Here is a 56,659-nt window from a genome sequence, read left to right as displayed (position 1 = left end):
TACTTGATATGGCGGGCCATACCGGCCCGCCAACCACCCTTATCTGGGGCAATTCATGCTGCGCCTTCAAAAGCTTACCAAAACATATAAAACGGGCGACCAGGCGTTGAAGGCGATTGATCTCGACGTCCCCAAAGGCCAGGTTCTGGCGTTGATCGGTCCCTCCGGGGCAGGCAAGTCCACGATGATCCGCTGCGTCAACCGCTTGGTAGAACCGTCAAGCGGTGCGGTCCTGCTAGAGGATGTGGACTTGACCAAACTCGGTGCGGGCGCACTGCGCAAGGCGCGCCGCGAGATGGGTATGATCTTTCAGGAATACGCCCTCGTTGAACGCCTGACAGTGATGGAAAACGTGTTGTCGGGTCGACTGGGTTATGTCGGGTTCTGGCGTAGCTTCCTTCGTCGTTATCCACAATCGGACGTCGACGAGGCGTTTCGCCTGCTGGACCGTGTTGGTCTGCTGAATATGGCGGACAAGCGCGCAGACGAGCTCTCTGGCGGTCAGCGCCAGCGTGTTGGTATCTGCCGGGCCCTCATTCAAAACCCGAAGCTTCTCCTGGTGGATGAACCCACCGCATCGCTCGATCCTAAGACCAGCCGCCAGATTATGCGCCTGATCACCGAGCTGTGCCGAGAACGTGGCCTTACTGCCATTATCAACATCCACGACGTGGCTCTTGCCCAGATGTTTGTACCCCGCGTCGTTGGCCTGCGCTTGGGCGAGATCGTTTATGACGGTGTCCCGAACGGGCTGACCCCCGACAAGCTGACTGAGATTTATGGCGAGGAAGACTGGGAAGCGACCATTGAGAAGGTCGAGGATGACGAGATCGAGGCGGCAGAATGAGCGACATAACCCTCGACCAGATGCTGGGACGAGGCTGGAAAAAGCCGCCATTCGTCAAACGCGCCTGGCTGCGCTGGACGCTGATCATCGGTTTTATTGCCTATCTGATTGCTGCTGTGTCGACGATCGAGGTCGACTGGGGCCGCGTCTACGACGGCCTCGACCGAGGCTGGCAATTCGTGCTCGCCTTCACCAGCCCGGATTTCACCTCGCGCTGGACTGACATCTGGGAGGGGCTGCTGGAGAGCATCGTCATGACGGTTGCAGCCTCGGTTGTTGGCATCCTGATTTCGATCCCCATCGGCCTTGGTGCGGCGCGCAACATCGCCCCTCTTCCGGTTTACGTGGTCTGCCGGGGTATCGTCGCCATCAGTCGTGCGCTTCAAGAAATTATCGTGGCCATCCTGCTGGTAGCGATCTTTGGCTTTGGCCCACTCGCGGGCTTTCTGACCTTGTCTTTTGCCACCATTGGTTTCCTTTCCAAGCTTTTGGCCGAAGACATCGAGGCCATGGACAAAGTGCAGGCGGAGGCCATAAAGGCCTCCGGCGCGCGCTGGACGCAGTGGATCAACTACGGGGTTCAGCCGCAGGTCATGCCGCGCCTTGTGGGTCTTTCGATGTACCGGATCGACATCAATTTCCGCGAAAGCGCGATCCTGGGTCTCGTGGGCGCGGGCGGCATCGGGGCCACGCTCAATACCGCCTTTGACCGCTACGAGTATGACACTGCAGCTGCCATTCTGATCATGATCATCGTGATTGTCATGGCGCTTGAATATCTGTCAGGCATCATCAGGGCGAGGGTTCAGTAATGCCGGTTCTGGAACGCGAGGATGCGCGGGTCTGGCGTCGGCGGACGACGGGCGAAAGCCTGATCCGTTGGTTTGGTTGGCTCTTGGGCGTGGCTGTCTTTGTCTATTGCTGGCAGATCATTTCTGCCTCGACGACTTGGTTTTTTGTCTGGGACGCCCCGCGCATCGCAAACGATATCTGGACACGTGCGACACCGCCGCGATGGGAATATATTACGCAGCTTGGCCGTCCAATCTGGGATACGCTGAACATCGCGACCCTCGGCACGATGATTGCGCTCTGCCTTGCCGTCCCAGTGGCCTTTCTGGCCGCGCGCAACACGACGCCTTCGGCGCTCATTATCCGGCCCATCGCGCTGCTGATCATTGTGTCCACACGCTCCATCAATTCGCTCATCTGGGCGCTCTTGCTGATCGCAATCATTGGCCCCGGCGTCTTTGCAGGTGTGATTGCAATTGCGATCCGCTCCATCGGGTTCTGTGCAAAGCTGCTCTACGAGGCGATTGAGGAAATCGATCACACCCAGGTCGAGGCGATTACAGCTACGGGTGCCAGCCGCTGGCAGGTCATGGCCTACGGGATCGTGCCCCAGATCCTGCCTGCGTTTGCCGGAATCGCCGTGTTCCGCTGGGACATCAACATCCGCGAATCCACCGTGCTGGGGCTGGTTGGGGCGGGCGGCATCGGTTTGCAGCTTTCGGCCTCGCTAAACGTGTTGGCCTGGCCGCAAGTCAGCCTGATCCTGATCGTCATTCTCGCCGCTGTTGTCATCAGCGAATGGGTGTCGGCCAAAGTCCGCGGAGCCATAATTTGACCGCGATCTCGGTAGAAGAGGCGTTTCATGCCTATGAGGCTGCCCGGCATCGGCTGCCACCAATTTCCACCGATAGCAGGACCTACAAAACGGTGGAGACACTTGCCGATGTCGCGGATGACTTCGACGTGTTCTTCCTCGACGCTTTTGGCGTGCTCAATATCGGTGAGACGGCCATTTCCGGCACGTCACAAAGGATCATGGACCTGAAGGCTGCGGGCAAACGTGTGCTTGTGGTCTCGAACGCCGCGAGGTCTCCCCATGCCACGCTAATTAAGAAATACACCCGCCTCGACTATGATTTCGCGCCGGAGGACGTCATCACCAGCCGCGCGACGCTGCTTGCCGAAATGAACGGGGAGCGTGGCATGCATTGGGGGCTGATGGCCACGCGCAGCATCGGGTTGCAAGACCTTGAAGGGCTCAGCCTCACCTACCTTGAGGAAAACCCCGCACTATACGACACGGTCGACGGGTTCTTGCTGATCGGCTCGGCGGCCTGGACCGACGCTCGGCAGGCCCTTCTCGAAGACGCGCTCGCAAAGCGCATGCGTCCGGTCCTGGTGGGCAACCCGGATATCGTGGCCCCGAGAGAGAAAGGGTTTTCCACCGAACCCGGCCATTTTGCTAACCGTCTGGCCGACCGAACCAAGGTCGTCCCGAAATTCTTCGGCAAGCCTTTTACCAACATCTTCGATTTGGCGTTCAAACGGATTGGACCCGTCGACCGAGCGCGCGCCCTGATGGTCGATGATAGCTTGCACACAGATATCCTCGGGGCGCAGACGGCAGGCATCGCCTTGGCCCTGATCTTCGACTACGGTTTCTTTGCCGGCCACGATGTCCCGCGCGCTATCGCGCGCTCCGGGATTGTGCCGGACTACGTGGTACGCCGGCCATGAGCGCCCGTATCGTCTTTGATCTCGACGGCACGTTGATCGACAGTGCACCAGATATTCGCGGTATCGCCAACGCGGCTTTGGCGCGTTTTGGTACGGATCCGATCTCGCTTGCGCAGACACATGACTTCATTGGCGAAGGGGTTACCGTCTTTGTCGAAAAGATGCGCGCCGCAGTTGGGTTGCCCGACAGCTTGCAGGATGAATTGCTGAGTGACGTGGTCGCGCGTTACGATGACGCCGTCGGCCTGACTGTCACCTATCCAGGTGTTCTGAAAGCTCTGACCAGCCTGTCTCGCGACTACCGCCTAGGGGTTTGCACCAACAAGCTCTATCGCCCCGCAATGGCTGTTCTGCAGCATCTGAGGTTGGTCGACTTTTTTGAGGCCGTGTCAGGAGGAGACAATCCACTGGGCCGCAAGCCTGATCCAGCGGCTCTTCTTGCTGTCTGCGAAGAGCTTGGCGATGGTCCTTTGATCTATGTTGGTGACAGCGAGATCGATGCAGAAACCGCCAGACGCGCTTCGATCCCATTTTTTCTGTTCAGTGAGGGATATAGAAAGCAGCCGATCTCCTTGATCCCACATGACGTCGCATTCGCGGCATTCAGTGACTTGCCCGATCTGCTTGTGTCCTATCTTGATGGCATGTGAGTTCTTTACTGTTCACAGTGTTCCCAGATCCAACACAGAAGTACGTGATTCATTGTTGAACCGCAGTAGTTGAATCTGATCAATCGGCTGAGGGCTTCATGCATCTCAGCAGAATAAACCCTCACGGCGCACAGGCATGAGCGCTTTCCAGAGAACCGCAAACCGTGATCGTGGCACATTAATTCGGCAACTTCACACCTGCGAAAACGACAAAACCGGGTCTCGATAGAAAGCACTATCGATCTCTTCGGTCGCGCAGAAAGTCCTATCACCGTTTCCTGACCGGCGCGCCATCCATTAAGTCTTCGGCAGTATTGGCTTCATCTGGCTCAAGAAAAGTAAAATTAGTTACTTAGTCTTTTGAATTTCTGAGACTCCCGATTCTGGTATTTTTGGTAGCGTCGATCCTAAAGCTTAGGAGCGTCTGCGTCCGATTTCTTTGCGGTGAAATGAACAAGTGCGCCTGCGCCCGTGTTGTCGGGACGGAACGCGCAATTTCAATGGCAAAGGATAGGTCGATGGCAACTTGGAGCATCATTAGTCACCCCGACATTTGGAAGGTCACTCAAAAGCACAAGAAAACGCAACTGCTGAATGCGCCGAAAATCTCTTTTGACTATACGGCGACGTTTCCCGACAAGGTCTTCAAAGAGATTAAGGCTGACCCGCTTCTGATCAAAAAGATACGAAATCCTTGTGAGCTCTTGTTCAACAAGATGATTGCTGAGATGTCGAAGATCACTCAGGAATACGACAAGGTTGTCGCGGCAAAGCGTCAGGCCATCACGGATAGAGGCGACATTCTGGCCGTCAAAACTCTGAAGGCTTTTCCTGCCGCTCTGGAAAAGCAGCTGAACACAGTGTCGAATGCTTATGTGTCCAAAATGGATGCGGCCTCAAAAAAGGGTTGGGACGATTACGTCAAGTTAAAGACCGCTTACAAGAAGTTCAGGATAAAGGTCAGGGTCGACTTCGCCCTGCGTGGTGTAGGCGTTGCCATCAATGCGATCAAAGTCGTCACAGCAGGGCCGGTTGGAATCGTCTTTGCTGTACAGGGTACGCTCAAGGATGCGGTCTCAACGGCCAATGAACTGTATCTCATCTTCCGAAAGCTGGAAAAGGTACAGGAGCGGATCGAAACCGGCGTGAACGCGCTGTCAGACAAGATGGCGGGCGGCAAGGGCAAGAAGGCAGATGTGCTGAAGTCATTCGCCGCGAGCATCACGGGCTATTGCGGCAAAACGGGCAAGCAAATGCAGAAAGAGCTTAGGTTCTACGAGGGCCGGATGGTCGAATATGAGCAGAAGGCGCACACGCTGAGCAAACGTTTGAACAAGCTGCTGGAGAAGGCGGAGTCGCTTGCAAAGAAGCTGCCGAAAGAGGTGGCCCAAGATGTGAACAAGATCAAGACCGAGGTCGGCACGCTGATCACGATGGTCAAAGATTGTGTCGCAAAACTGCCCAATTACAAGAGCTTTCATAAAGATACGAAAAAGACACTCGACGACCTGATGAACGACAAAGGCCTGAAGAATCTGGAAAAATGGATCAACGCATTCGAAACGGCTGTGGATGCGGCCAAGATCGCGACATGGGCGGCGAGCACCGATGCCTCAGGCTGGAAGAATGTCGACAAGACGCTCGTGACGACTAACGGCTACCTTGTCTCGCTTGGTAAGGCTGTAGAGCGCCACTACAAAGGCGTGTCGAAAACGGTGGCGAATGCCGTCGCTTGATATCCGAGTGCGCACCTTAGGTGCGCGCCTTGCTCCGACGGCCGCTCTTTACGCTGCCAAGCAGCGCTATGCATTGAGCACATGCGGCGATATTCATGCTGCGCGCGTAGCGAGAAACATCAATGCCGGAGATGGGTTCAGAGCTGACAACGTTCTCGAAGAGCTCTATCCGTTACTGCTGAAGCAAGGTTCGCCAGAGTACGTCCAATCAAACAACAGGCCTGAGTTCGCTGCTGGAACAATGCAGGGTTGGCTCCGGCGGGTTGGCATCAAGTCTATCCGCATCTATCCTGGACCACCCTGGGAGAATGGATGCAATGAGCGGTTCAATGGGACACTTCGCCGGGAAGTTCTGAATGCCAAATGATTCACCACAACCGAGCGGGCTTAGATCGTCATCCATCACAGAAAGTAACTCAATCACACCAGGCCCCGCATCAGGCGCTCAACATGAGCCCACCAGGCTTAGAAACGCTATTTGAAAAAGCCCAATTCTGTGGCCCGGAAACATGTGGATAGGCACGAACTGTACAGCACAGCTACGAACTGACGTATTCGTCTGGCGCTTATGCGTGATCATCTGGCGTCGGTTCGGTTCGCAAGGCTTGGCACTCTCGAATTGAGACACTCCAGGCGCAAGTGCGCAACATAGCGAACCATTTCGGTCGCAAACACGAGTACAGGCCTACTGCGGCCCCCCACTGCTGTGTTCAATCCAAGAGCAGAACGGCCTCCCGATCGTCTGCGGCGCCTTTTGCCTGATCCATATGCACTGAATGTTGCCCTTAGCGGCTCAACGGGCTGACCCAGCCGGTTTGGTATTGACAGTTTGACACGCTTAAGGCCCGATACCAATCTTAAATTGGTTCGTATTTTCATACGTTCTTTGTCACGGAACCAAGCAGTGTCACAAGTTAAGCAAGATTGTCAGACCGGATTACATGAGCCACCTAATGGTTGTGCCATGGAGTTGACCAGCTTGGCCTTGCGCTTCCGCGGACAATCAAATGACGTCGTGGATCACGTATCCCTAGAGGCCAAATCGGGTGAAGTGCTTTGCATTGTCGGCGAGTCTGGTTGCGGCAAGAGCGTCACTGCGATGGCTCTCATGGGGCTGCTTCCGCAAGACTCCTCGATAATTTCATCGGGAAATCTGAAGGTTGGAGAAGACATCTTCGATCTCACGCGCGGTACTTTGCCGCGCGCCATGCGTGGCAGTCGCATCGCGATGATTTTTCAGGAACCCATGACATCCCTAAACCCGGCCTTTCGCATCGGGGATCAGATATGCGAGGCGATCGTTCAACACAGTGGCGCCACGCGCCCGGAAGCGCGTGCCCGTGCGGAAGACATGCTGCAACGCGTCGGCATTGCCAACCCTTCTCAGCGGCTATTCGAGTATCCACACCAATTGTCCGGCGGTATGCGTCAACGGGTCATGATCGCGATGGCTCTGGCCAACGATCCTCAGGTTCTTATCGCGGATGAGCCGACAACTGCGCTTGATGTGACGATACAGGCGCAAATCCTCGACCTGATCAGGGACCTGCGCGATGCGACCAGGATGAGCACCATCATGATCACCCATGATCTTGGTGTTGTTGCAGAGATCGCCGATCGAATAGCGGTCATGTACGGCGGTCAGGTGGTTGAGCAAGGGCCCGTGAGAGAGGTTTTTGACAACCCGCAGCATCCCTACACGATTGGTCTCATGAGCGCGATGCCCGGGCTGCACCGTCCGGGCGAGCGATTGGCGATCGTTCCGGGCACGGTTCCGACGATCGCGAATATGCCCGAAGGGTGCCGTTTCCGAACCCGCTGCGCCTTCGCAGCGGTGACATGTGCGCAGCGACCCACGCTCTCGGAGATTGCCCCGCAGCACCACGTCGCATGCCACTTCGCGCCTCTTGAAGAACACATTGAGGTGAACCGGTGAACCGCGACGTCATCCTTGAGGCTATCGATGTCGTGAAGCATTTCGGAACGGGTTCTGGCTGGTTATCTCAAACGCCGGTTGTGCAGGCGGTCGACGGTGTCTCACTTGAAGTGCGGCGCGGAGAGACCTTCGCGATTGTGGGTGAGAGCGGTTGTGGAAAATCGACGCTCGCACGCCTGCTGATGCGGCTTTTGACACCAACCTCCGGCGATGTGCTGTTCGACGGACGACAGGTTAGTACGATTCAGGGCGAAGAGCTGAAGACGCTGCGCTGCGACATGCAGTTCATTTTTCAGGATCCCTTCTCCTCTCTGAATCCGCGGATGACGGTCGCCAAGCTTGTGGCGGAGCCTCTGGAAATTCATGCGCCCGCGCTGTCCGCACAGGACCGTCGCGCCAAGGTGGCCGAGCTGCTGCGCCAAGTTGGATTGCGCGCCGAACACGCAGATAGGTATCCTCACGAATTCAGTGGCGGCCAGCGTCAACGGATCGGCATCGCGCGCGCGCTGGCCTCAGGGCCGAAGCTCATCATCGGGGATGAGCCGGTTTCGGCGCTGGACGTTTCGGTGCAGGCGCAAGTGATCAATCTTTTGGGCGATCTGTCCCGCGACCTTGGGCTGACCCTTGTGATCATCGCACATGATTTGGGCGTGATCCGGCACATGAGCGATCGCGTCGCCGTTATGTATCTGGGCCGGATTGTCGAGATTGGCAAGACCGAGGATGTCTTTAAGGAGCCCAAACACCCCTACACGCAAGCTCTTTTGGCCGCAATTCCGTCGATGGACGGGCCAGTGACGGATCATAGTGCGACGGTTCACGGCGAAATGCCCAGCCCATCGGATCCGCCGCCGGGCTGCCGGTTCCACACGCGCTGCCCACACGCGCAGGCGCTTTGCAAAACGCAAACACCGCATCTGAGTGCCGCACAGGACGTATCCCATCAGGTAGCCTGCCATTTCGCAGACACGTTGCAACGGCGGCCCCGCCCATCAACAGCAACACAGAAATCCAAGACTGCCGAGGCACGTTTCGCGCTCTACCGCGCGGCGACAGAAGGCGGCGCCGTCACGCACAATGCAAAACAGGATCAGCCATGAACAGAGAGGATTTGAAGATGTCACAGATGAAAAAGGCCATTATCACTGCATTGGTTGGCGCAACCGCGCTCACTGCCAGCCCGGCGCTTGCCAAGGATCTGCGGATCGCGTTGCAATCGGACGCAGACGTGCTGGACCCCGACCAATCGCGCACATTTGTAGGGCGGATTGTCTACGCCTCGCTGTGCGACAAGCTGGTGGACATCACACCCGACCTCGAAATCATCCCGCAGTTGGCCACCTCCTGGAGCACGTCGGAGGATGGCACAGCAATCACAATGCAGCTGCGTGAAGGAGTTGTGTTCCATGATGGTACGCCGTTCAACGCCGAAGCGGTGGCCGCCAATATCGACCGGTCGCAGACAATGGACGAGTCGCGACGCAAATCCGAGCTGGCCTCGATCACCTCGACCGAAGTCACGAGTGACTATGAAATTGTGCTCAATCTCGCCGGACCCGACGCAACGCTTATGGCGCAATTGGCCGACCGCGCAGGCATGATGGTCTCACCTACCGCGTCGGCCGCTGCTGGGACGGATTTCGGGTTGAACCCTGTCTGCTCGGGCGCGTTTAGCTTCACGGAGCGTGTGGCGCAGGACAAGATCGTTCTGACCAAGTTCGCCGACTATTGGAACGCTGAGGCGATCCACTTTGACAGCATCACCTTCCTGCCGATCCCCGACACCACGGTGCGTCTTGCGAACCTGCAAGCGGGCGACATCGACATGCTGGAGCGCTTGAACGCGACGGACCTGACACAAGCCAACGACGATCCCGACATCATCGTCGATAGCGCGGTATCACTCGGTTACCAGGCGATCACCTTCAACATCAATAACGGGCCCCGCGGCGACAACCCATGGGGTAACGACAAGCGTCTGCGTCAGGCGCTAAGCTACGCGATTGACCGCGAGGCGCTGAACCAAGTGGTCTTCGAGGGTGCATTTGCACCTGGCAACCAACCGTTCCCATCGACTTCACCCTGGTACAATCAGTCCTTGCCGTTAGAAGCCCGCGATATCGAAAAAGCGAAGGCACTCCTGGCAGAAGCGGGCTTTGCCGATGGTCTGGAGCTGGAAGTTCAGGTGCCCAATTCCACCGAGCCGCTTGCAGTCATGCAGGTGGTTCAAGCCATGGCTGCTGAGGCCGGGATCGACATCAAGCTGACCTCCAAAGAGTTCGCGACGCTGCTGGCAGACCAGTCCGCTGGCGACTACACCGCAAGCCAGATCGGCTGGTCGGGTCGTGTTGATCCGGACGGGAACAACCACCCGTTCGTGACCACCAATGGCGGGATCAACGACTCCAAGTATTCTGACCCTAAGATGGACGAATTGATGGACGCCGCCCGCGTGGCTGGCAGCACCGAAGAGCGCAAAGCGCTCTACGATGAAGCCATGACCATTCTGCTCGATGATCTGAACCGGGTGTTTCTGTATCACGTCAACTGGATCTGGGCGTACAACAGCAACATGAAGGGTTTCACACCCTATCCTGACGGCATGATCCGCCTGGAGAACGTGACCTGGGAAGAGTGATCATGACCTGCCCGCGCTGCCCCTGCGGGTGGTGCGGGTTCTTTGCTGCTGAGGTTTTGACATGCTGCTGTTCCTGCTGCGACGCATCCTGATTGCCATTCCCACGATTGTGATCATCTCGATCATGGTCTTTGGGTTGCAACATCTGTTGCCGGGCGATCCTCTTCTAGTGCTGGCCGGAGAAGAGCGTGATCCGGCCGTGCTGGAGGCGTTGCGCGAAAAGTACCGCCTCAATGATCCAATCCCGGTGCAATATCTAGCCTGGGTGGGCAACGCCCTTCAGGGGGATCTGGGCGTGTCGCTGCGAACCAATCAGCCCGTCACCGAGCTGATGGCACAAAAGCTGCCCGTGACAATTCAACTGGCCCTGATGTCGATGGTCTTTGCCCTTGTGATCGGCATTCCAGCGGGCATCCTATCCGCGGTCAAAAAGGGCACGGCGACGGATTATGTCGCCAACGTCGTGGCGCTCTCCGGCTTGTCCATTCCAAACTTCTGGCTGGGGATCATGCTGATCCTGCTGGTGTCGGTGAAATGGCAGTTGTTGCCCGCCTCCGGCTACGTGCCGCCGTCAGAGGATCTCTGGCAATCGATCCGCACGATGCTGATGCCGGCCTTTGTGCTCGGCACGGCGCTGGCAGCGACCTTGATGCGGCACACCCGATCCTCGATGATCGGTGTGCTCAGTGCAGACTACGTGCGCACGGCGCGCGCCAAAGGGTTGGCCGAACGTGTCGTCATCCTCAAACATGCCCTGCGCAACGCGCTCACGCCCATCGTAACACTAACCGCGCTTTTGTTTGGGGAGCTGGTAGCGGGGGCCGTTCTCACCGAGCAGATCTTTACCATTCCGGGCTTTGGCAAGCTTGTCGTCGATGCGGTATTCAACCGTGACTACGCCGTTGTGCAGGGCATCGTGCTTGTCACCGCTGTGGGGTTCATCTTCATGAATCTGTTTGCGGACGTCATGTATTTTGTTCTCAACCCGCGCCTCAGGGGAAATTGATATGACCCAGACCGCGACCCAGGCGCCAACGCCCAATGATCCCGTGCTGGAGGCCCGCCCCGAGAACCGCGTGTGGAAGAAATTCCGCAGCCACAAGAGCGCGATGGTCGGCGGTGTGCTGGTCGTGTTCTTCATCGCTATTGCGCTGGCAGCCCCGATACTACCGATCCCCGATCCTGCCGCGACGGATTGGGGTGCGGTGCGCAAAGCGCCAAACGGGGACCATTGGATGGGCACTGACGAAATCGGCCGCGATGTCATGGCCCGATTGATCTGGGGCGCGCAAGCCTCCCTGGCAGCGGGCGTTGTCTCGGTTGGGATCGCCGTTCTCTTTGGCGTGCCCCTGGGCATCGTTGCGGGGTATTTCGGCGGCTGGACCGACGCCGTCATTTCGCGCTGCACCGAGGCGCTTCTGGCTGTACCGTTCCTAATCCTTGCCATTGCGCTTGCAGCATTTCTGGGGCCATCCCTGACCAATGCCATGATCGCCATCGGGATCTCGGCCACACCGATCTTTATCCGGCTCACGCGCGGGCAGGTCCTCAGCGTCAAGGAAGAGGATTATGTCGAAAGCGCACGCGCAATCGGTCTGCCAACGCCCAAGATCCTCTCGCGCTACATCTTTCCCAACGTCCTGCCGCCCATTCTGGTGCAAGCGACGCTGACAATTGCCACGGCCATCATCGCCGAGGCGTCCCTGTCGTTTCTGGGCCTTGGTCAACAACCACCCGCGCCCAGCTGGGGGTCCATGTTGAACACCGCCAAGAACTTCCTCAATCAAGCCCCCTGGATGGCCATGTGGCCGGGCCTGTCGATCTTCTTCGTGGTGCTGGGGTTCAATCTTTTGGGTGACGGCCTGCGCGATGCGCTTGACCCACGCGAACACTAACTGGAGGCTTCATGTCCGATTTCACAACCCGCCCCGAGATCATAGGCACCTTTGGCGTCGCAACATCGACGCATTGGATCGCGTCGGCGGTGGGAATGAGCATTCTCGAGAAAGGCGGCAACGCCTTTGACGCAGCTGTGGCAACCGCACTGACGCTCCAAGTGGTCGAGCCCCATCTGAATGGCCCTGCCGGGGACATGCCCGCGATCTTTTACTCCGCCGAAACCGGCAAGGTCGAAGTGCTCTGCGCTCAAGGCGTAGCACCCGAAGCTGCAACGATTGAGCACTACATACAGCAGGGTCTGACCCTGATCCCCGGTTCAGGACTTTTGGCGACGGTCGTGCCCGGTGCCTTTGACGGCTGGATGCTGATGTTGCGCGACCACGGGACGATGGCGCTGCGCGAGGTCATGCAACCAGCCATCGACTATGCCCGCGACGGGCATCCCGTCTTGCCGCGCGTCGCCAACACTATCGCGGGGCTGCAAGGGTTTTTTGAGGAGGAGTGGCCCAGTTCCGCCGCAGTCTGGACGCCTGATGGCCGCGCGCCGGAACCGAACGAGCTGTTCAAGAACCCCGATCTAGCGGCAACATATGATCGCTTGGCCTCGGTCGCGGGCGACACACGAGAGGCCCAGATCGACGCAGCCCGGCACGAATGGCGCGAGGGCTTCGTCGCCGAGGCGATTTTCGACTATCTCAAGGACGCGCACGTCATGGACGTGTCAGAGACCAAGCACAGCGCCGTTCTGGCCCCTTCGGACATGGCTGACTGGCGCGCGACATATGAGGCGCCTCTGAGCTACGACTACCATGGCTGGACTGTGTACAAGATCCACGCCTGGTCTCAGGGTCCCGTGCTTTTGCAGGCGCTGGCGATCCTCAAAGGGTTTGACCTTGGCGCCATGGACCCGAACGGGGCCGAATTCGTGCACACGGTGATTGAGGCGATGAAGCTCGCCTATGCAGACCGAGAGGCATACTACGGCGACCCAGATTTCAGCGAAATCCCGATGGATGTGCTGCTGAGCGAAGCATACAACGCCGAGCGCCGCGAGCTGATCGGGGCCGATGCCTCACTCGCGCAACGTCCCGGACGGGTGCCGGGGTTCGAGGCGCAAGCGGATGCCTACATCGAACGCACACAGCGTGATTTCAAGGTCGGCAGCGTGGCTGCACAAGAACCTACGATGTCGCATCTCACCGAGAAACGCGGCGATACGGTACATCTGGATATCATTGACCGTTGGGGTAACATGGTGGCCTCCACGCCGTCGGGCGGATGGCTGCAAAGTAATCCGGTTGTGCCGGGCCTCGGCTTCCCGCTGAACTCGCGGGCGCAGATGTATTGGCTGGAAAAGGGCCTGCCGACCTCGCTCGTGCCCAAGAGCCGCCCAAGGACGACGCTCACCCCTAGTTACGCCGAGAAGGATGGCGTCCAACTGGTGTTCGGCACGCCCGGTGGTGACCAGCAAGACCAGTGGCAGCTGATCTGGTTCCTGCGATTTGTGCACTTCGGCATGGGCTTGCAAGAGTGCATGGACCAGCCGCTTTTCCATTCCATGCACTTCCAAGGCTCGTTCTTTCCCAGAGAGGTCAAGACAGGTGAAATGATGATCGAACGCAATGTTGGCGATGACGTGATTGATGATCTGCGCACGCGCGGGCACAAAGTGACCGTGGCAGAGCCATGGACGGTGGGGCGCCTCACGGCGGCGCTGCGCCAGCCGGATGGCACACTGCGCGCGGCCGCCACCCCTCGATTGATGCAAGCCTATGCGGTGGGCCGATGACGTTTTCCCTGATTGCAAAAGACACCGACGGAAGCATCGGTCTGATTGTCGCCAGCAAGTTCTTTGCCTGCGGCGCCGTGGTGCCCTTTGTCTCGGACAAGGTCGCGGTCGCAAGCCAAGCGTTTTGCAATCCCGTTTGGGGAACCGAAGGACGCGCGCGGATGATGGCCGGCGAGACTGCCGAGGTTGTCCTGACTGATCTGGTCGCGCGCGACGAAGGACACGCGATCCGGCAGGCGCATATGATGGACATTAACGGCCATTTTGCGGCACACACAGGATCAGATTGCGTTGATTGGGCTGGTCATCTGATGCGCAACGATCATTCGGTTGCGGGCAATATGCTGGCTGGCGAGGAAGTGCTTGATGCCACATCCGACGCTTATAGCAAGGGCGTCGGCCTTCCCTTTGCAGAGCGTTTGATCACTGCGATGCAGGCCGGAGAAGCGACCGGTGGGGACAAGCGTGGCCGACAGGCTGCAGGTCTTGTTATCCATCGCGGGCAAGCCCACCCTTGGCTCGATCTGCGCGCAGATGATCACGCCGATCCGCTGGGTGAACTGGCGCGCCTGTGGGACGTTGCCCAAGAACGGTACGTTCACTTCGCCAAAGGTATGCCCAATGCCGAACGATTTTCCGGCTTTCCGACCCGCGAAGGGATCGATGCAGATATCGCGCGCGCCGAAGCGGAACGAAAAGCCGCTGGCCGTCCAAGCCGGTCACATGCGGTTGAGCTTGAATAATATAGCGGGCACCCTCTAAAGCACATTTTGATCGTTTGGAGAGACTGGAACTGAAATGAACGTCATGCCGCCCAAAGGTCCGCAGCAACAGGTGCGCGCGCGTCTGCTCGAATTGATCAAATCCGGGGATCTTGGATCCGAAGGAAAGTTGCCAACGGAGCGCGAATTGGCGGACCGTTTCGGGGTCGGACGGCGCTTTATTCGGCAGGCACTGGATGCGCTGGAAGCCGAAGGTCTTGTCTGGCGCAAGCAGGGCAAGGGCACCTTTGCGGGACAGCCGATGGACCCGATGGGCGATCTGGCCGCAAAGGTCACGGGCGAGACCAATGCGCTGGAAGTCATGGAGGCACGCCTTTGTATTGAGCCCGAGTTGGCTGCTTTGTGCGCCCAACGTGTGCTTCCGGAAGAAGTGACGCGTTTGCGCATGTTGGCTCAGCGACAATGGGAGGCGACCGATGCTCAAGCCATGGAGCTTTGGGACGGGTCCTTACATCGCTTGATCGCACAATGCGCCCGCAACCGTCCTCTTCTGACCGCATATTCGATGTTGGACAAAATCAGGTCCAATCCCTCTTGGGTCCGCATTCGGGCAAAAGGCCGGACCAAGACGTCTTTGCAGGTCACCCACAGTGAACACACCGCAATTGTCGAAGCAATTGCAGCCGGCCATGCAGACGCTGCGCGGATTGCGATGCTCGACCATCTTGAAACACGGTTTGCTGCCTTGCGCGATGAATTGGTGATGAAAAAGATGTGTTAAGGATACCCCCGTCAATTGGATCAGTCAAAAAGGTGTCGGGTTAGCTAGAATGGTGGCGGTACCAGAACCGTTTCAACCTTTGCCCCAGCCACCCGATGCCTTCGCCCCGATATTCTAACGCATTTAACATGTCGATCGACTGGATCGAGACGGGATTGCCTGTTGTGGCAAAACCGATCTCAGAAAATCGCGCAGATGCTGCTCCGCCTCAGAGGCGGCGGTGAGGCGCGGAAAAGAGTCCCAGGAATGTGGCGGTTGCGTACATCATTAGGCACTGAATTTGATCGCTGAATACGCTTAGTTTTCCGATACCCTGCCAATCAGAAGGCGTATGGCCACAAGTAATGGGTCAGAACCAGCATTGGAATGCACGGCTCAAGCTTGAGTCGCGCATTTCTTGCATCTTGGCTAAGAGCCGGACTGCGGCGAAGCGACGTTTGACCCGCATGCCGCTAGTTCATCCAGCTGTCGATTTTGCCACTGCAGCGAATGTCTCCTTCGACAGGCCGCAGCGTAACGTTGTCCACGATTATCGAACGGCAGCTCAATGATCGATCCCTGGATACGGCGTTGGATGCTGCGTCTGCCTCGAGGTCTACAGTGAGCCCAATTTACCAATGCCACGGAGCGCACCAATAACCGCTTTAGCAGTAAGTTAAGCCCTAGCTTAGCCTTCCCATGGCGGGGTTTTACCGATCTCGGCGATCAGGAAATCCATAAACACACGGACCTTGGGGGAAAGCACGTTGGACTTGGGATAGATTAGCCACAGCGCGTTACCGTCGTCGCCTTCGTAGTCCGGCAAAACGCGCCTGAGCTGTCCTGAGGCGATCTCTTCATGCACGCTCCAGAGAGAGTTTAGGGAAATACCTGCGCCGGCCAAGGTCGCGTGTTTCTGGCTGAGCCCATCATCGATGATCAGCTGGCTTTTTGCTGCGCCCGGACTAAACTCGCCGGTCTCTCCATCTGCGGCCCTGAGCGGACGGGGACGCAGATGCCTGAACGCGATTAGCTTGTGATTGGCCAGTTCATCCGGGGATTGCGGCGTGCCATGCACGGCCAGATAGGAAGGGGCAGCGCAGAGAATGCGCTGGTCATCAGCCAGTTTGCGGCCTTTAAGACTGGTATCGAGCAGAGGTGCGTTGCGCAGGGCCAGATCATAGCTGCCTTCGATCAGGTCGAACTGCACATCGGACAGGTGCAAATCCAGCGTCAGATCGGGATGCTGGTCCAGGAACTTTGGCAGGATGGGCGCGATGTAAAGCTGTGCGAACGTGCTTGGTGCGGCGAAGCGCAGGGTGCCGCTGACATTGGCGGTGCCTTTGCCGAGGGCAGCCAGTGCGGCCTCTTCCTGGGCGATTATTTCACGCGCGAAGGGCAGGAAATCCACCCCTTCAATGGAAAGCGAAACCTTACGCGTCGTACGGTGCAGAAGCTCGGCCCCAAGGGCGTGTTCCAGCTTTGCCAGTTTCGCGCTGGACACGGCTGGGGCCATGCCAAGGCGGCGACCGGCGGCACTGATGTTCAGCATTTCTGCGGCCAGAACGAACAACCGCAATCCGTCTGTATTGAAACCCATTATATGCAAATCCCGAATTATAAATATAAGAATATGCTGTTTATTTATAAATTGATAGCAATCATATTTGGTTTCATCGCAAGGCTGACACCCCTGAGGAGACGATACAGATGACACGCACGGCCACAGTCAATTACCACGTTCACAAGGACGAACGCCAATCGTTCGAGCTGGATGCAGGTGGCATCGTCGGCAATCTGATCTCGCCCGAGTTGGTGGTGACACAGGTGACCTTGTCGGACACTCGAACAGCAAAGCGTCCGGTGGCGTTCGCGGCTGATGCCGTGGAATTCATAACCTACCCCAGTGCGGTGCAGGATTTTTGCGGCGACCACTGGAAAGACACCTACGACCGCGAACTGACGCAGCTTTTGAACAACAAGCTGAATGCACGCGAGGTCATGATCTTTGACCATACCGTGCGCGTGGATGACCCGGATGCAACACGCAAACCAGCGCGCAACGTGCACAGCGACTACAGCGAAGACGGCGCAAAAAAACGTCTGATCGATCTGCTAGGTCCGGAAAAGGCGGCGACATGGGAGGATGGGCATTACGCCTTCATCAGTGTTTGGCGGCCTGTAGAGCAGCCAATCAACAGCGCGCCTCTTGGCTTCGTGCGTCCGTCAAGTGTTGATCCGACAGACTGGATTTTGCTGGATCTGATTTACCCGGATCGCAAGGGCCAGATCATGGGGCTTGTGGGCAATCCGGATCATGAATGGATTTATCAATCGGTGATGACGCCGGACGAGGTTGCGTTTTTTAACATTTACGACAATCGCGGCCTGCCATCCATCGGGCACAGTGCGCTGGACATGGTCGAGGACCCAAGCCTAACCAGCATCCGCAAAAGCATCGAAAGCCGCACCTTGGTGCGCTACTGAGAAAGCAACCGTCATGTTCGACGACCACAAAAACGCGCGCTTCCCGCGCATCAACGCAGGCTATAACTCTGCGTTCCAGCCCGGCCGCCTGAGCATTGGCTTGGTGCTGCCACTGGAGGCGTATGCCGTTGGCCATGAACCGACGATGCGGGACCATATCGAAACAGCACAACTGGCCGAAGAGTTGGGGTTTTCCGCGCTATGGCTGCGCGACGTACCCTTTAACGTTCCAGACTTCGGGGATGCAGGGCAGATTTTCGACCCGTTTGTGTATTTGGGTGCATTGGCCACAGCGACGCAGCGTATCGCGCTTGGCACCGCCAGCATCATCCTGCCGCTGCGCCATCCGGCCCATGTGGCCAAGGCCGCAGCGACGGCGGATGTTCTGTCAGATGGCCGGGTACTGCTGGGGGTCGCATCAGGGGACCGGCCGGAGGAATACCCGGCGCTGAACCACAGCTACCCGGATCGCGGCGTGCGGTTTCGCGACAGCTTTGGCTACATCCGCGCGGCGGCAGAGCCCTATCCGCGCCATCAAAGCGATCAGGGGCGTTTGCTGGGCGACCTTGACCTGCTGCCCAAACCGGTCGGAAGCCGTCTGCCACTGCTCATAACTGGGGGCAGCCAGCAAACACCGGATTGGGCGGCGCAAAATGGCGACGGGTGGATGACCTATCCGCGCGATGTTGCCTCCCAGAACCGGGTGATTGCCGACTACCGGCAGCGGTTGGTCACGATGGGGCAGCCAAACAAACCGGTGATGCAATCGCTTTACGTTGATTTGCTGAAAACGCCAGATGCACAGCCACGGCCAATCCACCTGGGGTTCCAGTCTGGCACCAATTTCCTACGCAGTTATCTGCGCGACATCGAAGCCCTGGGCGTGAACCACATCGCTCTGAACCTGCGATTCAATCAAGCCCCAATTGACGCCACTTTGAAGCAATTGGCGGACGATTTGCTGCCCGACTTTCACTAAAGGACAAGATGTATGACCAAAACAATCCTCATCACAGGCTCGACAGACGGAATTGGCCTGCTGACTGCTCAGAAGTTGGCCGTCGATGGGCACCGTATTTTGTTGCACGGGCGTAGCGCTGCAAAACTTGATGCCGCCGCCGACAGTATCAGCGGCACGGTGGAAAGCTTTGTTGCCGACTTGTCGAATTTTTCCGCAGTTAAGGCACTGGCCGGTGACATCCGCGCCAAGCACGAAAAACTGGACGTTCTGATCAACAATGCGGGCGTTTTGCGCGCCCCCAACCCGACGCTGAACGGCGGGCTTGATATCCGTTTTGTGGTCAACACATACGCGCCCTATATGCTTACCGAACTTTTGCTACCGATCATTCCGCAGGATGGCCGCGTTGTGAACCTGTCGTCGGCAGCACAGGCGCCCGTGGAAAGGGAAGCGATGCTGGGTCAACGCCAACTGGACGAAATGGGCGCCTATGCCCAAAGCAAATTGGCGATCACGATCTGGACCCGTGAATGGGCGAGGACGTTGCCCGAAGGGCCTGCAATGATCGCAGTGAATCCTGGGTCATTGCTCGCCTCGAAGATGGTTAAAGAGGGCTTTGGCGTGGCCGGCAAGGACATGAATATCGGCGCTGATATCCTGATAGAGGCCGCGCTTGGGTCCCGGTTTGCCGATGCGTCGGGCAAATACTTCGACAATGACAGCGGCGCCTTTGCCAACCCGCATCCCGCTGCACTCGATGCGGCGCATGCGGCGGATGTTATGACAACGATCAGAACCGTCCTCGGCCAGCAAAGCTAGGACCGCGGCGCACGCGCCGCCCCAATCTCCAACCGTTTAACCCACCCCCTCGCGTCTCTGATGCCGAGGCTCAAGAAAGGACTGCCTCATGAAATATGAAAACTTTCAAACCTTCGACGTAGAAGTCGAAAACGCCATTGCCACAGTGACCTTCGATTTCGGTTCCGTGAATGTGCAAGGCCAGGAGATGCTGGCCGATCTCAACAGCCTAGCGATGCGGTTGGAACGCGATCGCGAGACAAAGGTCGTCGTCTTTCAATCGGCCAATCCCGAGATCTGGGTCTGTCACTATGACACGGAATTGCTAAAGGACATGTCAACAGAAGCCGTCTCACGCGACGAGGCGCATCTGCTGGAACTTCAATCCGTTTGCGAACGCATCAGCAAAGTCCCCCAGGCCACCATCGCCAAGCTGGAAGGGTTCGCGCGTGGCGGCGGGCACGAATTGGCCCTTGCGCTTGATATGCGCTTTGCCGCGCGTGGCAAGTTCAAGTTCATGCAGATGGAAGTGGGCATGGGTATCCTGCCCTGCGGTGGCGGCGCGTCGCGCATGGCGCGGCAAACAGGCCTTGGCCGCGCGCTTGAGATCATTCTGAGTGCGCAGGATTACGATGCAGACGACGCTGAGCGCATGGGCACAATTAACAAAGCGTTGGAGCCAGATGAGATCGGGCCGTATGTCGACGCGCTGGCGCATCGCATCGCGCAGTTCCCGGCGGCCTCGATCAACGCTTGCAAGCAGATGGTCTACGAATCCATTGACAAGCCCATCGATGACGCGCTGAAGGCCGAGGCCTATTGGCTTTACCAGGCCACCAGCAAAACCCCCGCGATCAAACGCTTCATCATAGCGGACGAACAGGCGCTGGAACACGACATCGAAAACCAGCGCAACTGGAACGAGCTGGTCATGAAGGTTCAGGACATCAACTGAACCGCCTTCAAGAAACACAAGCTGGCTGCCCCACCTGTCGGACGGCCAACTATAGACTCGGAGCCTACCAAGCGACTTGGAGGCAGCTGCAGCAAGTGCCCTTATCACTACCGCCGCCCCACACAAAAATGCGCCACCGAAATCTAGGCATCATTGCAAACACAGCGAAGGTGGTTTTGTCCGGACTTTGTCCGTTCACCCGAAACGTTCCGAGGTCAGTTGTGAGCCCAAAAACGGACAGTTGATGTAGACCTTCGATCGCCAGGCCGCGGGGTGGCGATGTTACCGGAGTTCAATGCGCTTTAACTCTGCCAAGCGTGCAAAGGTTCGAATTTAAATGCCTAATTACAAATAAATTGCCAACCTTTGCGGGCGGTCTGGCAATTGCTGGGGGCCTGCGGCCCTTGATTTCACGCTAGGGCGAAAATCTTGGAAGTTCGCTTTCTCCCGCGAATTTTGAGTTCGAACAGGCCAGACTTTGCTGATGCAGCGAATGTCGGCAATGTGGGTGCGACTGCAGCACACACAAGCTGCGTTGAGTGTCCGGAATGGGCCGGTCAGTGACAACGGCAGGAGATGGACCAAACAACAGAACAGTTCTGTTGGGGCAGGGGGGCTGACAGCGCCTCGCAGACATTTCAAAGGTATCCGATAACTTGGCAGTTTCTTTCGATGCATCAGCAAACGCGGCGCAAACGGCGACTCTTATGTGCACTGTCGGAAGGACCGCCGTGTGAAATTTAATAGCATTCCATCAATCCAAACGCGTCGATTTGGTATTGAGACGCTCCACAACCGTGCGTTCAATCTGGCAAGGCCAGCCGACGAGGGGCCGACATACCTCAGGCACAGGGGAAAATTGCCTATGTTGTGCTGATTGAGAAGGTGTTCGTGAAGTATGGCCTGACCAGTATCGCGCTTGGGCCGTCGATGAGATGCCGAGCACCATCGTGAACAGTTGCTTGAAGCGCTTGAAGCGGTGATTGAAGATGAGCGCGTGCTTCGTAGGTTTCGGACAAAAGCTGCGGTGTGACTGCCGTTTTGACTGGGTGCTAGTAAGCCAAGTAGCGCGCGCCAAAAGCAGCTATAACCTCAAATCGCTATGTGATTGTTTCCTTGGATCAGGAGGTCTCACTGTATCAGTTTGATCATTTTTACAATCAGGTATTGCGGTCGAATCTCTTATTGATGGGGCTGAAAGATAAGCAAAATCAGTTATTTAGCTATTTGAATTTCTGAGACTCAAGAATTATTGGATTTCTGCCTTCTGCTTAAGTTCGCACACGTATTCGTCGTTGAACCTGGCACTAGAGAAGCGATCGGTCGACCATATCTGACCGTCGTATTGGATCTTGCAACACGCATGCCAAGTGTAACTTAAGTGAGTGTGGTAGAACGGAAGCGACTGTGCGACAGTTTTGACCACGGCGTCCGGTTTCTTGTCGATGGGCCGGACGCTCAGAGTAGCGCGTCCACCTCTGATCGATACGGCATCGCAGGGGCGGTTCCGGCGCGCGTGACAGAGATGCCGGCTGTCGCACAGCCGTACTGTACCGCACGCAGCGCAGTGTCTCCATTGGCCAGCATCGCGGCAAAAGCCCCGTTGAATGCGTCACCGGCGCCCGTTGTTTCGACCACCGGTCCGGCCTGCACGGCGGGCACCAGACCGTGCCCCGATAGATATGCGCCCTGTTCGCCCATGGTGATGATCGGCATGCGCACACCTTTGGCGATCAACGCGGCACAGGCGGCTTCCGCCTCGACCTCGTTTGTGACTGCGATGCCCGTCAACGCCTCGCATTCGGTTTCGTTCGGGGTGACGTAGTCACAGAGTGCCAGCATGCCCTCGGGCAGATCAGCGGCCGGAGCGGGGTTCAGAACGGTGATGACGCCAGTGGCGCGGGCCAGTTCGAGCCCGCGCATGGCCGCATCCATCGGCTGTTCCAGTTGCGTGACGAACACGTCCGCGCTGGAGATCAAGTCCTTGTGCGCCTCGACATCCGCCGGCGAAATTAGGGCCGCGGCCCCAGGGGATACGATGATGGCGTTGTCGCCTGTGCGTTCCTCAATGAAGATAAAGGCGGCTCCGGTGTAGCTGTCGTTGATCTCACGCACATGCGGTGTGACGCCGGCCCGAGCCCAGGTGTCGAGCGCCAGTTTACCGAAATCATCCTGCCCGAGGTTGGTCATGAAGTGCGTGTCAGCACCGATGCGGGCACAGGCCACGGCCTGGTTTGATCCCTTTCCACCCGGCCCCAATGCAAAGTCATTGCCCATGACTGTTTCGCCCATCACTGGCATACGGTCGGCGCGATAGGCGGTATCAGCGACAAAGACACCCAATATGACAACGGTGCCCATGGTCAGCCCTCATCCGGGCCGACAACGCCCTTGCGCAAGGCAAAGCAACCGTAGAACCGCCGCTCTCCGGTCTGGATGACGGCATAGGCTTGTTTTGCCCGCTCGTAGAATGCGTAGCGTTCGATCCCCAACAGTGTCGGGCCTTCGACGGCGCTGACTTCGGTCTGAACCTCGTCCATCACCGGCAGGATGGTGTCGGGTTCACCTACCACCTCCATCCGTGCGGCGGCATCGTCGACAAAGGTGTCGATGGGGTAGATGGACAACACTGCGCGCACGACCTCCGCCGCCGGGCGGTCTATGCGCAGGACCTCGCCCAGCACAGTCTCGCGGGCCATGCTGTCCGAGGGGAAATTTGTGTCAGCAATGATCAGGTCGTCACCATGACCCATCGCCCGCAGCGCATACAGCACGTCGGCATTCAGGATCGGATCAATTCCCTTGAGCATGTGTGAACTCCTTTTCTTGGGCAATCAGTTCATTTGGTCCGCGACAGCCTTGGCCATGGCCGCGCCGATCGCGGCATGCGCACCGACGCAGAGGTGGACGCCGTCCACCGGATCGACTTTGGCAACGTCATTCAGGTCGACTAATCCGGTTCCGTGTCGGGTGGCAACGTTCTTCAACAGGGTGGGGAGGGCCGCCGATTTGGGTCCGGCACCTGCAAATGACTCTTTCAGTACGCCAACTTCCTGTGCGATGATTGGCGCAGCCAACAGGACGTCGGGCGCGAGAGAGTTGGGGCCACTGTCGGACCCGCGGATTTCTGTCACGAGCCGCTGTAGACCAAGGGTGATGTCGTGGGCCGACAGGCCGAAGCGCGATTTGAGATCGTTGGTGCCCAATAGAAGAATGACCAGATCGACGGGCCTGTGGCTTTCGAGAATGACGTGGAGCGCGCGCGCGGTTTTTGTGAATACCCTCGATCGGGTCATCCCAAACCACCGTCCGCCCGGGATGTCCTTCCGGAATGATGTCCCAATCGTGCGGCAGCGAACGGGCCATCACACTTGGCCAGCGGTCCGGTTTGTCATGTCGACGTCGATCCGTCGTGGTGGTCAGGCCAACCGTCCCATGCGTGTTGCTGTCACCAAAACAAAGGACGGTGCGTGGCGGCATGATCAGATGGCCAGTCTTTGGCCGGTCGAACTGTCAAAGACGTGCAAGCAGTTTGGATCCGGCGCCAAATGAACGGTCTGTCCAGGCGCGAACGCGTGGCGCTCGCGAAAGACTGCGGTGACATCCTGACCCTCGAAATTCAAAAAAACCAAAGTCTCGGAGCCAGTGGGTTCAACCACCTTGACCTGCATGGCCAGTCCCTTGTCGGCAAGAACCAGGTGTTCGGGCCGTACACCCAGACGCACTTTCCCCGCGCCTGACGGCCCGGCAAAGGTTTGATCGGCGATCCTGATCTGCTTGTCAGACAGGTCAGCATTCAAAAGGTTCATGGACGGCGCGCCGATGAACGTCGCCACGAACTCATTTTTGGGGTTGTCATAAAGTTCAAGCGGTGTGCCGACCTGTTCGATGTTGCCGCCTTGCATGACCACGATACGGTCGGCCAGTGTCATCGCCTCGATCTGGTCGTGGGTGACAAAGATTGTCGTGGTCTTGAGCCGCTGGTGCAGTTCCTTGATTTCCGTCCGCATCTGGATGCGCAGCTTGGCATCGAGATTGGATAACGGTTCGTCAAACAGGAACACTTGCGGATCACGCACAATAGCACGGCCCATCGCCACACGTTGCCGCTGCCCACCGGAGAGGTGGCGCGGCTTTCGATCAAGATATTCGGTGAGGCTGAGGATTTCGGCGGCTTCCTTTACCCGGCGCGCAATCTCTGCCTTGTCGACCTTTGACACTTTCAGCGCAAAACCCATGTTTTCAGCGACGGATTTGTGCGGGTACAGCGCGTAGGTCTGGAACACCATGGCGATATCCCGATCCGCTGGCGGCAGGTTGTTCACGACACGGTCACCGATGGCGATGGTGCCGCCGTTGATCGGCTCAAGCCCGGCGATCATACGCAACAGCGTCGACTTCCCACACCCCGAGGGGCCAACAAGGGCCACGAATTCCCCGTCGCCGATGTCCACGTTGACGCCATGGATCACCTCTACGGCACCGTATGATTTTCGGATGTCCTGAATCTTGACGCCTGCCATGCGCGGCTTCCCTTCACTTAGAAATTGGATGCTAGTGAAAGGGGTTTTTGTTGTCTACGTATCCGGGTCAGCTTTTGTTGACTTAACGTAAATCTCACGCATAGTGAGAGTTCCTCGGGGGAGTACGAGGCGCTATCACCTAGAAAAAATAACAAAAAATGCGCCCCACCATCTGCCCAAGGATGATTTGTATCACGAGATCCAGGGAGGATGGATATGAAGACCGGATTGTACAATTACATTAGAGCGGCGCAGAAAATGAACCGTCGGCAGATGCTGAAAGGCACCGCCGCGATGGGTGCTGCAGCAATGATGCCCAAAGGCGCAGCCATGGCCGACGGACACGGAAACGTCCGTGCCGAAATCCTGAAAATTCCAGGCGTCGGGGCCGGATCGCCCACTGACAGCGATTGGCAGAAAGTTGGCGAAATGTGCCTTGGCGCGACCAAGGAGAACGTGGCCGAAGGCGAGTTCGAGGGCGTCGAACTGACGTTTATGGGCCTGAACAACCAGAACCTGCACAACTTCCTGTTCCGCGGCTTCCTGAAGCCTTGGGAGGCCTATACCGGGGCCAAGATCAACTGGATCGACTTGGCGCAAGCCGACTATAACGCCCGCCTGCAACAGTCGATTGCAACGGGCACCGTTGACTTCGACATCATCGAAATGGGCGCGCCGTTTGAAGGCGACGTGCTGGGCAAGGGTCTGGCGTCCGAGATGCCCGACTGGGTCAAAGAACAGATCGACATGGACGACTACGTCGACTATCTCAAGGCGCCTGTGGGCACTTGGGATGGCAAGACCTACCGCGTGTCCATCGACGGCGATTGCCACAGCTTTGCATACCGTAAGGATTATTTCGGACCCGACGGTATTGGCGGCGCCGAGGTGCCGACCACCTGGCAAGAGATCAACCAGGTCTCCAAGGATCTTGTCGGCAAGGAGGACCCGCTGACCGGTCTGCCCGCACATGGCTATCTTGATCCGTTGAAGGGCTGGGGCGGCTTTGGCTTCTACTTCCTGGAAAACCGCGCTGCGGCTTATGCGAAACACCCGAATTCGCCCGCGTGGCTCTTTGACCCCGAAACCATGGCACCCATGGTCAACAACCCTGCCTGGGTGCAAGCCATTCAGGACGTGATGGACCTGATTGAAGCGGGCGCTTACCCGGCTGACCAGATCAATGCGGACCCCGGCACGACAGCCTTCCAGCAATTCCTTGCAGGTACGGGTTCCATGCTGATGTGGTGGGGCGATGTGGGTTCTTCGGCCCGTACGTCGGACACGTCTGTTGTCGGCGATGTGGTTGGCTTTGGCATCAACCCGGCCTCGGATCGAGTCTACAACGCACAGTCCGGCGCATGGGAAGACACGCGCAACGAAGCGCCCAATATGGCTTACATCGGGTGGGGTGTTTACGTCATGGCCACGGTCGAAGGCGACGAGAAAAAGAAGAAAGCAGCCTGGTCCGCGGCAGCCCATTTGGGTGGCAAGGACCTATCGCTTTGGGCGTCGGCCTATCCGTCGGGTTTCCAGCCCTACCGCAACTCGCACTTCCAATTCGAAGAGTGGGAAGAGGCAGGCTACGACCGCGCGTTCATCGAGGATTACCTCGGCTCGAACGCCGACAGTTACAACCATCCCAACGCAGCCATCGAACCCCGCATACCCGGCATCTTCCAATACTACTCGGCTGCCGAGGACGAATTGGCCAAGGGCTATGCGGGACAGTACGGATCGGCGCAGGAAACGGCTGATGCCATTGCTGCGGCCTGGGAAGAGATCACCGATCAGATCGGGCGGGACAGCCAGATCGCGGTGTATCGGGCATCCCTGGGCCTCTGATCTTGCCAGACTTTTGGGCAGCAGCAACAGCACTGCTGCCCAGAAACGAAATTTCTCAAGACGTGGCTATTCATGCAGATTGCAAAAATCCTCAGAGATGCTGGCTATTCGAAAGAAACTATTCGCCAAGTTTTGATCAAAAAACCGGTTCAAGAAACAGGTTCGAACGGCAGCGTAGCCGCCCCCCGTGTCGAGGTCGCCAAGCTTGGACACCAACACCAAGATGGTACTTTACGAACTCTGCATCCTGTCAATGTACGATTGGACTTAAAAACTGTTTGGGGTGCAGGAGGTGCAGCATGGAAGTTGTCCGAAGCAGAATCCTTCGGTGCTTTTGTCCTCACGCTGGCATGCGCAACAATGGGGCTGGCGGCCAAGACTTTTTCCGAAATTGAAAACTCTGTGGTCGAGTGTATCCATGAAAATTGCGACCTGCCTTTGCAAACGACGGCAGCTTACAAGTTGACCAAGGATTGTCTCGCGGCGAAAGGTTTCAGCCTTGATCTTGTGAAGTTCGAGGGCACATTGACGGCTTTGGACAAATACAAAGTCTGTGAAATCATAGATGGAGACCTCAACATAGCTCAAGAAATCTGGCGGACCTGACCTGAGCATGACGAACACCGAGGGCGACCTTCTTCACACAGTAACCGCCGATGACATTTCCGAAACGCGAAAGCGCTTGGGGAAAAGCATGGTCTGGGGTGCGGGACTGCTGTGTGTCGGCCTTGCCGCATGGCAAATGGCGTTCGAGATGGACCGCGTTGGCCAAGGTTTCGGAAATTGGCGCCCCGTGCTGTACGCGTACATGCTTTGGGCAACGGCGCTCTGTGTCTCGCAGGTCATGGTTCGGGGCGAAGCGGGCAAGCGGACGCTGTTTGTTTTGCCTGCGGCACTATTCGTGATCAGCCTCGTTGTCTTTCCATTGCTTTTTGCGCTCTACATCTCCTTCACGGACTGGAATCTGGCGTCCGTTGATGGCCCAAAGCCCAATGGCTGGGCGAACATGGTGCAGATGTGGAACGACCAGTTCTACTGGAACGCACTGAAAAACATGGTTTACTACGTCCTGGCGGTTAGCGTGGAATACGTGATCGCCTTCGGCCTTGCGCTGCTGCTCAACGCGCAAATCCGGGCGCGCAAGTTCTTTCGTGTCGTCTTTCTACTGCCCCTGATGCTGAGCCCGGTTGCGGTGTCCTGGATGATTGGCAAGTCGATGTTGGAGGTGCGGTTCGGCCCCATCTCGCGGCTTGTGCGCGAACTTGGGTTCGAACCGAGTTTCTTTGGCAGCCCGGAGATTGCCCGTTTCATGATTATGGCTATGGACGCGTGGACCTTTATCCCGTTCATGATGATCATGCTGCTGGCTGGGCTTCAGGCGCTGCCGCGCGAGGTGATCGAAGCCTCAAAAGTGGACGGAGCATCCGGCTGGCAAAGTTTCAAAGAGGTGATCTTTCCCTTGATGTTGCCAGTGTCTGTCACGGCCATCGTTATCCGCGTCATCTTCAAGCTGAAGCTGGCAGATATCATCATCAACGTGACATCTGGCGGACCGGGCGGCGCCACTGACTCGGTCACCAGTTTCATTTTTCGTGAGTACCGTGACCGTTCGAACGTGGGATATGGCACGCTTCTGGCGATGGTGTACCTCGTGCTGATCATCATCTTTGTCACGCTGCTGCTCAAGCTGGTGAGCCGTTGGATGGAGCGCCCCGCATGACCAATGCTGCCGTTTTCAAGGATCACGACGCGGATCGCGTAGTCCGCATGAAATGGTGGACCAGCAGAGTGGCCATTTACACCGCGCTGATCGTCTGGGCCATCGTGTGCCTATTCCCGATCTACTGGACCATTACCACCTCATTCAAGCTGGCCCCGGACGTGATGCGGGGTAACATGGTGCCCTGGTGGGATTTCACCCCGCGCTGGAAGGGGTGGGAGTCGCTGGGCATCTCACCGCGGTTGATCGGAGAAGTGTCGACCGTGCGGGAAGAGTTTCTGAAACGCTTCTGGAATAGTGCAATTGTTGCCACTTCAGCGTCGTTGCTTGCCGTCGTTCTGGGGTCGCTCGCTGCCTATGGTCTGTCCCGGTTCAATTACCGGTTCGGGTTCATGCGCAACTCGGACATCTCGTTCTTTTTCCTGAGCCAGATGATCCTGCCGCCCGTGGTTCTGGCCCTGCCGTTCCTAGTCCTTTACCGCTCACTTGACTTGCTCGACAGCCAGATTGGTCTGATCCTGCTGTACACTCTGATGGTGCTGCCAATCGTGATCTGGATCATGCGTGACCAGTTCCAGGGCATTCCGGTTGAGCTAGAAGAGGCCGCTCTGGTCGATGGTTTGGGCATCTGGGGCGCCTTCATCCAGATTGTTTTGCCGATCGCGCTTCCTGGCATGGTCGCCGCATTCATCCTGAGCCTCGTGCTGTGCTGGAACGAATACTTCTTTGCCGCTCTGCTGAGTTCGACCAACGCCACAACCTTGCCCGTCATGGTGGCCAGTCAGACCGGATCGCAAGGGATCAACTGGTGGTCCATGGCAGCGCTGTCTTCGGCCGCGATCCTGCCACTGATTATCGTCGCCATCTTTCTTGAGAAATACATCATCAAGGGCATGGCGGCAGGAGCGGTGAAGTAGTCACGGAGTAGATGCCTGCTCTCGCATCATCTGCGACTTTCAAACTCGTCCAGTCCGTCACTGCGACGAGGCGCATATGTTGTCAGTCCGCATCATTTGAATTACTAGCCCCAAATTCGCGGATGGAAGCCAATTTGACACACGACATCACCTTTGCACGCTTGTCCGAAGTTGAACCAACCGAGATTGCGGCCCACATGTCTGACTCACGGATGGCGGAGCACATGCCGCTTTTGTCCGTGAAATGGGACGCCGAGATTGCGGCAAAATTCGTCGCTAAAAAAGAACAGTGTTGGGTGCGTGATGGCCTTGGGCACTGGGCATTCCTATCGGACGACCAGTATGTCGGATGGGGCGGTTTTCAGAAGGAAGGTGACGAGTGGGATTTCGGCTTGGTCTTGCGGCCTGACGCCTTTGGCCTTGGGGCTTGCATCTCAAGAAAAGCAATTGAATTTGCCATGGCGGACGACCGCATCCCTTACGTCACATTCCTCTTACCACCTTCCCGCAAGAAGCTGGGCGCGCTCAAAAGACTTGGCGCAAAGCACGTCGGCGAGATCGACTACGACGGTGCAATCTTTCTAAAGTATCGCCTCGAGACTGTATGACAGCTTTGTCCGCATCGTCGGCCTTCACCCCAACTCCCGCGCAATGTCTTTCGTCTGCGCATAGAGCCTGCGAAAGAGAGTGTACGCCGTGTCGTATTCCGCTCGTGGGGATGCCGGGATCATATGTAGCGCGGGGTTCCATTTTGCAATGTCGTTCCGCTCGACAGCCCCAATCGCTAGGGCGGCGAGGAACGCGTCGCCATAGCTGGCTCCCACCGTCTTTTCGCATACGATCTGATCAATGCCGGTGATGTCGGATGTAGCTTGCAGCCAAAGCGCATTTTTTGTGCCTCCGCCAACGGCGAGCAAACGAGTTGGTGACTGGCCCAGTTCGGCGAACGTGTCGGTGACGTGCCGCGTGCCGTGAGCGATCCCTTCGATCAAGGCGCGGTATATGTCGCCCCGTGTGTGGGTCAGGTTCAGGCCGAACAGGGCGCCCTTAGCGTTGATGTCATGGATGGGTGTGCGTTCGCCCGAGAAATAGGGCAGCATCAGCAGGCCATTGGCACCCGGGGGCGATCCTGCGGCCTCTTGAGCCAGGATGGGAAAAGCCTCTGCCACATCCAGATCACGGGCGACCTGGTCCCGGAACCAATGGGTCAGCGTGCCCGACGTGGCCAGCCCCGCCATAGAGGCGTGCTCCCCCTCAAAAAGCCAGGGCGCGTACCATATGCGCGGATCGGCGGCGCGTGTTTGCGTGCGCAGAATGATAAAGATGGTCGAGCCATACATCATCATCATGTCGCCGGGGTGATCGACCCCGACAGACAGCGCCTCGGCTGCGGCGTCGATCGTTCCGGCGGTCACCGGCGTCCCTGCGGCAAGGCCGGTTTCGGCTGCTGCGGCTGGTGTGATATGACCCGCAATCTCGTTTGACCAAAGTAAGCGGGGCAGCTTGGTCAGGGGCAGAATATCGTCTGCCAGATCGTCAATCCATGACTGCGTTGTGACGTCGTAGAGAGGAGAGAAATTTGCGGCGGTGTAGTGGTCGATGACCACTTCGCCCGTGAGGCGCTGCACCAGAAAGCTGGTTGAGGTCAGGATATGTGCCGTCTCGGCATAGATCTCGGGGCGGTGTTGCTTAAGCCACAGGATCTTAGGGCCCACCGATTGCGACGTCAGCGCGTTGCCGCAGCGGGCGATGATGGTATCTTCGCCGATCCGGTCCGTCAGTTCGTTCACTTCGGCCTCTGCCCGTCCATCCACGCCGTAGAGCACCCCGTTCATCAAGGGCGTCCCGGTCGCATCCACCGGCAGCATGCAGGGACCGATCGCGCTACAGGCGACCGCCTTGATGTCTGCCGGGTCGATACCGCTGTCTTTCACTAGGGTCCGGCTGACATGGACGAAATCGCCCCACCAATCCTCTTCGGGGCGGTGTTCTGCCCAACCGGGTTGGGGAACAAGCATCTGGTGGCCCCGTGTCGCCTGTCCGTGGACTGTTCCCGTTTCGTCAACGAGGACCCCTTTGGTTTCGTAGGTGCCGATGTCGATGCCAAGCGTGTACGCCATCAGGTGTAATCATCCCTGTCGAGTGAAAAGTCGGAGCCGATACGGGACAGGGCAGCGCTGACAAGCTGGGTCAGCCCGACTAGATCACCCAGATCGCAGACTTCGCGCGGCGAATGGGAGTAGCGCATTGGAAACCCGACATCGATCGAGGCGACGCCCTGGCCGACCAGTTGCACATAGGAGAGGTCCGTCAGCACGCCGACCTGTGCGCTGCGTTGCAGGGGGATGGTTTCGGACTGCGCCGCCCGTTCGAACAGATCGACCATTGCAGGGTGCGGGATCACACCGTTGAGCGTCCCGCGCCCGTGAAAGGAATAAAGACTGATACCTGGCCCGGCGCCGAGAGAGATATCGCCGTGCCCCTCCATACCGGGCGTATCCGCTGCCAGCATCAGGTCGATTTGAATCGCGATGTCGGGTTGCAGTGTCTGCGCGAGGGGCAACGCGCCGCGCAGGTTGAATTCCTCCTGCACTGTGAATGCCAGATGTACCGGAGGGCCCGCGTGCCGATCTTTCAAGTGACGGGCGATCTCCAACAACACAGCGCAGCCCGCCCGGTCATCTACACTTGTTCCCATGATGCGGTCGTCCGCCAGTTGCCCGGCATGCGGCGCGTAGACCACGGGGGTGCCGATACGAATGCCGGCCGCTTCGGCTTCGGTATCCGATGACATCCCGACATCGACAAAGAGCTCGCGATATGGGGTCACTGTGAACTTTTCGTCAGGCCCTGTCGCGTGGTGGCTTTTGTTGGCAATGACACCTGGCACATCGCGGCCTTCGCCGACACAGATCAACACCTCTTGCGCGGCAAGCGCGCGCTCCGGCACGCCACCCAGACGCTCGATCCTGAGTAGCCCGTCCGTTTCGATCTTGCGCACCACAAACCCGAGCTGGTCCATGTGAGTGAACAGCATAACCGCAGGTCCCTGGCCGGGAAACTGCGCAACCAGATTGCCCAGGGGGTCGGATCGACTTTGTACCCCGATCTCGACCAAACGTGCCTGAATGGCGCGGCGCACACGGTCTTCGTGGCCGGAAAGCCCCGGCACCAGCATCAAGTCCATCAGGTCTTGTTTGAGACGTTCTTTCATCCGCGTACCTGTCGCACGCGATCCATGAAGGTCTCTGCGCGGTCGGGGTCGATGGGGTTCCAGGTGTGCCCATCGACTTTCAGCGATGACCCAACGATGCAACCATCTGCAATGGCCAAGACATCCGCTACAGTATCGTGCTTGACGCCGGTGTTGGCCAATACCGCCACGTCGGGCACGACGGCTTTCACCGCTTCCAGGTCTGACATCTCAGCGGCTTCACCCGTGATTTGGCCCGAGACCAGGACGGCATCCGGGACCGAAGAAAACACCGCGCTGCGCGCCCGGTCGGGCAACGAGCGTTGGTCCATGGAATAGGCAAACTCGGCAGACACATTGTAAAGCATGGCCATGTCCGGCCGTCCCAACCGATTGCGGTAGCGCATTGCTTTGCCCGCGTCCGGCGTCCAAGGGCCCATGTCCGAGGCATAGGTGCCCGTGAATATCTCGCGCACGAAATCTGCGCCCGTTGCCACGCCCAGTGCGATCGTTGCCATGGGATCCCAAAGCATATTGACGCCAAAGGGGACTTTGATCCCTGGCTTCAACTGACCGATCAGGTGTGCCATCGCAGCGGTCGAGGCGGTATCGACCTGAAACTCGTAAGGGCGATCATTTTCGTTGCCGAACATCACGGCATCAAAGCCTGCATCCTGCAGCGCTGTAAGATCGGCACGGGCAGCGGCCAATAGATCAAGGGATGGATCGTGAAGCGGTGCACCTGGCAACGCCCCGATATGAACCATCCCGATGACCGGCTTGGTCGCGCCGAACACCCGGGTAAAATTCTCCGTCATCCACAGTCCTCCCCCCGTCGACTTTAGGAACAGCGGGCTGTTCAGGCAAAAAGAAACTGCGCTAAGGTCAGAGTGGTAGGATGGGGGAGATGGTCATGGATCTGAAGACGCGACATTGGGACCGCATCAACAACGGGGGGCTGACGTTTACCGAACTGGGGTTCGGGACTGCGCCGCTGGGCAATCTGTACAAGGCGATCAGCGACGAAAACGCGCGTGCGACCCTCGATGCGGCCTGGGACAACGGTGTGCGGTACTTCGACACCGCGCCGCTGTACGGGCTGGGGCTGTCCGAAACTCGACTGAACCCCTTTCTGCGTGGCAAGCCGCGCAATGATTATGTTCTGTCGACCAAGGTCGGGCGGTTGATCAAACCCTGCACGCCAGAATACCGGACAGGGGTTGGAAAGTGGTTCGATGTTCCGATGCGGCGCGAGCACTACGACTATTCCTATGATGGTGTCATGCGCTCGTTCGAGCACTCGTTTTCGCGCCTTGGCGTGGATCGGATCGACATCCTTTATGTTCACGACCTTTGTATCTTTACCCATGGCTCCAAAGAGGTCTCGGACATGCGGATCGAAGAGTTCTTTGGCGGGCGCGGCTATGACGCGATGGTGTCGCTGCGCGATCAAGGGCTGATCAGAGCGATCGGGGGCGGGATCAACGAGTGGGAAGTGTGCCAGACGCTGGCCGAGCGCGGGGATTTTGACCTCTTCCTGTTGGCGGGGCGCTATACGCTGCTTGAACAGACGGCGCTCGACAGTTTTCTGCCGCTTTGCGAGTCGCGCGGGATCGGGATTGTAACTGGCGGACCGTACAACTCCGGCATTCTCGCCACCGGCGCCTGCAAGGGGGCGTGGTACAACTACGATCCTGCCCCACAGGACGTCATCGACCGTGTAACCGCGATTGAACGGGTCTGCCAGGTCCATAACGTCCGGTTGGTCGATGCAGCGTTCCAGTTCCCGCTGTTGCACCCCGCGCATGTCACGGTCATCCCCGGCGGCCAGGGAGTTTCAGAAATGGAGAGCAATCTGGCAGCCGCATGTGCGGACATCCCGTCAGCGCTTTGGGCTGACTTGAAGTCTGAAGGTCTGATGCGGGAGGACGCACCCACGTGAAAATCGACGCCCATCATCACCTCTGGCAACCGGCACGCGGTGATTACGATTGGATGCCCAAGGACAATGCGACACTGAACCGTGCCTATGCCCCTCAGGACCTCGCGCCGCACGTTGATCACCTGGGCATTGACGGCACTGTCATCGTGCAGGCCGCGGCCAGCGTGGAAGAAACCGAATACATGTTGGGCCTTGCCGACGCCACGCCTTGGATCAAGGGCGTGGTCGGCTGGATCAACTTTGAGGATCCCAGCCATCTGCACCATTTGACACGGTTGGCATCCCACCCGAAATTTTGTGGCGTGCGCCCGATGATCCAGGATATCCCGGATTTGAACTGGATGTTGCGAGAGGACGTGCAATGGGCCTACCGCGCGCTGATCGATCTGGACCTGACATTTGACGCGCTTGGGTTTCCACAACACATTGCGAACTTCACGACTTTGGTGATGCGGTATCCAGAGATGCGGGTTGTCTATGACCACTGCATGAAACCACAGATCCGTGACCAGCAAGCCGGCCGGAATGTTTTTGCCGAATGGGCGGATGGGATGACCAAATTGGCCGACTGGACCGCCGCTTGTGTTAAGTTTTCGGCCCTCGTGACCGAAGCTGACGATGGGTGGGGGATTGAGGACATCCGCCCCTTTGCGCACCATATCCTAAAGGCCTTCGGACCCGAGCGGGTGATGTGGGGATCGGACTGGCCCGTGTGTCGGTTACAAGCCGAGTATGATGCGTGGCACGACATCGCGCAGGAGCTGACCGCGCATTTGTCAAACGTTGACCGCGCTTGGATTTTTGGCGGAACAGCGGCGCGGTTCTACCAGTTGAGTTGATCCGCTTGGAACGTTTGGACTTTGTCCGGCGTGATGCTGTTGCGTTGATCAACCGGTTTCGAAACATGCAGCGCGGCCGCCGCTTGAGCAAACGCGATGGCGTCAGTCATGGATGTGCCAACCGCGACTTGTGCCGCCAATGCGCCCACGAACATGTCACCTGCGCCATGGGTCGAGATCACATTGACCGCGTGGGCGGGGTAGGTGGTGCCATGGAACGAAACTCCACCTGAGCCTAACGTCCGTATCACACGCGTGTCTGACGTTGCTCCGGCGTAGAATTCGGCTTCGACCTGATTCACGATCAGCAGATCGACCGCGTCCGTCAGTGAGGGCGATAAGGTCCGTGCGGGGGCTGCGTTGAGCCATACCGGGACGCTCCGTTGCACCGCCTGCCGCACCACGGCCAGATTCACCGCTTCGGGAATTTCGTTTTGGAGGAGCACCAGCTTCGTGCCGTCCGGGAGTGCGATGGCTTCGGGATCAATGCGCAGATTGGCCGCCGAAACGATGACGGCGCCATAGTCTCCATCGTCATTGACGATGGCAGCGCTCATGCCACTGGCACCGCCGTCCACCTGGACCTGATCGATATTGACCCCAGCGGCCAGCAGCGCGTCGTGGATCATGTCCCCGAAGCGGTCACCACCAATGCGGCCGGCAAAATCCACGTCGGCCCCCATGCGGGACGCGGCCACGGCCTGATTTCCACCCTTGCCGCCAAACACATAAGCCACGGCCGAGCCAGTCACCGTCTCGTCCAGCCGGGGCAAATCCGGCGCGCGGAGCACCACGTCAAGATGCAGCGAACCGGCAACAAAAACACTCACGGCAGCATCGTCGCCTGCACAAGACGCATTGCCGTGGGTGCGTCTTGTTTTGCGATTGCGCGTTGCAGCTCTGAATCCGCGACAAGACGGGTGGCCACCCCGCGCAACCGCTCGACCACCTCGATATTCGTGCGGGCTTCGGCAACTGGATCCAGGCCGGAATGGTCGGGAAATGTGTCAAAGTAGATCGTGCCATCATATCCCGCGCGCTCGAGTTCAACCAGCAACTCGACCGTCTGAATCGGGTGGACGGCACCAACCATCAGACCGTTGTCCCATTTTCCGTAGCCATCGTTCAGATGAACGCCCAGAATGCGTGAATACCGACCGACAAGAGCGGCAGCGTAGGCCGGCATTTCATCAGCATAAAGCACGTGCGCAAAGTCCAACGTAACGCCGGTGTTGGGTCTGTTCAGTTCGCTCAGTGCCAAAAGGGTCGTCGCCGCATCCGGCATCAAGGCAAAGGCCCGGGGCTCGTTCGGTTTGTATTCAAGTGCGATATCGATGGCAGGATTGTGGTCGGCCACTTCCGCCATGGCCTCAAGTGTCGCGTCCCAGGCGCGTGCATAGTCCATTTGAAACGAGTAATCGAACCCATCTTGCCCCATCCAGAGGGTCATTAGGGTGCCGCCCATCTGGCCGAGAGTATCCAAACCCCGCTTGGTTTCGTCAATCGCGGCCTGACGTACTGATGCATCTGGGTTGGTGAAGGCGCCCAGCTTGTACCGGTGGTCGGTGTAGTACCGCATGGCGACACCGTTCAGCACCATCCCGTTGTCGTGTAGTGCCAAGCTGAGCTCCGCAGGTGTGTCATCCACAAAGTGATCTGGGAAATTCAGATCAGCGGCTGTCAAGCCTGCGGTGGCTGCGCGTGAAAGCAGGTCGGCCGTGGTCACGGTGTTTTTCTGGGGCCAATAGTCGTTGGCCCCGATCTTGAAAGCGTTCAGGCGTGCGGCGTATCTCGGCGGATGACTTTGATTTTTCATACGGACAAGGATACGGTGTCCTGCGTTGAAATCACAATACGGGCAGCGGGATGGCGGGTTCGTTTGGTCCATGCTCCGTAAAGGCGCATTTGAGTCTGCATTTGGCACTCCGAAACAGCGAACTTGCATCTGGTGATCAGCGCAGCAACGCAGAATTCGTTTCGGCGTGCTTGTACATCTGACCAAGTTCAGGATCGACGATATCCACCTGTCGCTGTTCGTTGCCGTTGCTCAATAGGTTGCTTCCGAGGCCTGATTTTGACGAGCTGAAAATTCCGCGTACTCACGTTGCAGATCGCCTCTATATCTACCGCAGCCAATGCAATGATAAAGCTATAGGGGGCTAGGACAGCGGCAAACTCTTATCCAATCGAGGTCTGCGAAACAGAAAGTGGGGACGTGCTAATCCTTAAGATACTGACTCTGCGGGCCTCCAAACCTGCGAAAGTTCACTCCCGCCGTTGAGTTTTATGAGTTGATTTTACCTCGGGCAAATTGCCGTCACCGTTGTCTTGGGACGAAACGAATGCCAAAATCTGACCTTGGCGCAGCCGCAGCAAACAGCAGCGAAGTCCCGCAATCCGAAAGTTGGACTAACCCAAGACTTTGCAAGCGCAGCGAATGTTTCCTCTGATGGCTGCAAGCGCGGCATCTGTGATCTGCTGCGGATGGCTGGTAATGGGATGTACTGGCTGCTTCACCCAGCCGGTTGAGGCTTGGCCTATTTCACCTGCAAATAGGAGAAGTAGCATGGCGGAGAACGATTTTGATGAGTTGATGTCGATTGGCATCGATATCGGCAAAGACACATTCCATATCGTGGCATTCGACCCTGATGGGCAGTTGGTGATGCGCAAATAGATCAAACGGCTGGCGCTGGTTCAGACGTTTGAGAAGCTGCCCCGGTGCGTGGTCGGCATGGAGGCTTGTCTGAGCGCTCATTTTGTGAGCCGGACTCTCCGCAAGATGGGCTTCGAGCCTCGGATCATACCCGCAATCTATGTGAAGCCATTCATCAAAGGACAGAAGAATGATTACAACGACGCGGAGGCGATAGCTGAAGCGGCATTGCGACCCAATCTGCCGGTTGTCCCGGAGAAGAGCCAGGAACAGCTCGACTTGCAGGCACTGCATCGCGTTCGGTCACGGCTGGTGTTGCGCCGGACGGCCACGATCAACCAGATCCGCGCCTTCCTAATCGAACAGGGGATCACGGTGCGCAAAGGTTTGCGAGCTCTGAAGAACTCATTCGAGACGATCCTGGAAGAGCGTAAGGACGAGATATCACCTCGCATGCGGACGATCTTGATTGGTCTCTATGGCGATTGGCTCTGGCTTGATGATCGGATCGAAACCGTCTCGAAGGAGATCGAACAGATCAGTCGCACCGAAGAGAACTGCATCAACGTCATGACGATCCCTGGCACCGGCCCAATGATCTCGACCGCGATGGTAGCAGCAATTGGAACGGGCGAGGCCTTTGGTCGAGGACGCGATTTTGCGGCCTGGGTTGGCCTCGTACCGCGACAATACAGTACAGGCGGTCGCACAGTGCTTGGCCGGATACCAAAGCGTGGCAGCCGATACCTGCGAATGCTCTTCGTTCAGGCCGCCAAGGTTATCTTGATGCGAACCAACCGTTGGCCGGACTTTAGCTTTGGAGATTGGCTGACGCGAGCCGCAGAACGGATGAACCGCAACAAGCTTGCTGTCGCCTTGGCCAATAAGCGGGCACGAATGGCGTGGAGCATCTTGAGATACAAAACGGCGTTTGACGCGCCCAGAGACGAGATCGCCATCGGCGTGTAAGTCGGATCGACCCAGAAGAGTTCGCGACTGAAAGAAAGCATGGAGCGGAACAATTACGCCCCCAGAGGCTGACGGCCCATTCGGTCAATTTGGACCTTGCCGCTAATGAGACCACGGCGCGTGCGTAACCCCAACACGGCCACGACCCGCGTGTCGATCAGTAGGCTGGATACATATGAGCCACTTCCGAGAACATGCGAGAAATCATTTGCCAACAGCAGCCGGTACATACATTGGGGCCGATAACTACGACACAAAGTGACAAAATTGCGAAAACGCATCTGATGGGGCAGTGGTGCAGACAACGCCTTGCAGATATTGTGGCTGTATCCGATGACTTAGCAGTTTCTTTCGTTTTGGCCACAAACGCGGTGAGAATATCAACCGTTCATGTGCGGCAATGCTAATTCGCTTTGGGACCAACTGCATTGAAGAGGAGTCTCATCAATGCAGTTTCAACAGTTTGCCAATCGGACGACTGGTGCAAACAAAAAAGGCAAAGACGTCTCCGTCAAAGCCTCCAAGTAAAGCTTCGCATTTGGCAAACTGTATGTCCAGATCTTACGATCTGTGGCGCGCCACTGCTGTTAGAAGTGTTGACAGTTCATTCTAGGCCTTTCGGAGACCGCAGATTGTGAATGCGCCTGCAGATCGATCCAATCCCAACCACGTTAAAAGCCCAAAATCGCTAAGTCATTGTTTCACAAGAGAAGGGAGTCTCATCCAGTCAGTCCCATTATATAGGGACACCGACAATGGCTGTGAGGTTCCCTAAATTTTGAGACCAGACCCGCAATGAAATCAGCGGGGTCGATTGCTGAGACTGGGGTAGGGGCCAGGAACGGAACATAAGCGGACACCGGAGCACCATGCGGCGAAAGCTGACTGTGAGCCCGGAGGACGGATGCTGCGCGATGCATGGTGTCCGCTTTGATGCTAATTCGTTGTCAGTAACGGTGAGCACCAGCATGGTTCCGTATGTTCGAAGACCCTGTAATCCAGTATGTTAGCCAACGGGGGACAGCCTGCGGCTGATCTCCTATGGGATCACCATCGCGGGCGCAGTTGTCGCTGCGATATTCCACTAGAGCAGCGCCGAGCTTCGGCGTGCTCCCTACTTCGCCTACTCCGGGCTTCTGTTCTTTGTCGCCGCCGCATCCCAACTCGTCTGGTTTGGCCCAATCCCGGCGATGACCGGCGGTTTCCTGTGGGTTTTCATGCTCGTAGACGTGGTTGTCGGCCTCGGGATTGGCTATGCCTTCGGTATCATTGCGATGGCACGCTCCCGAGACGCCTACGGTCACGCCCGGATGGCTGTTCTCGCCTTCATTCCCATCGCGAATTTCTGGCTCCTACTGATGCCAACGGCCAAGAGCTTGTCGGCGCAGACTTTGAAGACTTCTGGGCCTATAGAGAAAGCGGCGTATTCTCTGGTCGCCAATCGGGTACGGAAAACCAAGCTTTGTTTGCCACGGATGGCCGACAGCTTTTACCACCCGAATACGAGGATTTTCAAGAAGATGAGCCCGGCTTGATCTCCGTTCGCACCCGAGGCAGCGGAAACTGGTTGCTTTATTCTATGGAACAAGAAACATTCGTGGACCGAGAGTGAAAACGACAACAGGCTTTACGCGCCTCCGCCTGCCACGTCACTTGTTGGTGATATGACGTTCACGATACGTATCGTCATTACTGGCTTGAAATCGGCCTTCGGATACTTCTTTGTTGCGCGACCTGTAAATTGATGTGCGCGCTCTCGCTGCGCCACGCATGATTGGCAGGTTCCTCGTTGGCATCGCAGCAAGAAAGTTGAATTCACAGGTTGCGCTTTTTCGCGCCATTTGCCGCATCTTAGCGAAGGTCTGCTTTCGCACTTTGCCTATGCTCATGCTCGGTCATTTCCCGCCGCTCTGCCAAGGCTTGGCGAACGATCTGGAAGGCCGATGACAGGAATAATCCAGCCATGATAGTTGCCACGATCAGGTCAGGCCAACCCGTTGCCGTGCCCCACACACCAAGTGCTGCAAACATCACTGCCACATTGCCGATGGCGTCATTGCGCGAACACAGCCAGACCGACCGGACATTGGCATCGCCGTCCTTGTAGCGGACCAACAGCAATACGCTTGCCAGATTGGTGAGCAGCGCAAGAAAGCCCACAACTCCCATGATCTCGGCCGCGGGGATGCCAACATAGAAGACGCGATAAACAGTCGATCCGAACACCCACAGCCCCATCAAGAGAAGGCTGACTCCTTTGAACAGTGCCGCGTTCGTTCGGGCACGCAGCGAAGCCCCGATGACCGCGAGCGATATTCCGTAGGTTAGCGCATCGCCTGCAAAGTCGAGGGCATCGGCCTGCAACGCCTGAGACTTGGCCAAATACCCTGCTGTTATCTCGACAAAGAACATCGTCGCGTTGAGGGCAATAACGATCCAGAGCCGTCTTTTGTAATCATCTGAAACACCGTCAAACCTGGCGTCATGTCCGCAGCAACCTGCCATGGGAAATCTCTTTCATCTTTGGTTGTTCATAGTGTAATGTCTCTAGTGACTAGAGGTTCAAGAGGTATTTCCGTGTTTTCCATTGGCGAGCTTTCAAAGCGCACAAAGGTCAAGGTTCCGACCATCCGTTATTACGAAGAGATGGGGTTATTGGCCGAGGCAGAGCGCACGTCCGGCAACCAACGGCGATATGACAAAGCCGGATTGGAGCGGCTTAGCTTCATAAGACACGCGCGCGACCTTGGGTTTTCGATTGAAGCGATTTCTTCGCTGATCGAATTGCAGGAGCATCCGGATCGGTCGTGCGAAGCGGCGATGGACATTGCCACTTCTCAACTAGAGGAGGTCCGTGCGAAGATCAAACGTCTCAAAACGCTCGAAAATGAACTTAGCAGGATATCGAAAGGCTGCGACGGTGAAGGTGTGTCGGAAGATTGCTACGTGTTGGCATCATTGGCCGACCATAACCTGTGTGATCGAGAACACTAGAAACCGCATTGTGGACATTTGCCAGTTGAATACGAACGGTAGAAAATCCCGCATAGCAGACCTGCAATCGCTTCAGTCACAAGGGCCGCTTTGCGACAGTAGGGCCGAGATGGTATGGTCATTTTGCCTGGATTTGAGTCTCAAAATAGGAGTCTCATTTATAAGGGACATTCACAATGGCTGTAGGGCACACTCACAAGCCGTATAATCCACATTATGTAAATTAAATAATACGCGATAACAAGCCAGACACTTACTTAGGCTGCACTATCGAACGTCACCCCAAGGCATACCCCGCGCCACGGACCGTGCGTACCGGATCGGCGCCACCGAAACACGTAAGCGCTTTGCGCAACCGGCCGATGTGCACATCAACCGTTCTGGTGTCGACATAGATGTCACGCCCCCAGACACGGTCCAGAAGCTGCTCACGGCTCCAGACACGACCAGGTTTTTCCATGAACGTGCTGAGCAACCTGAACTCTGTCGGGCCTAACTTCAGCTCGTCCCGACCGCGCGTGACCTTGTGGCTTTCCGAGTCCAGCACGATGTCATCAAATTCCAGTCTCTGACCAACAGTCGCAGGCCGCACGCGCCGCAGCTGGCTGCGCACACGCGCCATGAGTTCGATCACTGAGTATGGTTTGACCACGTAGTCATCGGCGCCGGTTTCAAGCCCACGTACCTTGTCGACTTCTTCAGATCTGGCCGACAACATGATCACCGGAATGCTGCGGGTCTCAGGCTTGATCTTAAGCCTGCGGCAGACTTCAATCCCTGACAGGTTTGGCATCATCCAATCCAGCACGATGATATCCGGCATATCCTCGTCGACGAGCAGAAGCGCTTCTTCACCGTTTTGCGCGCGGCTGACGGCAAAACCCTCAGCCTCCAAATTGTACGCTAGCACCTCTCGTTGTGCTGGCTCATCTTCGACAACCAGAACTCGGGGCTGATCGACGGACATCTGCCTTGTCTCCTAAGCCTGAACGGATGTTTTGTCCGCCTTCTGGCGGTTTTCTTCCGGGGTCGATCCGGTCACCAAATAGACGACCTGCTCTGCAATCGACGTCACATGGTCGCCCATGCGTTCAATGTTCTTCGCGATGAAATGCAGGTGCATGCAAGCCGTGATGTTGCGCGGATCCTCCATCATGAATGTCAGGAATTCGCGAAACAGCGCATTGTACATCTGGTCGACTTCGGCGTCGCGATCAATCACGTCCTGAGCCAGTTCAGCATCGCGTGCCACATAGGAGTCCAATGCATCTTTCAGCATGCGCTCCACTTCTTTCGCCATGCGGCGCAAGGCACCTGCACTGTCGTTCACTGGCGCCATCTGGGACAGAACGCTTGTGCGCTTACCCATGTTTTTTGCATAGTCTCCAATACGTTCCAGGTTGGCGCTCACCTTGATGACGGACAACAGAAGTCGTAGGTCGATTGCCGTCGGCGCGCGAAGAGCAATCACGCGCGCGGCTTCCTCATTGATCAACTCTTCCAGCTCATCAATGGCCTTGTCGCCTTTGCGAACCTGTTCCGCCCGCTCTTCATCACGGGTTTCAAGGCTGATGGATGCCTCAAGAATTGCGTTTTCAACCAAGCCGCCCATCTTCATGATCTGCGCCTGGATCGCTTCAAGGTCCCTGTCAAAGGCCGATGCGATGTGTTGGTCTTGCATGGGTCTGCTCCTTAGCCGATGCGGCCAGTGATATAGCTTTCGGTGCGTGGATCGACGGGATTGGTAAAGATCTGGCCCGTCTCACCGTATTCAACAAGGTTGCCGAGGTGAAAGAATGCCGTCTTCTGGCTGACCCGTGCGGCCTGCTGCATGGAGTGCGTGACAATCACCACGGAGTAGCTCTGGCGCAACTCGTCGATCAGTTCTTCGATCTGAGCGGTTGCAATTGGGTCAAGCGCCGAACACGGCTCGTCCATCAGCAGCACTTCTGGTTCGGTCGCAACGGCACGCGCGATGCACAGGCGCTGCTGCTGGCCACCGGACAAGCCGGTACCTGGCGCATCCAAACGGTCTTTTACCTCATCCCAGATCGCACCACGACGCAAAGATTTCTCAACCAATTCATCCAGTTCCGCCTTGTTCTTTGCAAGTCCGTGTATGCGCGGGCCATAGGCTACGTTGTCATAGATGGACTTAGGGAATGGGTTCGGTTTCTGAAAAACCATACCCACCTTCGCACGCAACTGCACCGGATCAACCTTGGCGTCATAGATGTCTTCACCGTCGATATGGATGTCACCCAACACACGACACACATCAATTGTGTCGTTCATCCTGTTGATACAGCGAAGAAATGTTGATTTCCCGCAGCCTGATGGACCGATAAATGCAGTGACGGTCTTGTCGTCGATTTCGACATCCACGTCCTTGATGGCGTGATTGTCCCCGTAGTAGACCTGCACACCTTTGGCCGCGATCTTGACGTCGTTTGTGTCCACGTCTCTCTCCAGAATTCTCATGTCATTCATGGTAGCCTCCTACCAGCGGCGTTCGAACCGGCGCCGCAGGATAACTGCGATGGTGTTCATGGTGATCAGGAACAGCAACAGCACAATGATGCCGCCCCAGGCCTTTTCGGTAAAGACCGCGTCGGACCGCGCGGCCCAGTTGTAGATTTGTGCCGGCACCGCCGAGTTTGGCTCGATGAAACCCTCGACAAATGTGCCCGGGTATCGCGCAACAAAGCCAACCATCCCAATCAGCAGCAGCGGCGCGGTTTCACCAAGAGCTTGCGCCAAGCCAATGATAGTACCTGTCAGAATACCTGGCGCGGCCAATGGCAGAACGTGATGAAACACCGCTTGCATTTTGGAGGCCCCTACCCCCAGTGCCGCATCCCGGATCGACGGAGGCACGGCCTTGAGCGATGCGCGGGTCGAGATGATGATCGTCGGCAGCGTCATCAGCGTCAGCACCAGGCCGCCAACCAGCGGCGCTGATTGCGGCAGATGTGCGAACTGGATGAACACGGCAAGACCCAGAATACCGAACACAATGGACGGTACGGCGGCCAGGTTCGAGATGTTGACCTCGATGAAGTCGGTAAATCGGTTCTTTGGTGCGAACTCTTCCAGGTAAATCGACGCAGCCACCCCAATCGGAAGGCTCAGGACGAGAACAACCAGCATCATGAAGAAAGAGCCCAGCACCGAAGCACCAATTCCCGCTCCACCGGGGTTGTCCACACCCGTATCCACGCCAGTAAGGAAGTTCCAGTTGAATACCTGCTTGATCAACCCGGCTTCGCGCATGGCGTCGATCAGGTCGAAATCCTCAGGCATGAAGAAGCGGTTACCGCTTTGCAGGTCTTCACGTGCGAATGTGCCCTTCAGATAGCGATCCACACGCGATGCTGCTGCGAGTTCGAAGGAAACAGATGCCCCCAATTGATCTTCATTGGCACGGTAAAATTTACGCAAATCGCCGCCAACCTTACCAAGAAGACGTTCGATGGCCTTCTCATCGAATTCGATCTCGACACCTTCGCTCTCCATTGTTTGGGTCAGAGAAGTGACGAAATAATCGGTATAAATACCGGTTTTCAGCAACGCTTTTTCAGCGGCGTCATATTGCTCTTGTGTCAGCGTGAACGGCACTTCGACGACAGCTTGCCGGAAAGCGGGTAGACCTGAACTCAGGATTGCAGCCAGCAGTGCCACAAGGAAGAAAAGGCCCGTAAAGATTGCAGCGATGCCATAGGCACGGAAGCGACGCTCGGAGGCATTGCGTTTCTTGGTGCGCGCGTCCTCGTGTATCAGCGACCGGGATGGGCGTGCGCTTTCGGGGGTCATTGTTGCGTCAGTCATTACTCATACTGCTCCCGATACTTGCGCACGATGTAGAGGGCAAAGACATTGAGCCCGAGCGTCATGACGAAAAGGGTCATGCCAAGGGCAAAAGCGACAAGGGCCTCGGGTGAGGCAAAGTCGCTGTCGCCCGTCAGCTGCGACACGATTTTGGCGGTCACGGTTGTCATGGCTTCGAAAGGGTTGAGGCTGAGCCGGGCCGCTGCCCCTGCCCCCAGCACAACGATCATCGTCTCGCCAATGGCGCGGCTGGCTGCCAGCAGGATGGCACCAACGATGCCTGGCAAAGCTGCGGGCAGTACGACCTGCTTGATGGTCTCGGATTTCGTCGCGCCCAGCCCGTACGAGCCATCGCGCATGGCTTGCGGAACCGCATTGATGATGTCGTCAGACAAAGAGCTGACAAATGGGATCAACATGATGCCCATGGCGAGGCCCGCAGTCAGCACGGCCCGTTGTCCCTGCATCCATCCCAGACCATTGTCACCAAACACCGACAACAGAATTGGGCCAATGGTCAGCAATGCGAACAAACCGTAGACGATGGTGGGAATACCCGCGAGGATCTCAAGCAGCGGCTTGGCAATGCTGCGCATCCTTGGGCCCGCGTACTCCGACAGATAGATGGCCGCAAAAAGGCCAATGGGAACAGCCACCAGCAAAGCGACCAGTGAAATATAAAGCGTGCCCCACAGCAGGGGCAGAATCCCAAGGCTCGATGCACCGCCACGGCCGGAGAAGCTGGGTGCCCATTCAAGCAGAAAGAAAAAATCGGATGCCGGGTATAAGCGGAAGAATTCAATCGTGTTGAAGATCAACGAAAGAATGATTCCGATTGTCGTGAGGATTGCAACCGAAGCAGCCGCGATCAGAAGTGCCAGAATACCCTGTTCGACCGTGTTTCGGGCCCGAAAGGACTTGGAGCTCTCCATTGTGCCCCAGGCGGCACCAGCGGCAGCGACAATCAATACTGCGATTGTCATCAGCAGGTTCGATGTCTGGCTCATTGCGCGGTAAGCTTGAGAAGCCTGTAGTATCGTTTGTGTGATTTGGCCGGTCACGACCTGACCCGCATCTTTCAGCCGCTGCGTAATGTCTTCGAGATCGGCGTCCGCGTTCCGTGCCGTTTCATCATCCAACAGACCTGCGTCTACCGCTTTCGAAAGCCCGTCTGCGGTACGGCGAACATCAGACATAACAAGACCGATGTTCGACCCTTCGGCGATTTCGCTTTCTGGGATTATCTGAACGATACGGCTGTCAATGAACAGGGACTGCGCGAGCAACCAGAGGATCATCAACCCCAGGGCCGGAACAACCGATTTCATAAGAGCGTTGGAGCCATAGTAGATCGGCAGCGAGTGAAGGTTTCGGCTGTCGCCACCGGCGCTTACTAGCGCACGTCGGCGCCCCATCAAGAACCCAACCGCCGAGATCGTCAGAACGATCAGCGTGAGCCAGATAACAGGCATATGTCCCCCAAAAACGAAAGCCGCACTTTCGCGGTCTTGTCAGCAGAAACCGGGCAGCAGTTCGTCGCCGCCCGATCTTTTTTTATGGCAGTTCTCAACAATCGCTCAGATTACGAGTTGCTGCCCATTGTTTCTTCATCAGCGATCATTTGCTGTGTGTCAGCCAGTTCAGGATCGGATACCAGACCGTAAGCCGCCAGCGGACCGTCTGGGCCAGCAACCTCATCGGCTACAAAGAACTGAGCGTACTCTTTCAGACCTGGGATGACGCCGATGTGGGCTTTCTTGATGTAGAAATACAGCGGACGAGACACCGGGTATTCACCCTTGGCGATGGTCTCGGTCGTTGGCTCAACACCCGACATTGTAGCTACTTTCAGCTTGTCCGTGTTGTTTTCATAGAACGCCAGACCGAACACGCCGATGGCGTTGGTATTGGCGTCGATCGAAGCCAGTGTTTCGGTGTAGTCGCCGTCGATGTCGACCGAACGGCCATCTGTGCGGACGCTCAGGCAGGCATCTTCCGCGTCATCTTCGGTCATACCGCCAGCAATCATGGCTTCCATTGCGCCTGTGGCTTCACAGCCAGCCGCGATTACTTTTTCTTCAAACACTTCACGTGTGCCGTGTTTGGTACCGGGGATGAACGCCAGGATATCAGTCGCAGGCAGGTCCGCGTTGAAGTCGGACCATTGCTTGTGTGGGTTGTCGACCAGCGCGCCATCCACCATGACTTTTGGGGCCAACGCATTGAAGATGTCTGAGGGCGTGAACGCCGTGTATTCGGGTCCCTGGATTTGCGATGCAAAGACGATGCCATCATATCCGATGCGCACTTCGATGATGTCCGTCACACCGTTTGCAGCGCAGGCCTTGATTTCCTTGTCACGGATCGCGCGCGATGCATTCGCAATGTCCGTATGCTCGGTGCCGACGCCTTGGCAGAATCGCTTAAGACCAGCGGAGGAACCACCCGATTCCACAACAGGTGTCGGGAAGTCAAAGTTTTCGCCAAAGGCTTCCGCAACAATCGAAGCGTAAGGCAAAACGGTGGACGAACCGGCAACCTGAACCTGGTCGCGCGCTACTGCCGCAGTTGCAGCCATGGCTGAAAGAGCCAGCGCCGACGTGGTGAGTTTCACAAAGGACATGAATGTCTCCTGTCTGAGCATTTTCTTAATGATCCCCCCCATGAGGATCTTGGTGCCCATCTAGGCACCGCTCGCAATCCTTTTGTGACAACTGCGTAACAGTTTTATGACAGCGGGCAGTTTGCCGCCGCGTCACGCCAAACTTTTTGTATTGGCAGAATGACGGTAAAGGTTGCGCCCTCGCCCAACGTGCTTTCAACCCGCAAGCGTCCCCGATGGCGGTTGATGATGTGCTTGACGATAGCAAGGCCAAGGCCAGTACCACCAAGCGCCCGGCTGCGGTGATCATCTGCCCTGTAAAACCGCTCTGTAATGCGGGGCAGATGCACAGGATCGATGCCGGGTCCATAGTCTACAATCTGCACCCGTACCCCGGGTGCACGCAGGGCCGGTTCCCGGGTGCTGGTCATCACGCGAATGGTGACGCGCCCGCCCGATCCACCATACTTAATCGCGTTTTCAGTCAGGTTCGTGAAGACTTGTTTCAACTGATCGGCATCCGCAATCAGGTGCACGGCTTCATCTCCGAACTCACGCTCAAGTGTAACGCCAGCTTCCTCGGCAAGTGACCGTAGGGTTCGCAGCGTGGACTCAAGCACGTCGTTCAAAACTACGGCCTCCGTCGGGCGCACGCGCTCGTCGCCCTCCACCCGGTTCAGTGACATCAAGTCCCCGACCAGGCGATTCATCCGCTCCGCCTCGTCTTGCATGATGTTCAGAAAGCGCTCAGCCGCCTCCGGGTCATTGCGTGCCGGTCCGCGCAGTGTTTCGATAAACCCCATAAGCGCAGTCAAAGGCGTGCGAAGTTCGTGACTGACATTGGCGACGAAATCCCGGCGCATTTGGCTGGTTTGCTCGACATGCGTCACATCTTCGAACACCAGCATGGCGATACCCGCACTGTCGCGCCCAACACCCCGCACGGCGCGGACGCTCACTGTGTATGTCGTATCCTGCGCACCATCATTGCCAAGATAACGCGTGGTTCGTGCCTTACCGTCCTGCAGCGTTGCTTCGATCGCATCGAGCAGTGCAGGCTGGCGCAACATCGTCACATAGTTCCGATCCAACGCCTGTTGGCCGATCAGTGTGAGCGCCTCGACATTGGCAGCCACGATGCGTTCGGATGCATCAATGGCGAGTGTGGGCAAGGGAAAGGCCGCAAGCAATGCGCCCAGCACATCGTCACCCATCGCCCTGCCCCCTTACGCCAGTGCGGCCTCTACAGCGCGCGTGAACACATCGCAAAGCACATCTGGGTCTTCGAGGCCGACCGAGATGCGGAAGAATCCCTCGGACATACCCAGCTCCGCACGTTTCTCAACCGTCAACGCCCGGTGAGACGATGAGGCCGGATGCGAAATCGTTGTTCCAATATCGCCGAGCGTCGGGGCAAAGTTTAGGCCGTCAGCCCCTCGGGCAAAGGCATTGGCCGCCTCGCGCCCGCCGTCAATTTCAAAACTGACCATGTTGCAGTACTGCCCCTTCAGCAAAGCTTCGGCGCGCGCATGGTCCGGGTGATCGCGACGGGCTGGATAGATGACCCGCTTCACCCCTGGCAGAACCGACAAGTGCTCGGCCAAGGTCGCTGCTGTCGCTTGTGCCCGGTCATAGCGCAATTCAAAGCTCAGAAGCCCCCGCTCGGCCAACCAGCAATCAAAGGGGCTGGGCGTCATCCCGGCTGTCACGGTAAATACGCGCAACCGATCATTGATGGCTTGGTCCTTTGCCGCGACATAGCCCAGCATCACGTCCGAATGACCAGACAAAAGCTTGGTCAATGAATGTATGACGATATCTGCGCCGTGATCGAACGCTTTGAACGCCCTTGGCGTGGTAAAAGTGTTGTCGATGACCAACAACACACCCGCCTCTTTCGCCAATGCAGACAGGCCCAGCACATCCGCAACACGCAAGGTCGGGTTCGAAACAACCTCGACCAGGATCATCTTAGTTTCGGGGCGCAGGGCCGCGCGCACGGCATTTGCATCCCCCGGATCGACCATCGACGTCTGGATGCCCAAACGAGGCAGGTCTTCGGACATCATGCGCAGCGACCGACCATAGAGCTGGTTACCACCAATCACGTGGTCGCCTGACGTCAGCAGCCCGAGCAGGACCGCAGACACGGCCCCCATACCCGACGAGGTTAGCACGCCCATATGCGGCGCGCCTTCCATCCGATCAATGGCTTGCGCGACGACGTCTGCATTTGGATGCCCTTCACGGCTGTAGGTATAGCCATGCAGGTCGCCGTCATATTGGGCATCCAGCATGTCAGGTGTGTCAGACGCATAGACGACCGAGGGGCTAAGCGGCGTCACAACTGGTCGCGATGCGCTTTCCGGCAGCGGCGTTGGTCGCACGAGCGACCCTTTGGAGTTCGAGGTCATTCCAAAAATTCCGTATGATAGGTTTGCGAGCTGAACGTGATGTCCACACTCAACCAGGAGGGACGCGGCAGGTGCGCTGCAATTAAACCCACTAGGTCCTTTTGCAAGGCAGCGGTGAATGCGGCGTTTCGATGGGGCTTGGCCAAAAGTGCAACGGATGCTTTTAGACGAGTATGCAGGAAGACGGGCGCAGGATACGCGCGCCCCTTGGTTTCCCCTGCCCCGTCATCGTGGCGCAGAATGCAGGCTTCAACTTCTGCCAGGATGGCCTTGGCGTCGATATCAAGATCGCTTGAATAGCTGAGTTCGCAATGCGGCATCAGTTTTCAACCTCGACCATTGTATCGCGGAATGTACGCATATTGTCCTGGTAATGCAGAGCGGATGCGCGGAGGCCTTGAATGGCCTGTTCATCCAGTTCCCTCACCACCTTGCCCGGCACACCCATCACCAATGACCCGTCCGGGATTACCTTACCCTCAGTGATCAGTGCCCCTGCCCCGATCAGACAATTCTTACCGATCTTGGCACCATTCAGGACTGTGGCACCCATACCGATCAGGCTGTTTTCCCCAATCTTGCACCCATGCAGCATGACCTTGTGCCCGATGGTGCAGCCGGGCCCGATTGTGAGAGGATAGCCTGCGTCTATATGCATAACGCAATTTTCCTGCACATTTGTACCCGCGCCGATGCGGATATCCTCGTGGTCTGCACGGATGGTGCAGCCAAACCAGACACTCCCACCTTCTTCGAGGATCACCTTGCCAATCAGATTGGCATCCGGGGCAACCCATGTGTCGTGCGCGATCTGCGGGCGTTCCTTGCCCAGTGCATAGAGTGTCATGGCAGCTCCTCGAACTCGGTTTGCAGGGCGCGCACATGATCGGTCAATTGTGGTTGCTGCAAGCGACGCAGGCGCGTGGCGGTGATGATGGTTTTCAGATGCTCTTCGGTCTCGTCCAGATCATCGTTGACCAACACATAATCGTACCCGCCCCAATGGCTTATCTCGTCCCAGCTTCTTTGCATGCGGCGGGCAATGGTTTCCGCGTCGTCCTGCGCACGCGTTTCCAACCGGCGCCGTAGCTCTGCAATCGAAGGGGGCAGGATGAAGATCGACAGTGTATGCTGGCCCAGGGCGGAATTTGTTATCTGCTGGGCTCCCTGCCAGTCGATGTCAAAAAGGACATCCTGCCCTTTGTTTATCGCATCCTCGACGGGCCCCTTCGGTGAGCCATAGAAATTGCCGAAGACGTGAGCATGTTCCAGCATCTCTCCATCTGCAACCTGACCCTTGAATGCAGCCTCAGAGATGAAGCGATAGTGTTCACCGTCCACTTCGCCTGGTCTTGGCTCACGTGTCGTGGCCGATACGGAAAACGACAAACCGGAGTCCCAATCCCGCAATCGACGTGCAAGAGTGCTTTTCCCGGCGCCTGATGGGGAGCTAAGTATGATCAGAAGACCACGGCGGTTCTGAGCGTCGGTCATATTCTTATTCCACGTTCTGCACTTGCTCACGCATCTGGTCGATCAGCGCTTTCAACGCCAATCCGACAGCCGTTAAATCGGCGTTCTGCGCTTTTGAGCATAGAGTATTGGTTTCGCGGTTGAACTCTTGCATGAGGAAATCGAGCTTACGCCCGACCGCACCTCCGTCATTCAAAAGCGCACCTGCGGCTTTGATATGTGTGTGCAGTCGGTCAATTTCCTCTGTCACATCCGATTTGACCGCCAACAAGGCAAGCTCTTGTGCGATACGATCCGGGTCTGCGCCGTCTGTATTGTCCAAAACGCGGGCAAGGTTCCGTTTCAAGTTTGCGGCCACATCGTCCTTGCGTTTCTCTGCCAACGCCGCGGCTTGCTCGGTCAGTTTGCCGACTTCGGTCAACTGCGCCAACATCACCTCGCGCAAGGCCGATCCTTCGCGCGTCCGCATATCATCAAATGCGTCCAGAAGCGCCGGAACCTCCGAAAGCAAGGCCGTGCGCAATGGACCGGTGTCATCCTGTGCGGCCCCCGCATCCATAACGCCGCGCATACTCGCAATGTCGGTGGCGCGGGAAGGTGCAAGCGACAGCCCCTGGTCCATCGCCTCTGCTTCAATTGTAAGAAGACTTTGAACGACGGCGCGCATGGTCTCTTCGTTTAATGATAAACCAGCCGCCGCATCATCTCGCGTGATGCGAAGCGACAACGTGACATTGCCGCGCTTGGCCCGTGCTGCAACCAGCGGCCGCAGCGCCGTTTCCAACCCATCAATCCAATCGGGAACGCGCAAGCGCACGTCCAAACCCTTACCGTTGACGCTTCGAATGTCCCATGCCCAGCGAAATGAGTTGAATGCGCCGGTAGCAGCCGAGAAACCGGTCATTGAGCGCAGCGCGCCATCTTTGGATGTCTTGGTCATGTCTTTGCGTTTAGGGGGAAGTTCACATCGGGGCAAGCCACTGCCCGTGTCCCCGCGGGGACAGGGCGATGATTAACCATTTGTTAGCTTTCACCGCGCGGGTTCCCGCAAATTTGATATGTTTTGCATCATTCCCGGAGCAAAGCATTCGGTGGACCGAGCAAGAGTATGTACAGATGGACAAATCAGACCTTAACACGCACAATGTGAGCGCAATGACAGAGTTCCGCGCAAACACAGGTTTTTCGGCGATCTCGCAGGTTGAAGCCTATTGGGAAGGCTTGCGTGGCACACGCCTGATGCCAAAACGGTCCGAGATTGACCCACGCGGCATTGAATCGGCGCTCGAATACACTTTTGTTTTGGAACGCATCGCACCCGGAATGGCGCGTATTCGTATCGCGGGCAGTCACCTCGGCGACTTGATGGGGATGGAAGTACGCGGGATGCCACTGACATCTCTCATCACGCCACCCTGTCGTCGCCAAATCTCCGATGCCATCGAAGATGTCTGCCAACGCCCCGCCATGTGCGAATTGCGCATGAGTGCAGAGACAAACATTTCAAAACCGCAGATGGAATGCCGTTTGCTTCTGCTGCCACTCAAAAGCGACCTCGGCGATGTGAGCCGGATTCTGGGATGTCTCGTTGCCCAAGGTGAAATCGGGCAGACACCGCGCCGTTTCAATGTTGTTGGTGCGCGTATTCGGCCGATTGCATCTCCCGCTGCCATACCGGCAGCCATCGAACCTACAGTTCAGGCCAGGCCACAGCGCGTGCAGATGGATGGTTTTGCAGAAAGCCAGAAAGGCTTTGAAGCCACGACGCCAAGACCAAGTGTTCCGTATCTTCGTTTGGTGAAGTCAGACGACAAATAGGCCAGAGGTCTGAAGATCTACCAAAAGAAACGTGCCGAACGATTTGTTCGGCGCGTTTTTTGTTTCGATCAGCTTGCTGCGCGTGCTTTGGCACGGGTGGCGCGCAATTGCGATAGCTCTTCGGCCACCAGGAACGCCAATTCCAGCGATTGCGAGGCATTCAGCCGCGGATCGCACGCCGTGTGATAGCGATCACTCAGGTCCTCTTCGGTCACGGCGCGTACACCGCCAGTGCATTCGGTGACGTCTTGCCCCGTCATCTCGAAATGAACACCGCCGGGCACTGTACCTTCTGCGGCATGCACGCCAAAGAATTCGCGCACTTCACGAAGAACACTGTCGAACGGACGTGTCTTGTACCCGGTCGAAGATTTGATCGTGTTGCCGTGCATCGCGTCGCACACCCAAACCACCTCTGCACCTTCTTCGCGGACAGTGTTGATCAGACGCGGCAGGTGTTCACCCACCGATCCTGCGCCAAAGCGCGCAATCAGGGTCAAACGGCCAGCTTCGTTGTCCGGGTTCAGCTTGGCCAGAAGCACCTTCAGGTCTTCGGTGGTCATGCTGGGCCCACATTTAAGACCAATCGGGTTCTGCACGCCGCGGGCAAACTCGACATGTGCACCATCGGGCTGCCGCGTACGGTCGCCGATCCAGATCATGTGACCGGAACCAGCCAGCCATTTGCCACTGGTTGAGTCGATCCGCGTCAGCGCTTCTTCATACTCAAGCAGCAGCGACTCATGGCTGGTATAAAATTCGACGGACGAAAATTCATGCGTGGTATCGGCATCAATGCCAGCCGCGGCCATGAAGTCGATGGTATCCTGAATGCGGGCTGAGATTTCGCGGTACTTTTCCGCTCCTGCCCCATCGGCAAAGCCCAAAGTCCATGAGTGCACCATGTTCATGTCAGCAAAGCCACCGGTCGAGAATGCACGCAGCAGGTTCAGCGTGGCCGCTGCCTGAGTGTAGGCCTGCAGCATCTTGCGTGGGTTCGGAATGCGCGCCTCTGGCGTGAAGTCCAGCTCATTGATGATGTCGCCGCGGTAGCTGGGCAGCTCCACGCCATCCACCACCTCTGTCGGGGCAGAGCGCGGCTTGGCAAACTGACCAGCCATGCGGCCCAACTTGATCACCGGAACCTTGGCGCCGTAGGTCAGCACCATAGCCATCTGCAACATGACCTTGAACGTGTCCCGGATGCTGTCGGCGCTGAACTGATCAAACGCCTCAGCGCAATCGCCACCTTGCAGCAGGAACGCATCACCACGGGAAGCATCGGCGAGATGAGCCTTTAGCCGCCGCGCCTCGCCTGCAAACACCAGCGGAGGATATTTTGCAAGCTGCGCCTCAACCGCGTTCAGTGCCGCAGTGTCGGTGTAATCGGGCATCTGGATCCGGGGCTTGGCGCGCCAGTCAGACTTTGTCCAATCGCTCATCTTGTCTCTCCGCAAAAGCTGTTAGCGGTCTCATGACCGGAGCCTTCTATACAAAAGCTATTGGAAGGACACCATATCACAAATGCGCCCTCTTGACGTGGCGTTTCCGCCGTGGTCAGGCTGACAAAACCTCCGGGTCACGACGCCCGGCAATAATAACAGGACACTCGCAGCGATGTCGTTCTCTCGCCCGCCCCAGGAAGTTGCCAAGCCCAAACGTTTTGTGTTTGTACTGCTCGACAACTTCACCCTGCTTTGCTTCTCGGCCGCTTTGGAAAGTCTGCGCATTGCCAACCGTATGGCTGGTCGTGAGCTTTATAGCTGGAGGATTGTCGGAGAAGGTGGAGACGTCGCGCACTGCTCTGCGGGGCCGGCTTTCCAACTGGACGGTGATCTGGATGAGTTGACCCGCGATGACGTGGTCATGATTTGCGGCGGTATCGACGTTCAAGCTGCGACGACAAAGCGGCTGCTGAGCTGGATGCGTCGGGAAGCCCGGAAAGGGATCCAGATGGCCGGTCTGTGCACGGCAGCGTATTCGCTGGCGAAAGCCGGTCTGTTGGACGGCAAGAAAGCAACGATTCACTGGGAAAATCAGGACAGCTTTGCGGAAGAGTTTCAAGAGGTCGAACTGACCAAATCGGTTTTTGTCATTGATGAAAAACGTTTGACGACGGCAGGCGGGACATCCTCCATCGATCTGATGTTGAAACTGATTGCCGATGACCATGGCGAAGAGTTGGCGAACGCCGTTGCAGATCAGTTGATCTATTCCTC

At 57.3% G+C, this 56,659-nt stretch carries 54 protein-coding genes and 1 pseudogene (1 of these 55 running past the window's edge); 31 read left to right on the top strand and 24 right to left on the bottom strand.

The features are described 5' to 3' along the window. The first annotated feature begins 55 nt into the window (after window positions 1–55). From phnC to ACZ1HN_RS14305, 15 genes are all read left to right on the top strand, one after another. Complete coding sequence (phnC, locus tag ACZ1HN_RS14375; protein ID WP_472727996.1) at window positions 56–847, top strand: phosphonate ABC transporter ATP-binding protein; 792 nt, start codon at window positions 56–58, stop codon at window positions 845–847. Next, a complete protein-coding gene (phnE, locus tag ACZ1HN_RS14370) occupies window positions 844–1,659 on the top strand; it encodes a phosphonate ABC transporter, permease protein PhnE (RefSeq protein WP_299699992.1) in 816 nt (271 codons plus the stop codon). Before phnC ends, phnE (ACZ1HN_RS14370) begins: the two co-directional genes overlap by 4 nt. Beyond that, window positions 1,659–2,474 carry a phosphonate ABC transporter, permease protein PhnE gene (gene phnE / locus ACZ1HN_RS14365; protein ID WP_299196832.1) on the top strand — a complete coding sequence of 272 codons (816 nt, stop codon included), beginning with the start codon at window positions 1,659–1,661 and terminating at the stop codon, window positions 2,472–2,474. Before phnE (ACZ1HN_RS14370) ends, phnE (ACZ1HN_RS14365) begins: the two co-directional genes overlap by 1 nt. Further along, entirely contained in the window at window positions 2,471–3,376 is a 906-nt protein-coding gene (locus ACZ1HN_RS14360; protein WP_472727995.1) for an HAD-IIA family hydrolase, read from the top strand. Before phnE (ACZ1HN_RS14365) ends, ACZ1HN_RS14360 begins: the two co-directional genes overlap by 4 nt. Then, complete coding sequence (locus tag ACZ1HN_RS14355) at window positions 3,373–4,026, top strand: HAD-IA family hydrolase (RefSeq protein WP_472727994.1); 654 nt, start codon at window positions 3,373–3,375, stop codon at window positions 4,024–4,026. The genes ACZ1HN_RS14360 and ACZ1HN_RS14355 overlap by 4 nt, the downstream gene beginning before the upstream one ends. A 518-nt stretch (window positions 4,027–4,544) precedes the next feature. Beyond that, window positions 4,545–5,762: a hypothetical protein gene (locus ACZ1HN_RS14350; protein ID WP_472727993.1), complete on the top strand. Its 1,218-nt coding sequence runs from the start codon at window positions 4,545–4,547 to the stop codon at window positions 5,760–5,762. Beyond that, complete coding sequence (locus tag ACZ1HN_RS14345) at window positions 5,749–6,129, top strand: integrase core domain-containing protein (RefSeq protein WP_472727992.1); 381 nt, start codon at window positions 5,749–5,751, stop codon at window positions 6,127–6,129. The genes ACZ1HN_RS14350 and ACZ1HN_RS14345 overlap by 14 nt, the downstream gene beginning before the upstream one ends. 462 nt (window positions 6,130–6,591) lie before the next feature. Beyond that, window positions 6,592–7,698, top strand: a complete 1,107-nt coding sequence (locus ACZ1HN_RS14340) for an ABC transporter ATP-binding protein (protein ID WP_472727991.1) — start codon at window positions 6,592–6,594, stop codon at window positions 7,696–7,698. After that, window positions 7,695–8,798, top strand: coding sequence for an ABC transporter ATP-binding protein (locus ACZ1HN_RS14335; RefSeq protein ID WP_472727990.1), 1,104 nt, complete (start codon window positions 7,695–7,697; stop codon window positions 8,796–8,798). Before ACZ1HN_RS14340 ends, ACZ1HN_RS14335 begins: the two co-directional genes overlap by 4 nt. A 17-nt stretch (window positions 8,799–8,815) precedes the next feature. Continuing rightward, complete coding sequence (locus ACZ1HN_RS14330) at window positions 8,816–10,336, top strand: ABC transporter substrate-binding protein (protein ID WP_472727989.1); 1,521 nt, start codon at window positions 8,816–8,818, stop codon at window positions 10,334–10,336. A 61-nt stretch (window positions 10,337–10,397) separates the two neighbouring features. Further along, entirely contained in the window at window positions 10,398–11,342 is a 945-nt protein-coding gene (locus ACZ1HN_RS14325) for an ABC transporter permease (RefSeq protein ID WP_472727988.1), read from the top strand. A 1-nt stretch (window position 11,343) separates the two neighbouring features. Then, window positions 11,344–12,231, top strand: a complete 888-nt coding sequence (locus tag ACZ1HN_RS14320; RefSeq protein ID WP_472727987.1) for an ABC transporter permease — start codon at window positions 11,344–11,346, stop codon at window positions 12,229–12,231. A gap of 11 nt (window positions 12,232–12,242) precedes the next feature. Beyond that, entirely contained in the window at window positions 12,243–14,024 is a 1,782-nt protein-coding gene (locus tag ACZ1HN_RS14315; protein WP_472727986.1) for a gamma-glutamyltransferase family protein, read from the top strand. Continuing rightward, on the top strand, window positions 14,021–14,767 hold the full coding sequence (locus ACZ1HN_RS14310; protein ID WP_472727985.1) for a DUF1028 domain-containing protein: 747 nt from the start codon (window positions 14,021–14,023) through the stop codon (window positions 14,765–14,767). Before ACZ1HN_RS14315 ends, ACZ1HN_RS14310 begins: the two co-directional genes overlap by 4 nt. 64 nt (window positions 14,768–14,831) lie before the next feature. Continuing rightward, the gene (locus tag ACZ1HN_RS14305) at window positions 14,832–15,527 is read left to right on the top strand and encodes a FadR/GntR family transcriptional regulator (protein WP_472727984.1); all 696 of its coding nucleotides are present in this window, start codon (window positions 14,832–14,834) and stop codon (window positions 15,525–15,527) included. A gap of 667 nt (window positions 15,528–16,194) precedes the next feature. Here ACZ1HN_RS14305 and ACZ1HN_RS14300 read toward each other — a convergent pair. Further along, a complete protein-coding gene (locus ACZ1HN_RS14300) occupies window positions 16,195–17,106 on the bottom strand; it encodes a LysR family transcriptional regulator (protein WP_472727983.1) in 912 nt (303 codons plus the stop codon). A gap of 110 nt (window positions 17,107–17,216) precedes the next feature. On the opposite strand from ACZ1HN_RS14300, the gene ACZ1HN_RS14295 reads away from it, so the two are divergent. The 4 genes from ACZ1HN_RS14295 to ACZ1HN_RS14280 all read left to right on the top strand — a co-directional run bounded on the left by ACZ1HN_RS14295 (window position 17,217) and on the right by ACZ1HN_RS14280 (window position 20,707). Then, a complete protein-coding gene (locus ACZ1HN_RS14295; RefSeq protein WP_472727982.1) occupies window positions 17,217–17,993 on the top strand; it encodes a CmcJ/NvfI family oxidoreductase in 777 nt (258 codons plus the stop codon). 13 nt (window positions 17,994–18,006) lie between these two features. Beyond that, entirely contained in the window at window positions 18,007–18,972 is a 966-nt protein-coding gene (locus tag ACZ1HN_RS14290) for a TIGR03571 family LLM class oxidoreductase (RefSeq protein WP_472727981.1), read from the top strand. A gap of 12 nt (window positions 18,973–18,984) precedes the next feature. After that, entirely contained in the window at window positions 18,985–19,773 is a 789-nt protein-coding gene (locus ACZ1HN_RS14285; RefSeq protein WP_472727980.1) for an SDR family NAD(P)-dependent oxidoreductase, read from the top strand. Window positions 19,774–19,861: 88 nt separating this feature from the next. Then, window positions 19,862–20,707, top strand: coding sequence for an enoyl-CoA hydratase/isomerase family protein (locus ACZ1HN_RS14280; RefSeq protein ID WP_472727979.1), 846 nt, complete (start codon window positions 19,862–19,864; stop codon window positions 20,705–20,707). 1,458 nt (window positions 20,708–22,165) lie between these two features. Here ACZ1HN_RS14280 and ACZ1HN_RS14275 read toward each other — a convergent pair. The 4 genes from ACZ1HN_RS14275 to ACZ1HN_RS14260 form a co-directional block, all read right to left on the bottom strand. Then, window positions 22,166–23,068, bottom strand: a complete 903-nt coding sequence (locus ACZ1HN_RS14275) for a ribokinase (RefSeq protein WP_472727978.1) — start codon at window positions 23,066–23,068, stop codon at window positions 22,166–22,168. A 2-nt stretch (window positions 23,069–23,070) separates the two neighbouring features. Then, entirely contained in the window at window positions 23,071–23,517 is a 447-nt protein-coding gene (locus tag ACZ1HN_RS14270) for an RbsD/FucU family protein (RefSeq protein WP_472727977.1), read from the bottom strand. A 24-nt stretch (window positions 23,518–23,541) separates the two neighbouring features. Then, entirely contained in the window at window positions 23,542–24,003 is a 462-nt protein-coding gene (locus ACZ1HN_RS14265) for a GDSL-type esterase/lipase family protein (protein WP_472727976.1), read from the bottom strand. Between the two features lie 186 nt (window positions 24,004–24,189). Next, a complete protein-coding gene (locus ACZ1HN_RS14260) occupies window positions 24,190–25,230 on the bottom strand; it encodes an ABC transporter ATP-binding protein (RefSeq protein ID WP_472727975.1) in 1,041 nt (346 codons plus the stop codon). Window positions 25,231–25,446: 216 nt separating this feature from the next. On the opposite strand from ACZ1HN_RS14260, the gene ACZ1HN_RS14255 reads away from it, so the two are divergent. The 5 genes from ACZ1HN_RS14255 (at window position 25,447) to ACZ1HN_RS14235 (ending at window position 30,320) form a co-directional block, all read left to right on the top strand. Then, window positions 25,447–27,075, top strand: coding sequence for an ABC transporter substrate-binding protein (locus tag ACZ1HN_RS14255; RefSeq protein ID WP_472727974.1), 1,629 nt, complete (start codon window positions 25,447–25,449; stop codon window positions 27,073–27,075). A 72-nt stretch (window positions 27,076–27,147) separates the two neighbouring features. Beyond that, window positions 27,148–27,681: a hypothetical protein gene (locus ACZ1HN_RS14250; protein WP_472727973.1), complete on the top strand. Its 534-nt coding sequence runs from the start codon at window positions 27,148–27,150 to the stop codon at window positions 27,679–27,681. A gap of 7 nt (window positions 27,682–27,688) precedes the next feature. Continuing rightward, window positions 27,689–28,795, top strand: a complete 1,107-nt coding sequence (locus tag ACZ1HN_RS14245; protein WP_472727972.1) for a carbohydrate ABC transporter permease — start codon at window positions 27,689–27,691, stop codon at window positions 28,793–28,795. After that, on the top strand, window positions 28,792–29,712 hold the full coding sequence (locus tag ACZ1HN_RS14240; RefSeq protein WP_299596327.1) for a carbohydrate ABC transporter permease: 921 nt from the start codon (window positions 28,792–28,794) through the stop codon (window positions 29,710–29,712). The genes ACZ1HN_RS14245 and ACZ1HN_RS14240 overlap by 4 nt, the downstream gene beginning before the upstream one ends. A 122-nt stretch (window positions 29,713–29,834) precedes the next feature. Further along, window positions 29,835–30,320, top strand: a complete 486-nt coding sequence (locus ACZ1HN_RS14235; RefSeq protein WP_299596325.1) for a GNAT family N-acetyltransferase — start codon at window positions 29,835–29,837, stop codon at window positions 30,318–30,320. Window positions 30,321–30,344: 24 nt separating this feature from the next. Here the strand turns inward: ACZ1HN_RS14235 and ACZ1HN_RS14230 are convergent, their stop codons facing one another. Genes ACZ1HN_RS14230 through ACZ1HN_RS14220 form a run of 3 tightly spaced genes read right to left on the bottom strand, consistent with a single transcriptional unit; the run spans window position 30,345 to window position 33,723 of the window. Then, entirely contained in the window at window positions 30,345–31,832 is a 1,488-nt protein-coding gene (locus ACZ1HN_RS14230; RefSeq protein WP_472727971.1) for an FGGY-family carbohydrate kinase, read from the bottom strand. Then, window positions 31,832–32,926, bottom strand: coding sequence for a M42 family metallopeptidase (locus tag ACZ1HN_RS14225; protein WP_472727970.1), 1,095 nt, complete (start codon window positions 32,924–32,926; stop codon window positions 31,832–31,834). Before ACZ1HN_RS14225 ends, ACZ1HN_RS14230 begins: the two co-directional genes overlap by 1 nt. Further along, entirely contained in the window at window positions 32,923–33,723 is an 801-nt protein-coding gene (locus ACZ1HN_RS14220) for a BtpA/SgcQ family protein (protein ID WP_472727969.1), read from the bottom strand. Before ACZ1HN_RS14220 ends, ACZ1HN_RS14225 begins: the two co-directional genes overlap by 4 nt. A 95-nt stretch (window positions 33,724–33,818) precedes the next feature. Here ACZ1HN_RS14220 and ACZ1HN_RS14215 point away from each other — a divergent pair, with 95 nt between their 5' ends. Together ACZ1HN_RS14215 and ACZ1HN_RS14210 are read left to right on the top strand one after the other, a co-directional pair. Further along, window positions 33,819–34,847 (top strand): aldo/keto reductase, encoded by a 1,029-nt coding sequence (locus ACZ1HN_RS14215; RefSeq protein WP_472727968.1) that lies wholly within the window; start codon window positions 33,819–33,821, stop codon window positions 34,845–34,847. Further along, window positions 34,844–35,686, top strand: coding sequence for an amidohydrolase family protein (locus tag ACZ1HN_RS14210; RefSeq protein WP_472727967.1), 843 nt, complete (start codon window positions 34,844–34,846; stop codon window positions 35,684–35,686). Before ACZ1HN_RS14215 ends, ACZ1HN_RS14210 begins: the two co-directional genes overlap by 4 nt. Here ACZ1HN_RS14210 and ACZ1HN_RS14205 read toward each other — a convergent pair. Beyond that, window positions 35,671–36,516, bottom strand: coding sequence for a PfkB family carbohydrate kinase (locus tag ACZ1HN_RS14205; protein ID WP_472727966.1), 846 nt, complete (start codon window positions 36,514–36,516; stop codon window positions 35,671–35,673). The two genes, ACZ1HN_RS14210 and ACZ1HN_RS14205, sit on opposite strands and share 16 nt — an antisense overlap. After that, window positions 36,513–37,502 carry a sugar phosphate isomerase/epimerase family protein gene (locus ACZ1HN_RS14200; RefSeq protein ID WP_472727965.1) on the bottom strand — a complete coding sequence of 330 codons (990 nt, stop codon included), beginning with the start codon at window positions 37,500–37,502 and terminating at the stop codon, window positions 36,513–36,515. Before ACZ1HN_RS14200 ends, ACZ1HN_RS14205 begins: the two co-directional genes overlap by 4 nt. Window positions 37,503–38,252: 750 nt before the next feature. Here ACZ1HN_RS14200 and ACZ1HN_RS14195 point away from each other — a divergent pair. Both ACZ1HN_RS14195 and ACZ1HN_RS14190 read left to right on the top strand, forming a co-directional pair. Beyond that, window positions 38,253–39,311, top strand: a pseudogene (locus tag ACZ1HN_RS14195) (IS110 family RNA-guided transposase). 1,190 nt (window positions 39,312–40,501) lie between these two features. Beyond that, the gene (locus ACZ1HN_RS14190) at window positions 40,502–40,846 is read left to right on the top strand and encodes a hypothetical protein (protein ID WP_472727964.1); all 345 of its coding nucleotides are present in this window, start codon (window positions 40,502–40,504) and stop codon (window positions 40,844–40,846) included. A gap of 316 nt (window positions 40,847–41,162) precedes the next feature. Here the strand turns inward: ACZ1HN_RS14190 and ACZ1HN_RS14185 are convergent, their stop codons facing one another. Beyond that, window positions 41,163–41,816: a cation efflux transmembrane domain-containing protein gene (locus ACZ1HN_RS14185; protein WP_472727963.1), complete on the bottom strand. Its 654-nt coding sequence runs from the start codon at window positions 41,814–41,816 to the stop codon at window positions 41,163–41,165. Window positions 41,817–41,888: 72 nt separating this feature from the next. Here ACZ1HN_RS14185 and ACZ1HN_RS14180 point away from each other — a divergent pair, with 72 nt between their 5' ends. Further along, complete coding sequence (locus tag ACZ1HN_RS14180) at window positions 41,889–42,305, top strand: MerR family transcriptional regulator (protein WP_472729329.1); 417 nt, start codon at window positions 41,889–41,891, stop codon at window positions 42,303–42,305. Between the two features lie 277 nt (window positions 42,306–42,582). Here the strand turns inward: ACZ1HN_RS14180 and phoB are convergent, their stop codons facing one another. From phoB to ACZ1HN_RS14120, 12 genes are all read right to left on the bottom strand, one after another. Then, window positions 42,583–43,272, bottom strand: a complete 690-nt coding sequence (phoB, locus tag ACZ1HN_RS14175; protein WP_472727962.1) for a phosphate regulon transcriptional regulator PhoB — start codon at window positions 43,270–43,272, stop codon at window positions 42,583–42,585. Window positions 43,273–43,284: 12 nt separating this feature from the next. Then, window positions 43,285–43,986 carry a phosphate signaling complex protein PhoU gene (gene phoU / locus ACZ1HN_RS14170; protein ID WP_299196476.1) on the bottom strand — a complete coding sequence of 234 codons (702 nt, stop codon included), beginning with the start codon at window positions 43,984–43,986 and terminating at the stop codon, window positions 43,285–43,287. A gap of 11 nt (window positions 43,987–43,997) precedes the next feature. Further along, window positions 43,998–44,795, bottom strand: coding sequence for a phosphate ABC transporter ATP-binding protein PstB (gene pstB, locus ACZ1HN_RS14165; RefSeq protein WP_472727961.1), 798 nt, complete (start codon window positions 44,793–44,795; stop codon window positions 43,998–44,000). Window positions 44,796–44,804: 9 nt separating this feature from the next. Continuing rightward, window positions 44,805–46,133 (bottom strand): phosphate ABC transporter permease PstA, encoded by a 1,329-nt coding sequence (pstA, locus tag ACZ1HN_RS14160; protein ID WP_299767743.1) that lies wholly within the window; start codon window positions 46,131–46,133, stop codon window positions 44,805–44,807. Next, entirely contained in the window at window positions 46,133–47,605 is a 1,473-nt protein-coding gene (gene pstC / locus ACZ1HN_RS14155) for a phosphate ABC transporter permease subunit PstC (RefSeq protein WP_472727960.1), read from the bottom strand. Before pstC ends, pstA begins: the two co-directional genes overlap by 1 nt. Window positions 47,606–47,715: 110 nt before the next feature. Continuing rightward, a complete protein-coding gene (locus ACZ1HN_RS14150) occupies window positions 47,716–48,756 on the bottom strand; it encodes a substrate-binding domain-containing protein (protein WP_299196460.1) in 1,041 nt (346 codons plus the stop codon). Window positions 48,757–48,860: 104 nt separating this feature from the next. After that, entirely contained in the window at window positions 48,861–49,949 is a 1,089-nt protein-coding gene (locus ACZ1HN_RS14145; RefSeq protein ID WP_472727959.1) for a sensor histidine kinase, read from the bottom strand. Between the two features lie 12 nt (window positions 49,950–49,961). After that, window positions 49,962–51,149: a trans-sulfuration enzyme family protein gene (locus ACZ1HN_RS14140; RefSeq protein ID WP_472727958.1), complete on the bottom strand. Its 1,188-nt coding sequence runs from the start codon at window positions 51,147–51,149 to the stop codon at window positions 49,962–49,964. Further along, window positions 51,146–51,469, bottom strand: a complete 324-nt coding sequence (locus tag ACZ1HN_RS14135; protein WP_472727957.1) for a hypothetical protein — start codon at window positions 51,467–51,469, stop codon at window positions 51,146–51,148. Before ACZ1HN_RS14135 ends, ACZ1HN_RS14140 begins: the two co-directional genes overlap by 4 nt. After that, complete coding sequence (locus tag ACZ1HN_RS14130; RefSeq protein ID WP_472727956.1) at window positions 51,469–51,996, bottom strand: gamma carbonic anhydrase family protein; 528 nt, start codon at window positions 51,994–51,996, stop codon at window positions 51,469–51,471. Before ACZ1HN_RS14130 ends, ACZ1HN_RS14135 begins: the two co-directional genes overlap by 1 nt. Beyond that, window positions 51,993–52,643 (bottom strand): guanylate kinase, encoded by a 651-nt coding sequence (gene gmk / locus ACZ1HN_RS14125; RefSeq protein WP_299196449.1) that lies wholly within the window; start codon window positions 52,641–52,643, stop codon window positions 51,993–51,995. The genes ACZ1HN_RS14130 and gmk overlap by 4 nt, the downstream gene beginning before the upstream one ends. A gap of 4 nt (window positions 52,644–52,647) precedes the next feature. Further along, a complete protein-coding gene (locus ACZ1HN_RS14120; protein WP_472727955.1) occupies window positions 52,648–53,562 on the bottom strand; it encodes a YicC/YloC family endoribonuclease in 915 nt (304 codons plus the stop codon). A 215-nt stretch (window positions 53,563–53,777) separates the two neighbouring features. Here ACZ1HN_RS14120 and ACZ1HN_RS14115 point away from each other — a divergent pair, with 215 nt between their 5' ends. Next, complete coding sequence (locus tag ACZ1HN_RS14115) at window positions 53,778–54,440, top strand: PAS domain-containing protein (protein ID WP_299196445.1); 663 nt, start codon at window positions 53,778–53,780, stop codon at window positions 54,438–54,440. 68 nt (window positions 54,441–54,508) lie between these two features. On the opposite strand, the gene ACZ1HN_RS14110 is transcribed toward ACZ1HN_RS14115, so the two are convergent. Next, on the bottom strand, window positions 54,509–55,882 hold the full coding sequence (locus ACZ1HN_RS14110) for a class II 3-deoxy-7-phosphoheptulonate synthase (protein ID WP_299700182.1): 1,374 nt from the start codon (window positions 55,880–55,882) through the stop codon (window positions 54,509–54,511). Between the two features lie 175 nt (window positions 55,883–56,057). Here ACZ1HN_RS14110 and ACZ1HN_RS14105 point away from each other — a divergent pair, with 175 nt between their 5' ends. Beyond that, window positions 56,058–56,659: the 5' portion of a GlxA family transcriptional regulator gene (locus ACZ1HN_RS14105; RefSeq protein ID WP_472727954.1), read on the top strand. 391 nt of this gene lie beyond the right edge of the window; only the first 602 of its 993 coding nucleotides appear in the window; its start codon is at window positions 56,058–56,060; its stop codon lies off the right edge, out of view.

This window comes from Tateyamaria sp. GN1-10, assembly GCF_055693845.1.
The sequence above is the reverse complement of the archived record's forward strand: the minus strand, read 5'-3'. Positions and strand labels throughout refer to the sequence as shown.

Excerpts from the sequence above, each read along its gene's own strand:
- ACZ1HN_RS14150 (WP_299196460.1), bottom strand. The coding sequence starts at position 48,756 with ATGTCCTTTGTGAAACTCACCACGTCGGCGCTGGCTCTTTCAGCCATG.
- pstA (WP_299767743.1), bottom strand. The coding sequence starts at position 46,133 with ATGACTGACGCAACAATGACCCCCGAAAGCGCACGCCCATCCCGGTCG.
- phoU (WP_299196476.1), bottom strand. The coding sequence starts at position 43,986 with ATGCAAGACCAACACATCGCATCGGCCTTTGACAGGGACCTTGAAGCG.
- ACZ1HN_RS14145 (WP_472727959.1), bottom strand. The coding sequence starts at position 49,949 with ATGGGTGACGATGTGCTGGGCGCATTGCTTGCGGCCTTTCCCTTGCCC.
- ACZ1HN_RS14225 (WP_472727970.1), bottom strand. The coding sequence starts at position 32,926 with ATGAAAGAACGTCTCAAACAAGACCTGATGGACTTGATGCTGGTGCCG.
- ACZ1HN_RS14355 (WP_472727994.1), top strand. The coding sequence starts at position 3,373 with ATGAGCGCCCGTATCGTCTTTGATCTCGACGGCACGTTGATCGACAGT.
- ACZ1HN_RS14130 (WP_472727956.1), bottom strand. The coding sequence starts at position 51,996 with ATGACACTCTATGCACTGGGCAAGGAACGCCCGCAGATCGCGCACGAC.
- ACZ1HN_RS14245 (WP_472727972.1), top strand. The coding sequence starts at position 27,689 with ATGACGAACACCGAGGGCGACCTTCTTCACACAGTAACCGCCGATGAC.
- ACZ1HN_RS14220 (WP_472727969.1), bottom strand. The coding sequence starts at position 33,723 with ATGACGGAGAATTTTACCCGGGTGTTCGGCGCGACCAAGCCGGTCATC.
- ACZ1HN_RS14110 (WP_299700182.1), bottom strand. The coding sequence starts at position 55,882 with ATGAGCGATTGGACAAAGTCTGACTGGCGCGCCAAGCCCCGGATCCAG.
- ACZ1HN_RS14185 (WP_472727963.1), bottom strand. The coding sequence starts at position 41,816 with ATGGCAGGTTGCTGCGGACATGACGCCAGGTTTGACGGTGTTTCAGAT.
- phnC (WP_472727996.1), top strand. The coding sequence starts at position 56 with ATGCTGCGCCTTCAAAAGCTTACCAAAACATATAAAACGGGCGACCAG.
- ACZ1HN_RS14260 (WP_472727975.1), bottom strand. The coding sequence starts at position 25,230 with ATGGCAGGCGTCAAGATTCAGGACATCCGAAAATCATACGGTGCCGTA.
- ACZ1HN_RS14320 (WP_472727987.1), top strand. The coding sequence starts at position 11,344 with ATGACCCAGACCGCGACCCAGGCGCCAACGCCCAATGATCCCGTGCTG.
- ACZ1HN_RS14265 (WP_472727976.1), bottom strand. The coding sequence starts at position 24,003 with ATGACCCGATCGAGGGTATTCACAAAAACCGCGCGCGCGCTCCACGTC.
- ACZ1HN_RS14290 (WP_472727981.1), top strand. The coding sequence starts at position 18,007 with ATGTTCGACGACCACAAAAACGCGCGCTTCCCGCGCATCAACGCAGGC.
- ACZ1HN_RS14310 (WP_472727985.1), top strand. The coding sequence starts at position 14,021 with ATGACGTTTTCCCTGATTGCAAAAGACACCGACGGAAGCATCGGTCTG.
- ACZ1HN_RS14135 (WP_472727957.1), bottom strand. The coding sequence starts at position 51,469 with ATGCCGCATTGCGAACTCAGCTATTCAAGCGATCTTGATATCGACGCC.
- phnE (WP_299699992.1), top strand. The coding sequence starts at position 844 with ATGAGCGACATAACCCTCGACCAGATGCTGGGACGAGGCTGGAAAAAG.
- ACZ1HN_RS14200 (WP_472727965.1), bottom strand. The coding sequence starts at position 37,502 with ATGAAAAATCAAAGTCATCCGCCGAGATACGCCGCACGCCTGAACGCT.
- ACZ1HN_RS14275 (WP_472727978.1), bottom strand. The coding sequence starts at position 23,068 with ATGGGCACCGTTGTCATATTGGGTGTCTTTGTCGCTGATACCGCCTAT.
- ACZ1HN_RS14215 (WP_472727968.1), top strand. The coding sequence starts at position 33,819 with ATGGATCTGAAGACGCGACATTGGGACCGCATCAACAACGGGGGGCTG.
- ACZ1HN_RS14115 (WP_299196445.1), top strand. The coding sequence starts at position 53,778 with ATGACAGAGTTCCGCGCAAACACAGGTTTTTCGGCGATCTCGCAGGTT.
- phnE (WP_299196832.1), top strand. The coding sequence starts at position 1,659 with ATGCCGGTTCTGGAACGCGAGGATGCGCGGGTCTGGCGTCGGCGGACG.
- ACZ1HN_RS14120 (WP_472727955.1), bottom strand. The coding sequence starts at position 53,562 with ATGACCAAGACATCCAAAGATGGCGCGCTGCGCTCAATGACCGGTTTC.
- ACZ1HN_RS14140 (WP_472727958.1), bottom strand. The coding sequence starts at position 51,149 with ATGACCTCGAACTCCAAAGGGTCGCTCGTGCGACCAACGCCGCTGCCG.
- ACZ1HN_RS14325 (WP_472727988.1), top strand. The coding sequence starts at position 10,398 with ATGCTGCTGTTCCTGCTGCGACGCATCCTGATTGCCATTCCCACGATT.
- ACZ1HN_RS14190 (WP_472727964.1), top strand. The coding sequence starts at position 40,502 with ATGACCGGCGGTTTCCTGTGGGTTTTCATGCTCGTAGACGTGGTTGTC.
- ACZ1HN_RS14285 (WP_472727980.1), top strand. The coding sequence starts at position 18,985 with ATGACCAAAACAATCCTCATCACAGGCTCGACAGACGGAATTGGCCTG.
- ACZ1HN_RS14300 (WP_472727983.1), bottom strand. The coding sequence starts at position 17,106 with ATGGGTTTCAATACAGACGGATTGCGGTTGTTCGTTCTGGCCGCAGAA.
- ACZ1HN_RS14345 (WP_472727992.1), top strand. The coding sequence starts at position 5,749 with ATGCCGTCGCTTGATATCCGAGTGCGCACCTTAGGTGCGCGCCTTGCT.
- ACZ1HN_RS14350 (WP_472727993.1), top strand. The coding sequence starts at position 4,545 with ATGGCAACTTGGAGCATCATTAGTCACCCCGACATTTGGAAGGTCACT.
- ACZ1HN_RS14330 (WP_472727989.1), top strand. The coding sequence starts at position 8,816 with ATGTCACAGATGAAAAAGGCCATTATCACTGCATTGGTTGGCGCAACC.
- ACZ1HN_RS14240 (WP_299596327.1), top strand. The coding sequence starts at position 28,792 with ATGACCAATGCTGCCGTTTTCAAGGATCACGACGCGGATCGCGTAGTC.
- ACZ1HN_RS14315 (WP_472727986.1), top strand. The coding sequence starts at position 12,243 with ATGTCCGATTTCACAACCCGCCCCGAGATCATAGGCACCTTTGGCGTC.
- ACZ1HN_RS14305 (WP_472727984.1), top strand. The coding sequence starts at position 14,832 with ATGCCGCCCAAAGGTCCGCAGCAACAGGTGCGCGCGCGTCTGCTCGAA.
- pstB (WP_472727961.1), bottom strand. The coding sequence starts at position 44,795 with ATGAATGACATGAGAATTCTGGAGAGAGACGTGGACACAAACGACGTC.
- ACZ1HN_RS14235 (WP_299596325.1), top strand. The coding sequence starts at position 29,835 with ATGGAAGCCAATTTGACACACGACATCACCTTTGCACGCTTGTCCGAA.
- gmk (WP_299196449.1), bottom strand. The coding sequence starts at position 52,643 with ATGACCGACGCTCAGAACCGCCGTGGTCTTCTGATCATACTTAGCTCC.
- ACZ1HN_RS14250 (WP_472727973.1), top strand. The coding sequence starts at position 27,148 with ATGCAGATTGCAAAAATCCTCAGAGATGCTGGCTATTCGAAAGAAACT.
- pstC (WP_472727960.1), bottom strand. The coding sequence starts at position 47,605 with ATGCCTGTTATCTGGCTCACGCTGATCGTTCTGACGATCTCGGCGGTT.
- ACZ1HN_RS14295 (WP_472727982.1), top strand. The coding sequence starts at position 17,217 with ATGACACGCACGGCCACAGTCAATTACCACGTTCACAAGGACGAACGC.
- ACZ1HN_RS14270 (WP_472727977.1), bottom strand. The coding sequence starts at position 23,517 with ATGCTCAAGGGAATTGATCCGATCCTGAATGCCGACGTGCTGTATGCG.
- ACZ1HN_RS14280 (WP_472727979.1), top strand. The coding sequence starts at position 19,862 with ATGAAATATGAAAACTTTCAAACCTTCGACGTAGAAGTCGAAAACGCC.
- ACZ1HN_RS14230 (WP_472727971.1), bottom strand. The coding sequence starts at position 31,832 with ATGGCGTACACGCTTGGCATCGACATCGGCACCTACGAAACCAAAGGG.
- phoB (WP_472727962.1), bottom strand. The coding sequence starts at position 43,272 with ATGTCCGTCGATCAGCCCCGAGTTCTGGTTGTCGAAGATGAGCCAGCA.
- ACZ1HN_RS14255 (WP_472727974.1), top strand. The coding sequence starts at position 25,447 with ATGAAGACCGGATTGTACAATTACATTAGAGCGGCGCAGAAAATGAAC.